Consider the following 57202-nt stretch of genomic DNA (forward strand, 5'->3'; position numbering starts at 1 on the left):
GGATCGAGATGAGGGGGAACACGACAAAAAAGCCGAGCACGACCAGCATGTTATCGACGAGCAGGAAATATTTACCCAGGCTCCTGGCCTGTGATACGCGGGACATTTTCCCTCCAGGGAAAATAAGAAGGTGAGCACGCTAACATTCTGCGGTGTCGCCGCGTTTTTTCCCACCCCCGGGCGCGACAATATTTTTTTATCAAAACGGTGCTTTGATAGAGAGTTCTCATCGAAAAATGTGAAAAGAGGTCAAAATGGTATGTCACTGTTTTCACAGACGGCACGGGCGCAGGTATAGTAAAGCTAATGGGTAAGCTGAAGTGACGGGAAGGAGTGGTATTGATGTTTGGCTATCGCAGTAATGTGCCAAAAGTGCGTCTGACAACGGACAGGCTGGTCGTTCGTCTTGTGCATGAGCGTGATGCCTGGCGTCTGGCGGATTATTACGCCGAGAATCGCCAGTTTTTAAAACCCTGGGAACCCGTTCGGGATGAGAGCCATTGTTACCCCTCCGGCTGGCAGGCACGCCTCAGCATGATCGCTGAATTTCATAAGCAGGGCAGCGCGTTTTATTTCGCGCTGCTGGATCCAGAAGAGAAAGAGATTATCGGGATCGCCAATTTTTCAAACGTGGTGCGGGGATCGTTTCACGCCTGCTACCTTGGCTATTCCATCGGCCAGAAATGGCAGGGGCAGGGGCTGATGTACGAGGCGTTAACGGTAGCCATCCGCTATATGCAACGCACGCAGCATATCCATCGCATTATGGCGAACTACATGCCGCATAATCAGCGCAGCGGGAATTTGCTGGCGCGTTTAGGGTTTGAGAAAGAGGGTTATGCCAAAGACTATCTGCTGATAGACGGAGAGTGGCGCGACCACGTTCTGACGGCATTAACCACCCGTGACTGGACCGCAGGTCGTTAAGGAGAAAAGATGAAGTATCAGCTAAACGGTACGGAAGCGCGCGTGATTGGGTGCTTACTCGAAAAACAGGTCACCACGCCGGAGCAGTATCCGCTCTCTGTTAACGCCGTGACCATGGCCTGCAACCAGAAGACCAACCGCGAGCCGGTGATGAATCTCAGCGAGCATGAGGTTCAGGACGTGTTGGATGCGCTGGTGAAGCGCCACTATCTGCGCACCGTCAGCGGCTTCGGCAACCGCGTGACCAAATACGAGCAGCGCTTCTGTAATTCCGAATTTGGCGATCTGAAGCTAAACAGCGCGGAAGTGGCGGTTATTACCACGCTGCTGCTGCGCGGGGCGCAAACGCCGGGGGAACTGCGAACGCGCGCATCCCGAATGCATGAGTTCAGCGACATGCAGGAAGTCGAGCAGACCCTGGAAGGGCTGGCCGCGCGTGAGGATGGCCCTTTCGTGGTGCGACTGGCGCGCGAGCCGGGTAAACGTGAGAGCCGCTACATGCATCTCTTCAGCGGCGACGTTGACGCCGCAAGCGCGGCGACGGAATCGAGCCCTGCAACCCGTGACGACCTTGCCGGGCGCGTAGAGGCGCTGGAAGACGAGGTGGCCGGGCTGAAACAGCGTCTGGATGCACTGCTGGCACATTTGGGAGACTAACGGTGAAAAAATTACGCATTGGCGTGGTGGGGCTGGGCGGTATTGCGCAGAAAGCCTGGCTGCCCGTATTGGGCGCTGCGTCTGACTGGACGCTGCAAGGGGCATGGTCACCCACCCGAGAAAAGGCAGAACGTATCTGTGAAACCTGGCGTATCCCGTATGCGGCATCGCTCCAGGATCTGGCCCACGAGTGCGATGCGGTCTTTGTGCATACCTCAACGGCAACCCACTATCAGGTGGTGAGCGAGTTGCTCAATGCGGGGGTTCACGTCTGCGTGGATAAACCGCTGGCGGAAAATGTTCAGGACGCCGAACGGCTGATTGAGCTGGCGGCACGTAAAAAACTGACGCTGATGGTCGGTTTCAACCGCCGCTTCGCGCCGCTTTACCAGCAGCTGAAGGCGCAGTCCGGCAATATGGCCTCGCTGCGCATGGATAAGCACCGCACCGACAGCGTGGGACCAAACGATCTGCGCTTTACCCTTCTCGATGACTACCTCCACGTGGTGGACACCGCGCTGTGGCTGGCTAACGGCGAAGCGCTGCTGAAAAGCGGCACTCTTGTCACCAACGAACAGGGGCAGATGGTCTATGCGGAACACCATTTTGCCGTTGAGCATCTTCAGGTCACCACCAGCATGCACCGCCGCGCGGGCAGCCAGCGGGAATCCGTGCAGGCGGTAACCGACGGCGCACTGTACGACGTTACCGACATGCGTGAATGGCGGGAAGAGAAGGGCGGCGGCGTGGTGATGCAGCCGGTCCCCGGCTGGCAAAGCACTCTGGAGCAACGAGGTTTCGCAGGATGTGCCCGCCACTTTATCACCTGCGTGCAAAATCAGACGGTTCCTGAAACGTCCGGCGAGCAGGCCATTCTGGCTCAGCGCATTGTGGAACGGCTCTGGCGCGAGGCCATGAGTGAATAACTCGCTGTAACATCTGCGGATAGTAATTCGTTGAAATCGGGTTAGACTAAGCGCCGCTTGTTGGCTTTGCCGGGTGGCGCTTGTGCTTTCCCGGTCTATAAATCCGTATGGTTCTGGAAATTCACGTTAATGAACTTATTAAAATCGCTGGCGGCCGTCAGCTCGATGACCATGTTCTCTCGCGTTCTCGGTTTTGCGCGCGATGCCATTGTGGCAAGGGTCTTTGGTGCAGGGATGGCAACGGACGCCTTTTTCGTGGCGTTCAAGCTGCCGAACCTGTTGCGTCGCATTTTTGCTGAAGGGGCGTTCTCCCAGGCGTTTGTGCCTATTCTGGCGGAATATAAAAGCAAGCAGGGTGAAGACGCGACGCGCGTGTTTGTCTCTTATGTCTCCGGGTTGCTGACGCTGGCGCTGGCCGTGGTGACGGTAGTCGGTATGCTGGCCGCGCCCTGGGTCATTATGGTGACCGCGCCCGGCTTTGCCGACACGGCGGATAAATTTGCCCTGACCTCGCAGCTTCTGCGCATTACCTTCCCCTATATTCTGCTGATCTCGCTGGCCTCGCTGGTGGGGGCGATCCTGAACACCTGGAACCGCTTCTCCGTTCCGGCGTTTGCGCCGACGTTTCTCAACGTCAGCATGATCGGTTTTGCGCTGTTCGCCGCGCCGCACTTCAATCCGCCGGTGCTGGCCCTGGCCTGGGCGGTCACCGTGGGCGGCGTGCTGCAGCTGGCGTATCAGCTGCCGCATCTGAAGAAAATCGGCATGCTGGTGCTGCCGCGCATCAACCTGAAAGATGCCGGGGCGATGCGCGTTATCAAGCAGATGGGGCCCGCCATTCTTGGCGTCTCCGTCAGCCAGATCTCGCTGATTATCAACACCATTTTTGCCTCTTTCCTGGTGTCGGGTTCCGTCTCGTGGATGTACTACGCTGACCGCCTGATGGAGTTCCCGTCCGGCGTGCTGGGCGTGGCGCTGGGGACCATCCTGCTGCCGTCGCTGTCGAAAAGCTTTGCCAGCGGCAACCATGACGAATACTGCCGCCTGATGGACTGGGGCCTGCGTCTCTGCTTCCTGCTGGCCCTGCCAAGCGCGGTAGCGCTGGGGATCCTCGCCAAGCCGCTGACGGTGTCGCTGTTCCAGTACGGGAAATTCACCGCGTTTGACGCCGCGATGACTCAGCGCGCGCTGGTCGCTTACTCGGTGGGATTGATGGGGCTGATTGTCGTCAAAGTGCTGGCGCCGGGGTTCTATTCGCGTCAAGACATTAAAACGCCGGTGAAAATTGCCATTGTGACGCTGATTATGACGCAGCTGATGAACCTGGCATTTATCGGCCCGCTGAAGCATGCCGGCTTGTCGCTTTCTATTGGTCTGGCGGCCTGTCTGAATGCCGGGCTGCTTTACTGGCAGCTGCGCAAGCAGGATATCTTTACGCCGCAGCCGGGGTGGGCAAGTTTCCTCGTGCGTTTGGTCGTGGCGGTGCTGGTGATGTCTGCGGCACTCTTCGGGATGATGTACGTCATGCCGGAGTGGTCTCTGGGTACGATGCCTTATCGTCTGATGCGGCTGATGGCCGTGGTGGGCGTTGGGGTGGTAGCGTATTTTGCCACGCTCGCCGTGCTGGGCTTCAAAGTGAAAGAGTTTACCCGCCGGACGGCATAAACGCCAAAAGGGGAGTTCACCTCAGGGTGCTCCCCATTGCATGATTTGTCGCTTACGCGTCAAATCGAAATCTTTTTTACACCCGCAATACGTGCCGTCGCCGTCTGACCATCCGCGCCGTACAGTCCGGTTTCTTTATGCGGCTTCAGCACCTCAAGCGCCTGCTGATTACGCTCTATCTGGCCTTCAAGCAGCCAGCCGTTATGCTGGTTGAGATCGCGCAGATGCTGGGTTTTTTCGGTAATGGTCTGCCAGCGCTCGGCAATATCGTCATTGGCGCTGCGCTTCGAGTCCTGCTCGGCGCGGCGCTGCTGCTCCAGATAATCCAGCGTGGCCAGCAGCGAACTCTTATCTTCAGTAATACGCTGCAGCGCGCTGCCGTTAATGTGACCGGAAGAGAGATGCTGTTGTTCAGCATCCATTACCGTTTTCAGGTCGTTCAGGACAACCGTCATTTGATCCAGTATTTCTGACAGTCGACTCATACGGTTAGTTACTCTGTAAGAAACTCTGTGCTTCCTGAATCAGGGCATCAGCGATTTTGCTGGTGTCCATTTTCAGCTCACCGTTGCGAATGGCCGTTTTCAGCGCTTCAACACGTTCCATATTGATATCGTTGCTGCCTGGCTGCATCAGTTTTGCCTGGGCATCGCTCAGGGTCACGCTGGTGCTGTTAGACGTTGACGGTTTTTCCAGACGCGTTTTCTGAGGGGTAGCGTCGTTCGTTTCGCGAGGCTGTACAGCGCTTACCGGCTTCAGGGCTGATGTACGATCAATGCTCATAGTGTTGTCCTCATCGAGGGTTCGCGGCGTTTGCGCCTGACATCATCATTAGTGGAATATTTATCGGCACGCGCCGCGAAATCTTTAAAAAGATTATAGGTTAATCAGAATATTCCCATCAGAATCGACGGTTCCGCTCACCACCTGGCCTGAGGACATTCTGACGCGGGCGTTTTGCGCTACCGCGGCATTGTTTAACGCTTTCCCTTCACTGTTGATGCTAAAGCCGTCTCCGTTGGCAACGACCATCACCTGCTGTCCCGCTTTGACACGCCACGCCTGGCGCAGCATGGAGAGCTGAATCGGCTGGCCCGGCGCGACATCGCGCAGGCTGACGGCGTCCTGTGCCTGGTTAATGTCCAGCATTGTCCGCGGCGGGAGCTGATCCAGACGCCCGCGCTTTAACGTCACGCTGTTTGCCTGCAGCGCGCTGCCACGCACAATGGGTACGGCGGCGACAACATAATTGCCCGTCGCCTGAACTGCAACCTGTAAATAGCGTTTTTCGTTGGCGCAGCGTGCCAGGACGTTCACATTGCCCCACAGCTTCGTGGTCCCCGTCACGCTGAATGACGGTTGCTCGCAGGTCGGATACAGATTCGGCGGCGTGCGGATGGTCACGTTAACGTCATCGCTAAAGCCCGCCAGCTTCTGGGCAAAAAAATTCGTCAGCGCATCCTGTAAATCCCCGGCATTCACCAGAGGGCTAAACAGCAAGAAAGTTGCCATCAGGCCACGTTTTAACGTTTGCATCGCAAGTTCCACCGTTTCCAGAGTTGGATGAATTCTACCTGCAGTGGTTTTGCATCAACGGAATAAATAGCGACGCATTTTGTGCTTATTCCGTCGATAGGGGAGACCGGGTGAGATTTAAGCTGTGAACTGAAATTTTGCCATCAGCGGAGGAGACATGCTCGATAAACTCGACGCCGCGTTACGTTTTCAGCAGGAAGCGCTCAATTTACGCGCCCAGCGGCAGGAGATTTTAGCCGCCAACATCGCTAACGCCGATACGCCCGGGTATCAGGCGCGCGATATTGATTTTTCCAGTGAGCTCAAAAAGGTGATGGAGCGTGGACGTGCCGAAGGAACCGGTGTTGCACTCGCCATGACATCCTCTCGCCATATTCCCGCTCAGGCGATGACCGCGCCAGCGACCGATTTACTTTATCGCATCCCTGACCAGCCTTCACTCGACGGTAACACCGTGGATATGGACCGGGAGCGTACGCAGTTTGCCGATAACAGCCTGAAATACCAGACGGGCCTGACCGTACTCGGCGGACAAATCAAAGGCATGATGAACGTCCTGCAGGGGGGCAACTGATAAATGGCCTTGCTGAATATTTTTGATATCGCCGGCTCGGCGTTAACCGCCCAGTCCAAACGTCTGAACGTGGCCGCCAGTAACCTGGCGAACGCCGACAGCGTGACCGGACCTGACGGACAGCCTTATCGTGCCAAACAGGTTGTGTTTCAGGTCGACGCTGCGCCAGGCGCGGCGACGGGCGGCGTGAAGGTGTCTGACGTGGTTGAGAGCCAGGCGCCGGACAAGCTGGTGTATGAGCCAGGTAACCCGCTCGCGGACGCTAACGGATACGTGAAGATGCCAAACGTGGATGTGGTGGGTGAGATGGTGAACTCCATGTCGGCGTCCCGTAGCTACCAGGCGAACGTCGAAGTGCTTAATACCGTGAAGAGCATGATGCTCAAAACACTCACTCTCGGCCAGTAAAGGAGACATGCATGTCCATCGCCGTAAATGTGAATGATCCGACGAACACGGGTGTTAACAACACCAAAAGTTCGACAAGCTCCAGCTCCCTGACGGGAAGCAATGCCTCCGATTTGCAGAGCAGTTTTCTGACGCTGCTGGTGGCGCAGCTTAAGAACCAGGATCCGACTAACCCAATGCAGAACAACGAACTGACCACGCAGCTTGCGCAGATCAGTACCGTGAGCGGCATTGAGAAACTGAACACCACCCTCGGTTCCGTCTCCGGTCAGATTAACAGCGCTCAGTCCCTGCAGGCGGCAAGCCTGATTGGTCACGGTGTGATGATCCCGGGGACCACGATCCTGGCGGGCACCAGCACCACCGACGGTACATCGACCACCACCACTACGCCGTTCGGCGTTGAATTGCAGCAGGCGGCTGACAAAGTGACGGCGACGATCACCGACTCAACCGGCGCCGTGGTTCGCACCATCGACATCGGCGAGCTGAAAGCGGGCGTTCACACCTTTACCTGGGACGGCAGCCTGACCGACGGCACGAAAGCACCAAATGGCTCCTACAAAGTCGCGATTAGCGCCAGCAACGGGACGACCCAGCTGGTGGCGCAGCCGCTGCAGTTCGCGCTGGTTCAGGGCGTGATTAAAGGGGGCGACGGCAACAAACTGGATTTGGGTACTTCCGGTACCACCACACTCGACGAAGTTCGGCAGATTATCTAAGCCTTAACACTTATCAGGAGTAAGTCATGGCCTTTTCTCAAGCGGTCAGCGGCCTGAATGCTGCGGCCACCAACCTGGACGTCATTGGCAACAACATCGCCAACTCCGCGACCTATGGTTTCAAATCCGGTTCTGCGTCTTTTGCAGATATGTTTGCCGGTTCCAAAGTGGGTCTGGGCGTAAAAGTTGCGGGCATCACTCAGGACTTTACCGACGGTACCACCACCAACACCGGTCGTGGCCTGGACGTTGCCATCAGCCAGAACGGTTTCTTCCGTATGGTCGATGCAAACGGCTCGGTGTTCTACAGCCGTAACGGCCAGTTCAAGCTGGACGAAAACCGTAACCTGGTGAACATGCAGGGGATGCAATTAACGGGATATCCGGTTGCCGGAACGCCATCAACGGTTCAGACCGGTGCGAATCCACAGGCGATTAATATCCCGACCACGCTGATGGCCGCGAAGTCCACCACCACGGCTTCCCAGCAGATTAACCTCAACTCCACCGATGCCGCACCAACCGCCGCCTTCGATCCGGCCAACCCGGACACCTACAACAAAAAAGGTACGGTAACCGTCTTTGATAGCCAGGGTAATGCGCACAACATGAACCTGTTTTACGTCAAAGATGCGACCCCGGCCAACTCCTGGAAAGTGTATGCCCAGGACGGCAGCGTGGCAGGCAGCCCGGCGGCAGTGGCCACGACCTTGACCTTCGATAATAACGGTACGTTGATCGGGGGTGGAAACATCAACATCACTACCGCGACTATCCCAGGTGCGGACCCGGCGACCTTCGCGATGAGTTTTGCTAACTCCATGCAGCAGAACACCGGTGCGAACAATATCGTGGCGACCAACCAGAACGGCTTCAAGCCGGGCGACCTGGTGAGCTATCAGATTAACGATGACGGCACCGTCGTCGGGAACTACTCCAACGAGCAGACTCAGGTGCTGGGCCAGATCGTGCTGGCAAACTTCGCCAACAACGAAGGTCTGAAATCTGAAGGCGATAACGTCTGGTCGGCTACCCAGTCCTCCGGCGTGGCGCTGCTGGGCACCGCGGGCTCCGGTAACTTCGGCACGCTGACCAACGGCGCGCTGGAAGCCTCTAACGTGGACCTGAGTAAAGAACTGGTGAACATGATTGTCGCGCAGCGTAACTATCAGTCGAACGCGCAGACCATCAAGACCCAGGATCAGATCCTCAACACGCTGGTTAACCTGCGTTAAGCGGCTAACAGGAAAGCGCAATGGATCACGCAATATATACCGCGATGGGCGCGGCAAGTCAGACGCTCACCCAGCAGGCCGTTACCGCCAGCAATCTGGCAAACGCCTCTACGCCGGGCTTTCGCGCGCAGCTGAATGCGCTGCGCGCGGTGCCGGTGGAAGGGCTCTCCCTGCCGACCCGTACGCTGGTGGCGGCATCCACCCCGGGCGCAGACATGACGCCAGGGCAGATGGATTACACCTCACGCCCGCTGGACGTTGCTCTGCAGCAGGACGGCTGGCTGGCGGTGCAAACGGCGGACGGTGGCGAAGGCTATACCCGTAACGGGAATATCCAGGTCAGCGCGACCGGCCAGCTGACGATTCAGGGGCATCCGGTGATGGGTGAAGCGGGCCCGCTGACCGTGCCGGAAGGCTCTGAGCTGACCATCGCCGCGGACGGCACCATCTCGGCGCTGAACCCGGGCGATCCGGCCAACACCGTTGCCCCCGTCGGGCGTCTGAAGCTGGTCAAAGCGGAAGGCAAAGAGGTGCAGCGCGGCGACGACGGCATGTTCCGTCTGACCCAGGCAGCTCAGGCTACCCGTGGTGCCACTTTACAGGCCGATCCGAGCATCCGCGTGATGTCCGGCGTTCTGGAAGGCAGCAACGTTAAGCCGGTAGCCGCTATGAGCGACATGATCGCCAGCGCCCGTCGTTTTGAAATGCAGATGAAAATTATCAGCAGCGTGGACGAAAACGCGGGCAAGGCTAACCAACTTCTGTCGATGAGTTAACAGGACTCTTTATGATCAGTTCTTTATGGATCGCGAAAACTGGCCTGGACGCGCAGCAAACCAACATGGATGTGATTGCCAACAACCTGGCAAACGTGAGCACCAATGGTTTCAAGCGTCAGCGCGCCGTTTTCGAAGATTTGCTTTATCAAACCATCCGCCAGCCGGGCGCGCAGTCTTCTGAACAGACGACGCTGCCGTCAGGCCTGCAGATCGGTACCGGCGTTCGCCCGGTGGCGACCGAGCGTCTGCACAGCCAGGGCAACCTGTCTCAGACCAACAACAGCAAAGACGTGGCGATCAAAGGCCAGGGCTTCTTCCAGGTGCAGTTGCCTGACGGGACCTCTGCCTACACCCGTGACGGTTCCTTCCAGGTCGATCAGAACGGTCAGCTGGTGACGGCGGGCGGTTTCCAGGTTCAGCCTGCGATCACCATTCCGGCGAACGCCCTGAGCATTACCATCGGCCGCGACGGCATCGTGAGCGTGACCCAGCAGGGGCAGGCCGCGCCGGTCCAGGTCGGCCAGCTCAACCTGACCACCTTCATGAACGATACCGGTCTGGAAAGCATTGGTGAGAACCTCTACACCGAAACGCAATCCTCCGGTACGCCAAATGAAAGTACGCCAGGCCTGAACGGTGCCGGTCTGCTGTATCAGGGGTATGTTGAAACCTCCAACGTGAACGTGGCGGAAGAGCTGGTGAATATGATCCAGGTCCAGCGCGCGTATGAAATTAACAGTAAAGCAGTCTCGACGACCGATCAGATGCTGCAGAAACTGACGCAACTCTAAGGTGTAGTCCGGTGCGGTAAACCCCGCACCGGCTCCCTGTTTTCGAAGATGAAGGCAATGCAAAAAAACGCGGCGTTTCGTTATCCGATACTGACTGTTCTGGCCGTCACCCTCAGCGGGTGCGCTTTGATCCCGTCTAAACCATTGGTCCAGGGTGCGACGACTGCCCAACCCGTTCCTGGCCCTGCGCCAGTTGTAAACGGCTCCATTTTCCAGACCGCGCAGCCGATTAACTACGGCTATCAGCCGCTGTTTGAAGATCGCCGCCCGCGTAATGTCGGCGATACATTGACCATTGTGCTGCAGGAAAACGTCAGCGCGAGCAAGAGCTCGTCGGCGAACGCCAGCCGCGATGGCAAAACCAATTTTGGCTTTGACACCGTTCCACGCTATCTGCAGGGCCTGTTCGGCAATGCCCGTGCGGATGTTGAGGCCTCCGGCGGCAACACCTTTAACGGTAAAGGTGGCGCGAACGCCAGCAACACCTTCAGCGGTACGCTGACGGTCACGGTTGACCAGGTGCTGGTTAACGGCAATTTACACGTCGTGGGTGAAAAACAGATCGCCATTAACCAGGGCACTGAATTCATTCGCTTCTCGGGCGTGGTGAATCCACGCACCATCAGCGGCACCAACACCGTTCCGTCCACCCAGGTGGCGGATGCGCGCATTGAGTACGTCGGTAACGGCTACATTAATGAAGCGCAGAATATGGGTTGGCTGCAGCGCTTCTTCCTTAATTTATCGCCGATGTAAGCGAGGTGACCCATGTTTAAATCGATCTTCGCCGCGGCGCTGGTTCTTGTCGCAACGTTTGCCCAGGCCGACCGCATTCGCGATCTCACCAGCGTTCAGGGCGTCCGCGGGAACTCGCTGATTGGCTATGGCCTGGTGGTGGGGCTGGACGGTACCGGTGACCAGACCACCCAGACGCCGTTTACCACCCAAAGCTTAAACAACATGCTTTCCCAGCTCGGCATTACCGTGCCGGCGGGAACCAACATGCAGCTGAAAAACGTGGCCGCGGTTATGGTCACTGCCTCCTACCCGGCGTTTGCGCGCCAGGGGCAGACCATTGACGTGGTGGTCTCCTCAATGGGTAACGCCAAAAGCCTGCGCGGCGGTACGCTGCTGATGACCCCGCTGAAAGGCGTCGACAGCCAGGTCTACGCGCTGGCGCAGGGGAACATCCTGGTCGGCGGGGCAGGCGCATCCGCTGGCGGAAGCAGCGTCCAGGTGAACCAGCTGAACGGCGGGCGCATCACCAACGGTGCGATCATCGAGCGTGAACTGCCGACCCAGTTTGGCGCGGGCAACACCATCAACCTGCAGCTGAATAATGAAGACTTCACGATGGCGCAGCAGATTGCCGACACCATCAACCGCAGCTATGGCAATGCCACGGCACTGGATGCGCGTACCGTGCAGATCCGCACCTCCACCGGCAGCAGCAACCAGGTGCGCATGCTGGCGGATATCCAGAATCTGGAAGTGAACGTGCCGGTGCAGGATGCCAAAGTGATCATCAACTCCCGTACGGGCTCCGTGGTGATGAACCGGGAAGTGTCGCTGGATAGCTGTGCCGTGGCGCAGGGTAACCTGTCGGTGACGGTTAACCGTTCCGCCAACGTCAGCCAGCCGGATACACCATTTGGTGGCGGCCAGACGGTAGTGACGCCGCAAACGCAGATTGATTTACGCCAGAGCGGCGGTTCCCTGCAGAGCGTGCGCTCCAGCGCCAACCTGAACAGCGTGGTACGTGCCCTGAACGCCCTGGGCGCGACGCCGATGGATCTGATGTCCATTCTGCAATCGATGCAAAGCGCGGGCTGCCTGCGCGCCAAACTGGAAATCATCTAATGTTGACCGATAGCAAACTGTTGACCAGTGCCGCCTGGGACGCCCAGTCGCTCAACGAACTGAAAGCCAAAGCAGGTAAAGACCCGGCGGCGAATATCCGCCCGGTTGCCCGCCAGGTGGAAGGGATGTTTGTACAGATGATGCTGAAGAGCATGCGCGAAACCCTGCCGAAAGACGGGATGTTCAGCAGCGATTCAACGCGTCTTTATACCAGCATGTATGACCAGCAGATTGCGCAGCAGATGACCGCCGGTAAAGGCCTCGGTCTGGCTGACATGATTGTCAAACAGACCGCCGCCGCACAGGGTGTTCAGCCAGAAGAGCAGCCGCCGCAGGTGCCGATGAAGTTCGACCTCGAAACGGTGACCAGTTATCAGAACCAGGCGCTGACGCAGATGGTGCGTAAAGCGATACCGAAGGCAACGGGCAGCGGCGACGAGGCGCTCTCCGGTGACAGCAAAGACTTCCTGGCGCAGCTTTCTCTTCCGGCACGGCTTGCCAGTGAACAGAGCGGCGTGCCTCACCACCTGATTCTGGCCCAGGCCGCGCTGGAGTCGGGCTGGGGCCAGCGCCAGATCCGCAAGGAAAACGGCGACCCGAGCTTCAACATCTTCGGCGTGAAGGCCACCTCCAGCTGGAAGGGGCCGACCACCGAGATCACGACTACGGAATACGAGAACGGCGCGGCGGTGAAGGTGAAAGCCAAATTCCGCGTTTACAGCTCGTATCTGGAAGCGTTGTCTGACTATGTAGGCCTGCTGAGCCGAAATCCGCGTTATACCGCCGTTACGCAGGCGGCAACGGCGGAGCAGGGCGCTCAGGCCCTGCAAAACGCGGGCTACGCAACCGACCCGAACTACGCGCGCAAGCTCACCAGCATGATCCAGCAGCTGAAATCGATGGGCGAGAAGGTCAGCAAAGCCTATAGCACAGATATCGAAAATCTGTTCTGAAAGTTCTCAAGTCCCGGTGGAGGTTGCCGATAACCTTCATCAGGACTCGTGTCTGAACGTATAAAAGGAACCCCCATGTCCAGTTTGATTAACAGCGCCATGAGTGGCCTCAGTGCCGCGCAGTCGGCACTCAATACCGTCAGTAATAATATTTCAAGCTATAACGTGGCAGGTTACACCCGCCAGACGACGGTGCTGGGTGCATCTAACAGCACGCTGACCGGCGGTGGCTGGGTGGGTAACGGGGTGTATGTCTCCGGTGTCCAGCGTGAATATGACGCTTTCATCACCAACCAGCTGCGCGCCGCGCAGACCCAGAGCAGCGGCCTGACCACGCGCTATCAGCAGATGTCAAAAATTGACGATGTGCTCTCCGATACCACCAACTCGCTTTCCACCACCCTGCAGGATTTCTTTAAGAGCCTGCAAACGCTGGTGAGCAACGCGGAAGATCCGGCCGCGCGCCAGACAGTGCTGGGAAAAGCGGATGGTCTGGTTAACCAGTTTAAAACTAACGATCAGTATCTTCGCGACCAGGATTCGCAGGTGAATACCGCGATTTCAACCAGCGTGTCGCAGATCAACAACTACGCCAAACAGATTGCCAACCTGAACGATCAGATCTCCCGTCTGACCGGCGTTGGCGCGGGCGCATCCCCGAATGATTTGCTCGACCAGCGCGATCAGCTCGTCACTGAGCTGAACAAAATCGTGGGCGTGGAAGTCTCTGTGCAGGATAGCGGCACGTATAACATCTCTTTCGGCAACGGTTACAGCCTTGTGCAGGGCAGCAAAGCTAACCAGCTGGCGGCCGTGAAGTCCAGCGCCGATCCGTCCCGTACCACTATCGCCTACGTTGATGACGTGGTGGGTAATGTCGAGATCCCGGAAAAGATGATCACGACCGGTTCGCTAGGCGGTTTGCTGACCTTCCGTGCTGAAGATCTGGATAAGGCCCGTAACACCCTGAACCAGATGGCGCTGGCCTTTGCTGATGCGATGAACAAACAGCATGAGGCCGGCTTTGATGCCAATGGCGATGCGGGCGGTAAGCTGTTCGACTTTGGTTCTCCGGCCGTGCTTTCCAACAGCAAGAATAGCGGCACGGCGGCGGTCACTGCCACCGTTGCGGACAGTACCAAAGTACAGGCAACGGACTATACGCTGCAGTTTAACGGCACCGACTGGACCATCACCCGTGCCTCGGACAAGACCAGCTTTACAATGAGCCCGGATGCCAGCGGTAATCTGTCGTTTGATGGCCTCAACGTGAACGTCAGCGGTTCGGCAAATACTAAAGACAGCTTTACCGTGAAGCCCGTGTCCGATGTCATCATGAATATGAAATTGTCCATCAGCGACGAGTCCAAACTGGCCATGGCTGCGGCACAGGACGGCGGCGAAAGTGACAACCGCAACGGGCAGAAAATGCTCGATCTGCAAAACAGCAAAGTGGTTGGCGGAAACAAAACTTTCAACGATGCGTACGCCTCGCTCGTCAGCACCGTCGGGAGCACCACTGCCTCACTGAAGGTGAGCAGTCAGACAAAAGCCAACGTGGAAACGCAGTTAACCAAGCAGCAGCAGAGCATCTCCGGGGTCAACCTCGACGAAGAGTATGGCAACCTGCAGCGGTATCAGCAGTACTACCTCGCCAACGCGCAGGTGCTTCAGACTGCCAGTACGCTCTTTGATGCAATTATCAACATTCGTTAAGGCTGAGGTGAAAAATGCGTATTAGCACCCAGATGATGTACGAGCAGAACATGCGTGGGATCACCGATTCCCAGAGCAAATGGCTGAGCTACGGTGAGCAAATGTCGACCGGTAAGCGCGTCAACCGTCCGTCGGACGATCCTATCGCGGCTTCGCAGTCCATTGTGCTGTCACAATCTCAGTCACAAAACAGCCAGTTTGCGTTAGCGCGTACCTTTGCAACGCAGAAGGTCTCGCTGGAAGATAACGTGCTGGCCCAGGTGAATACTGCGTTATCAAGCGTGCGTGAGAAGCTGGTCTATGCGTCTAACGGCACGTTAAGCGATGACGACCGTCTCTCTCTGGCGACCGATATCCAGGGGATCCGCGACCAGCTGATGAACCTGGCTAACACCACGGACGGCAACGGTCGTTTTATCTTTGCGGGATACAAAACCGAGACCGCGCCGTTTGATGCCGCAACCGGCACCTACAATGGTGGTACTGAGGCGATTACGCAGCAGGTTGATACGGCGCGAAACATGGCAATCAGCCATACCGGCCAGCAGATCTTAGAGAGCATTACCAGTAATGCGCAAGAGCTGCCGGGCGGGGGCTATGGCGACACCAACATGTTTAAAATCCTGGACTCTGCCATTGCGTCGCTGAAAACGCCGATTGAGAACGATCCGGCCGCCGCCGCCGCGCAAAGCCAGGTGATTTCCAACGCGCAAATCGGCATCAAAAACTCTCAGAACAATGTCCTGACGGTTGTTGCGGATGTGGGAACGAAGATGAACGAGCTGGAAAAACTCGATACGCTGGGCGATGACCGCGCGCTGGGTCAGACCAAGCAGATGAGCGACCTGGTTGATGTCGACTGGAACGAAGCGATCTCCTCTTACACCATGCAGCAGGCGGCCCTGCAGGCCTCTTATAAAGCGTTTAGCGATATGCAGGGCATGTCTCTGTTCCAGCTGAACAAATAACATCTTGACCTCTTGGAACATGTCTTGAAACTGGGCATGTTTTACTGCCCAATCCGTCTGGATTGGGCATTTTTTTTATGCCATTTCTGCTGGTGCCGAGGCGACCCGCGCGCTTTCAATCATACGGATTGCCAGCGCAATGATGCCGCAGACCGTTGCCAGCGCAACCACGCCCGTCCAGCCAGCCAGCGTGTAAATATTGCTGCCTAACGCGGAACCCAAAGCCATGCCGATAAAGATCACGGTAAAGAGCAGGGCGTTCAGACGACCCCGCGCCTGTGGCTCAAGGCTGTAAACCAGATTCTGGTGCGCGACCAGGCTGGACTGCAGGCCCAGATCGAACCCGATAGCAGAGACGGCAATCAGAATCAGCTGTCCGTGAACTCCCAGGGCGGGCATCAGGAACATCAGGGCAAACGAGACGGTCACAAGGACGGCACCAAGCTGCGTGACTTTCCCGGCACCCAGTTTATCCGCCAGGCCGCCCGCCAGCGGGGCTGCCAACGCACCGGCTGCACCTGCGATACCAAAACCACCGGCGACGGCACTCCCGAGGTGATAGCGTTCCAGCAGCATGACCGCAAGCGTAGACCAGAAGGCGCTAAAGGCTATCGACAGAAAACCCTGGGCCAGCGCGGCACGGCGCAGAGCGGGATAGCGACGCCACAGATGTTCCATCGAGCGCAGCAGAGCGGGATAGCTCAGCGTGGAGTGAACGGCGAAACGAGGGAGTACGGCCCACATTACCACGCCGATAAACGCAATACTTCCCGCAGCCAGCTGATACATCACGCGCCAGCCAAATGCTTCGCCCACCACGCCGCTGACGGTTCGGGAGAGCAAAATGCCCAGCAGCAGACCGGTCATCACCGTACCCACGGTTTTCCCCTGTTTGCCTTCCGGCGCAAGGATCGCCGCAGCCGGGACAATATCCTGCGCCATGGTGGCGGCCATGCCGATGAGCAGGCTTGCCAGCAGCAGGGAGTGGATCTGTCCGGTCAGGCTACAGCCCAGCAGGAACAGCGCCAGGGCCGCGCTCTTTATCAGGATTAACGTTCTGCGGTCGTGGCGATCGCCGAGTGGCAGCAGGAACAGGATCCCTAAGGCATATCCCGCCTGGGTGAGGGTCGGGACCAGGCCCATTCCTTCGATACTCAGGTGAAGGTCGGCGCCAATCAGAGGCAGCAGAGGCTGGGCATAATAGATGGATGCCACGCTGAAGCCTGCACCGAGCGCCAGCATTAAGATTACCCAGCGGCTTACGGCATGGGCGGCGGTTGTTGTATTCATAAGACGTTCCTCATTCATCGTGTGAGGCTATTTTTCATCAGTACGCCTTGCGGCGGTAGCGGGCGCGGTGGTAAAACGCTTATACGCTAAACGTATAGATGAAAAGTAAATGAAAAGAGCTGAGCGTATAGACAGGGTAGAGCTAATGCGGACGTTTGTCCGCATTGTGGAGGCGGGTTCCCTTTCTGCGGCGGCACGGCAGCTGGACACCACCCAGGCCACGGTGAGCAGGCGGCTGCAGTCGCTTGAGACAATGCTGGGCGTGCGTCTGATGTTGCGCACCACCCACACGACGCGGCTGACGGATGACGGGGAGCGCTGCTATCAGCATGCCCGTCGGGTAATTGACAGCTGGCTGGCGCTGGAAGATGAGGTGGGGCAGACGGAAGATGAACCTGTAGGCGTGCTGCGAGTGCGGGCGCCGCATGCGTTTGGTCAGGATCAGCTCCTGAAACCACTAACCGAATTTCTACAGCGTTATCCGCAGCTTTCTATTGAGTGGATGCTCAACGATCGGTCGGCAGATTTTCTGGGCGACAACCTTGACTGCGCTATTCGGGTGGGAATGGAAGTCGACCCGGCGACCGTGTCCGTGCTGCTGGCCGAAGTGCCGCGCTCGGTGGTGGCTTCTCCGGCATTGCTGGACCGCTTTCCGACGGTTAACGCCCCGGAGGATTTGCAGCAGCTTCCCTGGATTGCCATTAGCTCTTTCTACCAGCGCCATGTGGAGCTTTTTCACGAGGCATCATCCGCCACCGCACGCGTGATAATTACCCCACGCCTGAGCACTGACAGTCTGTATGTCGCACGCAATACGGCACTCACCGGTCTTGGCGTGGCGGTAGTATCCAGCTGGACGGTACAGGATGATATCCGGGAAGGTCGGCTGGTACATTTGCTGCCAGAGTGGCAGCCGGCGGCGTTACCGGTGCATCTGGTTTACCCCTGGTCCCGGTATTATCCTGCGCGCTTGCGGCGATTTCTGGAGCTAATGCGGCAGATCATGCCGGAGGTCACCGGGATGAGAAAGCCCGTGCAGCAGCCATAAAAAAAGCCGACCCGAAGGTCGGCTTTTTACTTTCTGCGTCGTTATTCGACAGACTGTGGACGCGTCGCTGGTGCCGTCGCCTGATGCGTTGCACTGTGGCCGCCTGCAGCGCCTTTACCGTCAAAGCTGAACGCCGGGCGAACCCAGTCGCTGTGACGCGGTGCTTCAGGCACATACTCTGGTGCCGGAGCGCGCGTCATCGGCGCTGTCGCAACGTGAGCAGGCGCAGGAGCGGTAACAACCTTAACCGGCTCTGGCTCCACTTCAGGCGCTTTCGCTTCTTCAACAACCGGTTCAACCTGAATCTCAACGTCCTGAACGATTTCTTCAGTGGTGGTTTCTACGACGGTTTCAGCGGCTTCTTCCACTGCGGCTACAGGTTCAGCCTCTTCAGCGACTTCCTCAGCCACCACGACATCTTCTTCGGCGATAATCTGCGGTGCGGCATCAACCGGCGCGGCAATCACTTCAGGATGGGTGGTTTCGACGTCCACTGCGTGTGGTTCTGCTGCTTCAACAACCTGAGGTTCAACCACGGTTGCTGCTTCGGTCACAGCATCTTCAACCGCGGCTACAGGAGCAATCACCTCTTCGGTCACAGCCTGCTCTTCAACAGCCTGCTCCAGGCGAGCGACCGGATAACGGATCCAGACTTTGCCGGATGCCATTTCTGGTGACGCGCACGCCACGGTCAACGGCATTGGAGACTGAGTCGGATAACGCTCGTCACGGTAGCGACGACGACGCTGGCCACTCACGCGCAGATGACGCGGAGAACGGCGGGAGCGACGCGGCATACCTGCGTTGTCACGGTTTTCACCGTTTTCATCCTGCTCAACGTTATTGTCCACGACGGCTGGCAGGTCAACTTTTGCAACCTGCGTGCCTGTTGCGGTTTCTGCCGCTTCAGCCGCAACTACGGTGGTTTCTTCTACCGGAGCCGCACCAACGCGCACTTTCTGTGACAGCTGGCGCTGCTTACGACGAGGCATCACCTGAGTACGTTCTTCCTGCTCGCCGTCCTGCTGCTCAACGGGCTCTTCGCGGTTCAGGTTTTTAACTTCCTGCTGCGCCTGACGCTTCTCGTCGTTACGACGACGGTTGCGTTCGCGGCGTGGCTGCTGCTCGTCGCGCTGTTTGCTCTTCTCGGACTCATCGCCCGCCTGCTGGCGAATTTCACGATCTTCAACATTCTGCTGCTGTTTCTCGCGACGGTTGCGACGGTTGTCTTCGCGCTGCTCACGGCCTTCGTTATTGTCTGAACGGCTGTCACGACGCTCGTTACGGTCGCTGCGGTCGTTACGATCGCGGCGGTTGTTCTGACGCTTGCGACGGTCCTGCTGACGTTCAGGTTTGGCTGCTTTAGGTTCTTCTTTCGGCTGCTCTGGCTGAACTTCTTCACCCGCAAACATCTTCTTCAGCGCGCCGAAGAAGCGGCTCAGCAGACCCGGTTGCGCCGGCTGGGCTTTCACTGACGTTGCTTCTGGTTTCTGCGCCGCCGGTTTGGCTGCAGGTTTTTCCAGCGCCGCTTCCGGTGGTGCTTCAGGCATAATGAAGGTCGCTAACGCAGGCTGCTCTGGGAGTTTGCGCTCGGCAGGTTCTTCATCGGAAGGCAGCGCCATCTCTTCTTCATGCAGCTTCGGCAGCAGGTAGCTGAGGGTGCTGGTCTCTTCGCCCTTACGGACACGCAGCACGTGATAGTGCGGGGTTTCCATCTGGTCGTTTGGAACGATGATGCAGCGAACGCCGCCCTGACGCGCTTCGATTGCGCTGACCGCTGCACGTTTTTCGTTCAGCAGGTAGGAGGCAATCGGCACAGGCACAATGGCGTGAACCTCTTTGGTGTTCTCTTTCAGCGCTTCTTCTTCAATCAGACGCAGGATAGAGAGAGACAGAGATTCATTATCACGCACGGTACCGGTGCCGGAGCAGCGCGGGCAGACGTGATGGCTGGACTCACCCAGCGACGGGCTCAGACGCTGGCGGGACATCTCCAGCAGGCCGAAGCGCGAGATGTGGCTAATCTGGATACGCGCACGATCCTGACGCACCGCTTCACGCAGGCGGTTTTCAACCGCGCGCTGGTGGCGAACAGGGGTCATGTCGATGAAGTCGATAACAATCAGACCGCCCAGGTCGCGCAGGCGGAGCTGGCGGGCGATTTCATCAGCGGCTTCAAGGTTGGTGTTGAAGGCCGTCTCTTCGATGTCCCCGCCGCGGGTTGCACGCGCGGAGTTGATGTCGATAGCGGTCAGCGCTTCGGTGGTATCGATAACGATAGAACCGCCAGACGGCAGGCGCACTTCACGCTGGAAGGCGGACTCGATCTGGGATTCGATCTGATAGTGGCTGAACAGCGGGATTTCACCGGTGTACAGTTTAATTTTGCTGGTGAAATCCGGACGACCCAGCGCGGCGATGTGCTGGCGAGCCAGCTCAAGCACTTTCGGGTTATCGATCAGAATCTCACCGATGTCCTGACGCAGGTAATCACGGAAGGCACGCACGATAACGTTGCTTTCCTGGTGGATCAGGAACGGAGCAGGGCGGCTTTCTGCGGCTTTCTGGATAGCTTCCCAGTGCTTCAGACGGAAGCTCAGGTCCCACTGCAGCGCTTCGGCAGATTTGCCCACGCCCGCGGTACGCACGATAAGCCCCATGCCATCCGGCAGCTCAAGGCTTGCCAGCGCTTCTTTCAGTTCGGTACGGTCATCACCTTCGATACGGCGAGAGATGCCCCCCGCGCGCGGGTTGTTTGGCATCAGCACCAGATAGCTCCCCGCCAGGCTGATAAAGGTGGTCAGTGCGGCACCCTTGTTGCCGCGCTCTTCTTTATCGATCTGAACGATAACTTCCTGACCTTCACGCAGAACATCTTTGATGTTTGGGCGGCCATGGGCGTTGTAGTTTGCAGGGAAATATTCGCGGGCGATTTCTTTCAGAGGGAGGAAACCATGACGCTCAGCACCGTAATCGACAAATGCAGCTTCAAGGCTTGGTTCAATGCGGGTGATTTTACCTTTGTAAATGTTCGCTTTTTTCTGTTCGTGTCCAGGACTTTCGATATCCAGATCGTACAGGCGCTGCCCATCCACAAGGGCGACACGCAACTCTTCTTGCTGAGTTGCGTTGATTAACATTCTTTTCATCGTAACTTACTCGTTATTCTTACATTGACGACAAAGCTGCGGGCAAGGTGACGCTTTCCGGGGTATGAACCGATGGCCTCGTGTCTGTTCACGTCGCCAACCTCACGGTTGTCGCTCGCTTAAGAGGCGCAGAGTGTCGGTTGCCTGTATTTCATACGGAAACACAGCGCAATTATCAGGGGAATTGCCTGGGTAGAACTCTCCAGAGAACAATCCTTATACCGGGAAGTACTGCAACCCGCAGCCCGCTAACTGCCTGAAAGATCAATACGTCTTACGCCATTGCTGCGTGGATGATCGGTCAGACAAAATTGGTCATTCCGTCGACATCCTTACAAAACCCGGATTTAACGCGGAAAACAGCCCCATTATTCCACTGCTCGCCGGGTTATAGCAAGATGACTTTTACCAATTATCACCCGGTTACTCACAGTTTCTTCACCTCAAGGTGGTGATTGGTTTAATAACCACCAAATCGATTGCGTGAAACGGGGCGCAGGCCGGATAAAAGTAAATATAAGCATAGAAAAATGAGTGGCGCTAATGGCTGACGATATTTAGAATCGCCAACCATGAAAACAGAGACTCCAGCCGTAAAAATGGTTGCTATCGCGGATGACTACGCGGGGCAACGCATCGATAACTTCTTGCGCACCCAACTGAAGGGCGTGCCAAAGAGTATGATTTACCGCATCCTGCGTAAGGGCGAGGTGCGGGTGAATAAAAAACGCGTGAAGCCTGAGTATAAGCTCGAAGCCGGTGATGAAGTGCGTATTCCACCGGTGCGCGTGGCTGAACGTGAAGAAGAGGTGGTTTCGCCGAAGCTGCAAAAAGTCGCGGCCCTGAGCGATGTCATCCTTTATGAGGACGATCATATTCTGGTGCTGAATAAGCCATCGGGTACCGCGGTCCACGGTGGTAGCGGTCTGAGCTTCGGCGTGATTGAAGGGTTACGTGCGCTGCGTCCGGAAGCCCGTTTCCTCGAACTGGTTCACCGCCTGGACCGTGATACCTCAGGCGTGCTGCTGGTAGCGAAAAAGCGTTCAGCGCTGCGTTCCCTGCACGAGCAGCTGCGTGAGAAGGGCATGCAGAAAGATTATCTGGCGCTGGTGCGCGGTCAGTGGCAGTCCCACGTGAAGGTGGTGCAGGCCCCGCTGCTGAAGAACATTCTGCAAAGCGGCGAGCGCATTGTGCGCGTGAGCCAGGAAGGGAAACCGTCGGAGACGCGCTTTAAGGTTGAAGAGCGCTATGAGTTTGCCACGCTGGTGCGTTGCAGCCCGGTGACGGGGCGTACCCACCAGATTCGCGTGCATACCCAGTTTGCGGGCCATCCGATTGCGTTTGATGACCGCTACGGCGACCGGGAATTTGATAAACAGCTGACGGGTACGGGCCTGTCGCGTCTGTTCCTGCATGCGGCAGCGCTGAAGTTTACCCATCCTAATACCGGGGAAATTATCCGTATTGAAGCGCCGCTGGACGAGCAGTTGAAACGCTGCCTGAAGGTTCTGCGCGGCTGATTATGTGCCGGGTGGCGCTGCGCTTACCCGGCCTACGAAACCCGTAGGCCCGTGCAAGCGAAGCGCCGCTGGGCATAACTTACACGATCAGCGGGTTACACTCTTCTCGCCGTAACATCTGGCACAAGGCAATCAGCGGCAATCCCACCAGTGTGTTCGGATCCCGACCGTCCAGCTTGTCGAACAGCGCAATTCCCAGCCCCTCACTTTTGAAGCTTCCTGCGCAGTTCAGCGGACGTTCCCGGCGCACGTAGTCCATAATCTCCTGCTCGCTAAGATGGCGGAAGTGCACGTCGAACGGCTCGCATTCGGTTTGCAGATGGCCGGAGGCGGAGTTATAGAGCGCCAGGCCCGTGTAAAAGGTCACGATAGTGCCCCGCGCACGCAGAAGCTGCTGGCAGGCATTCTCCTCCGTATGAGGCTTGCCGGTGATTTCGCCGTCCAGCACGCAAACCTGATCGGAGCCTATAATCAAATGTGCAGGATAACGTGCGGCCAGCGATTGCGCTTTCTCCTTAGCGAGACGCGTTACCAGATGACGAGGTGATTCGCCCGGTTGCGGCGTCTCATCTACTTCTGGCGCGGCGCATTCAAACGGGATCCCGAGCTTTTCCAGCAGCGTTCGACGGTAGGGAGAAGTGGAAGCAAGGACGAGATTTGGCATATTTTTATCACCAGATATAGCGTATCGATGCCAGCCATTTTAAACTACAGGCCGCAATGTGTGCGAATAATTGGCAAAAGGCAGCTCTGGTTGCCTTTTTCTTTGACTCTATGACGTTACAAAGTTAATATGCGCGCCCTATGCAAAAGGTAAAATTACCCCTGACTCTTGATCCGGTTCGTACGGCTCAAAAACGCCTTGATTACGAAGGTATCTATACTTCTGATCAGGCCGAGCGTATTGCCGAATCTGTAGTCAGTGTGGACAGTGATGTAGAATGCTCCATGTCGTTCGCTATCGACAACCAGCGTCTCGCCGTTTTAACCGGTGATGCAAAGGTAACGGTAACGCTCGAGTGTCAGCGTTGCGGGAAACCGTTTGTACAGCATGTTCACACAACGTATTGTTTCAGTCCGGTTCGTTCTGACGAACAGGCTGAAGCACTCCCGGAAGCGTATGAGCCGATTGAGGTTAACGAATTCGGTGAAATCGATCTTCTGGCTCTGGTTGAAGATGAAATCATCCTCTCCTTGCCAGTCGTTCCGGTGCATGATTCTGAACACTGTGAAGTGTCCGAGGCGGACATGGTCTTTGGGGAACTGCCTGATGAAGCGCAAAAACCAAACCCATTTGCCGTATTAGCCAGCTTAAAGCGTAAGTAATTGAGGAGTAAGGTCCATGGCCGTACAACAGAATAAACCAACCCGTTCCAAACGTGGCATGCGTCGTTCCCATGACGCGCTGACTGCAGTTACCAGCCTGTCTGTAGACAAGACTTCTGGTGAGAAACACCTGCGTCACCACATCACCGCTGACGGTTTCTACCGCGGCCGCAAGGTTATCACTAAGTAATCGCGCGAAAGCGTGATTAGGCTTAGTGAGGATTTCCCCGTGCAAACGGGGAAGTTACCGAACCAGGCTGCGACGATACCTTGACACGTCTAACCCTGGCGTTAGATGTCATGGGGGGAGATTTTGGCCCTTCCGTGACAGTGCCTGCAGCATTGCAGGCACTGAATTCTAATTCGCAACTCACACTTCTTTTAGTCGGCAATCCCGACACAATCACGCCATTACTTGCAAAAGCTGACTTTGAACAACGTTCGCGTCTGCAGATTATTCCTGCGCAGTCAGTTATTGCCAGTGATGCACGCCCCTCACAGGCGATTCGTAATAGCCGTGGCAGCTCTATGCGCATGGCGCTGGAGCTGGTAAAAGAAGGACGAGCGCAGGCTTGCGTCAGCGCCGGCAATACCGGTGCGCTGATGGGGCTGTCGAAATTATTGCTCAAGCCGATTGAGGGCATTGAGCGCCCGGCGCTGGTGACGGTGTTACCGCATCAGCAGAAGGGGAAAACGGTGGTGCTCGATTTGGGCGCTAACGTGGATTGTGATAGTACCATGCTGGCTCAGTTCGCCGTGATGGGGTCGGTGCTGGCAGAAGACGTGGTCGGGATCAACAATCCCCGCGTTGCGTTATTGAATATTGGTGAAGAAGAGACCAAAGGCCTGGACAGCATTCGCGACGCTGCTGAAATGCTCAAACAGGTTCCCTCCATCAACTATATTGGTTATCTCGAAGCCAATGAGTTGCTGACGGGAAAAACGGATGTTCTGGTGTGCGATGGCTTCACCGGAAACGTAACGTTGAAGACCATGGAAGGGGTCGTGCGCATGTTCCTTTCTCTGCTGAAATCTCAGGGAGAAGGCAAAAAAAGCGCCTGGTGGTTGATTTTATTGAAGCGTTGGTTACAAAAGAGCCTGACGCGGCGATTCAGTCACCTCAACCCCGACCAGTATAATGGCGCCTGTCTGTTAGGATTGCGCGGCATCGTGATTAAGAGTCATGGCGCCGCCAATCAGCGAGCATTTTCTGTCGCCATTGAACAGGCAGTGCAGGCGGTGCAGCGACAAGTCCCTCAGCGGATTGCCGCTCGCCTGGAATCTGTATTAGCTAAAAGTGACTGAGCGTACATGTATACGAAGATTTTAGGTACCGGCAGCTACCTGCCAAAACAAGTGCGTACCAACGCCGATCTGGAAAAAATGGTAGATACGTCTGACGAGTGGATTGTCACGCGCACAGGTATCCGTGAACGTCGTATCGCCGCGCCAGACGAAACCGTGTCCACCATGGGTTACGAAGCCGCACAGCGCGCTATCGAAATGGCGGGTATCGATAAAGAAGAGATTGGCTTGATCGTGGTTGCCACGACGTCTGCCACGCATGCTTTCCCAAGCGCGGCGTGTCAGGTGCAGAACATGCTCGGTATTAAAGGCTGCCCGGCGTTTGACGTTGCCGCCGCGTGCGCAGGTTTCACCTACGCGCTGAGCATTGCCGATCAGTATGTTAAATCTGGCTCCGTCAAATATGCGCTGGTTATCGGTGCTGACGTTTTGGCGCGTACCTGCGATCCAACCGATCGCGGAACGATCATTATTTTCGGTGATGGTGCCGGTGCGGTGCTGCTGGGGCAGTCCGAAGAGCCGGGTATCATCTCCACGCATCTGCATGCCGATGGCCGCTACGGCGAGCTGTTAACGCTGCCTAACGCCGATCGCGTTAATCCGGACAGCTCCATCTACCTGACCATGGCGGGTAACGAGGTGTTCAAGGTGGCGGTGACCGAGCTTGCGCACATTGTCGATGAGACGCTGGAAGCAAATAACCTTGAACGCACCGCACTCGACTGGCTGGTGCCGCATCAGGCGAACCTGCGTATCATCAGCGCCACCGCTAAAAAGCTGGGCATGTCGATGGATAACGTTGTGGTGACGCTGGATCGTCACGGCAACACCTCTGCGGCGTCGGTACCGTGCGCATTTGATGAAGCGGTACGCGACGGACGAATCAAACGGGGCCAGCTGGTCTTGCTTGAAGCCTTCGGTGGCGGGTTCACCTGGGGTTCCGCGCTGGTTCGTTTCTAGTATAAGGAATAAAAAATGACGCAATTTGCTTTTGTGTTCCCGGGCCAGGGTTCTCAAACCGTTGGGATGTTGTCTGAAATGGCAGCAAACTACCCGGTCATTGAAGAGACTTTTCGTGAAGCTTCTGATGCGCTGGGTTATGATCTGTGGGCGCTGACCCAACAGGGTCCGGCCGAAGAGCTGAACAAAACCTGGCAAACTCAGCCAGCGTTGCTGACTGCGTCCGTTGCGCTGTGGCGCGTATGGCAGCAGCAGGGCGGTAAAGCGCCAGCGCTGCTCGCGGGCCATAGCCTGGGTGAATACTCTGCGCTGGTGTGCGCCGGTGTGATTGCGTTTGCTGACGCGGTGCGCCTGGTAGAACTGCGCGGTAAATTCATGCAGGAAGCGGTGCCAGAAGGAACGGGTGGCATGTCTGCCATTATTGGTCTGGATGATGCCGCGATTGCAAAAGCGTGTGAAGAATCTGCTGAAGGGCAGGTGGTTTCTCCGGTTAACTTCAACTCGCCGGGCCAGGTTGTTATTGCTGGTCATAAAGAGGCCGTTGAACGTGCCGGTGCTGCCTGTAAAGCCGCGGGCGCCAAACGCGCACTGCCGCTGCCGGTCAGCGTACCGTCTCACTGCGCACTGATGAAGCCCGCAGCCGAGAAACTGGCGGCTGAGCTGGAAAAAATTACCTTTAACGCACCGACGATTTCCGTTGTGAACAACGTCGATGTGAAATGCGAAACCGCGCCTGAGGCTATCCGTGACGCACTGGTTCGCCAGCTCTATAGCCCGGTACAGTGGACCAAAACCGTTGAGTTTATGGCCTCTCAGGGCGTTGAGCACCTTTATGAAGTCGGTCCTGGTAAAGTCCTCACCGGTCTGACGAAACGTATTGTTGACACCCTGACTGCCTCGGCGATTAACGAGCCGGAAGCGATGTCAGCGGCACTCTCGCAATAAAAGAGGAATACCATGAGTTTTGAAGGAAAAATTGCCCTGGTTACTGGCGCAAGCCGCGGTATCGGGCGTGCAATTGCTGAAACACTGGTCGCGCGCGGCGCGAAGGTGATTGGTACAGCAACCAGCGAGAATGGCGCTCAGGCCATCAGCGAGTATCTGGGTGCGAACGGTAAAGGTCTGGTACTGAATGTGACCGAACCTGCATCTATCGAATCTGTTCTGGAAAATATTCGCGCAGAGTTTGGTGAAGTGGATATTCTGGTCAATAATGCCGGGATAACTCGCGACAACCTGCTGATGCGAATGAAAGATGATGAGTGGAACGATATTATCGAAACCAACCTGTCATCTGTATTCCGTCTGTCAAAAGCGGTAATGCGCGCTATGATGAAAAAGCGTCATGGTCGTATTATCACTGTTGGTTCTGTGGTTGGTACCATGGGAAATGCTGGTCAGGCTAACTACGCTGCGGCGAAAGCAGGTCTGATCGGTTTCAGTAAGTCGCTGGCGCGTGAAGTCGCGTCCCGCGGGATTACTGTAAACGTTGTTGCTCCGGGCTTTATTGAAACGGACATGACGCGTGCGCTGACTGATGATCAGCGTGCGGGTACGCTGGCGGCAGTTCCGGCGGGTCGTCTTGGCGACCCTAAAGAAATCGCCAGTGCGGTTGCATTTTTAGCCTCTGACGAAGCGGGTTACATCACTGGTGAGACCCTCCACGTCAACGGCGGGATGTACATGGTTTAATCACGATCGAAAATATTTGCGTTATTAGGGCAAATGGCCTCAAAATAACGTAAAATCGTGGTAAGACCTGCCGGGATTTAGTTGCAAATTTTTCAACATTTTATACACTACGAAAACCATCGCGAAAGCGAGTTTTGATAGGAAATTTAAGAGTATGAGCACTATCGAAGAACGCGTTAAGAAAATTATCGGCGAACAGCTGGGCGTTAAGCAGGAAGAAGTTGTGAACTCCGCTTCCTTCGTTGAAGACCTGGGCGCAGATTCTCTTGACACCGTTGAGCTGGTAATGGCTCTGGAAGAAGAGTTTGATACTGAGATTCCGGACGAAGAAGCTGAGAAAATCACCACCGTTCAGGCTGCCATTGATTACATCAACGGCCACCAGGCGTAAGTGAACATCTCCAGGCGGTCATTCGACCGCCTGAGTTTTATCTTTTTTAGTCCCACGTATCTCTTTTTTTATCCCTCCCTGGAGGACAAACGTGTCTAAGCGTCGTGTAGTTGTGACCGGACTTGGCATGTTGTCTCCTGTCGGCAATACCGTAGAGTCCACCTGGAAAGCTCTCCTTGCCGGTCAGAGCGGCATCAGCCTAATCGACCATTTCGATACTAGCGCCTATGCAACGAAATTTGCTGGCTTAGTAAAGGATTTTAACTGTGAAGAGATCATCTCGCGCAAAGAACAGCGCAAGATGGATGCCTTCATTCAATATGGAATTGTCGCTGGCGTTCAGGCCATGCAGGATTCTGGCCTTGAGATTACGGAAGAGAACGCAACCCGTATCGGCGCCGCTATCGGCTCCGGGATTGGTGGTCTTGGCCTGATCGAGGAAAACCATACATCGCTGATGAATGGCGGACCGCGTAAGATCAGCCCGTTCTTCGTTCCGTCCACGATTGTTAACATGGTGGCAGGTCACCTGACCATTATGTTCGGCCTGCGTGGGCCAAGCATCTCTATCGCTACCGCGTGTACGTCTGGCGTACATAACATTGGCCAGGCCGCGCGTATCATTGCGTACGGTGATGCAGATGCTATGGTTGCGGGCGGTGCTGAAAAAGCCAGTACCCCACTGGGTGTTGGTGGTTTCGGCGCAGCGCGTGCGCTCTCTACCCGTAACGATAACCCTCAGGCGGCGAGCCGTCCGTGGGATAAAGACCGCGATGGTTTCGTGCTGGGTGACGGCGCAGGTATGCTCGTACTGGAAGAGTACGAACATGCGAAAAAACGTGGCGCGAAAATTTATGCTGAAGTCGTTGGCTTCGGGATGAGCAGCGATGCGTATCACATGACGTCTCCTCCGGAGAACGGCGCGGGTGCTGCGCTGGCGATGGAAAATGCGATCCGTGATGCGGGTATTACCCCTGCACAGATTGGCTACGTTAACGCGCACGGCACTTCTACGCCTGCAGGCGATAAAGCAGAAGCGCAGGCGGTTAAGTCTATCTTCGGCGAGGCTGCCAGCCGCGTAATGGTCAGCTCCACGAAATCCATGACCGGTCACCTGCTGGGTGCGGCGGGTGCAGTAGAGTCAATCTACTCTATCCTTGCGCTGCGCGATCAGGCTGTGCCGCCAACCATCAACCTGGATAACCCGGATGAAGGTTGCGATCTGGACTTCGTTCCGCACGAAGCGCGTCAGGTTAGCGGTATGGAGTACACCCTGTGTAACTCCTTCGGCTTTGGCGGCACGAATGGTTCTCTGATCTTCAAAAAGGTCTGAGCCTGACCGCCTGAAAGCTATAAAAAAAGGTCCGCTTGGCGGGCCTTTTTTATTAGGGAAAATCCCCTTGTCCGGCTTTTAACATCCTGCCAGACTGAGCCTCCACGCATAAGGAGCCACCATGTTTTTAATTAATGGCCTTGAGCAAGAAACGCTGCCGGCAAGCGACAGGGCAATCCAGTTTGGCGATGGCTGTTTCACCACTGCGCGTATTCTTGACGGTGAGGTGAGCCTGCTTGACGCCCATATCCGTCGTTTACAAAAAGCCTGCGAGAAATTGCTGATTCCCTTCATGCAGTGGGACACTCTCGAGCGCGAGATGCGCCGGCTGGCGTCAGGTAATACAAACGGCGTTTTAAAAGTTATTCTTAGCCGCGGCAGCGGCGGGCGAGGGTACAGCGGTTCCGCCTGTCAGCATCCCACGCGTATTCTTTCCGTATCAGCGTATCCTGCTCACTATGCGCGCTGGCGTGAGGAGGGGGTAACGCTGACGCTGAGCCCGGTACGGCTGGGGCGAAACCCTATGCTCGCCGGAATAAAACATCTTAACCGCCTTGAACAGGTGCTTATTCGTACTCATCTTGAACAGACGGCCGCCGATGAGGCGCTAGTCCTTGACAGCGAAGGGTTCATTACGGAATGCTGTGCGGCTAATTTACTCTGGCGGAAGGGCCGTGAGGTCTTCACCCCTTCGCTGGAGCAGGCTGGGGTTAACGGCATCATGCGCCAGTTTTGTTTGCAACAGCTGGCACATGCAGGCTTTCGCGTTGTCGAAGTAAACGCGAAGGAAGAGGCGCTGCTGTCCGCCGATGAAGTTGTGATCTGCAATGCGCTGATGCCTGTTATACCCGTTCGGGCGTATGGTCAACAGCGCTGGTCTTCGCGAGAGCTCTTTACGTTTTTAGCCCCGATATGTGAGCAAATCAAAAAGTCATGAAGAAAATGTTGCGCTTTGTCCTTCTCCTGCTCGTTGCGCTGGGTATTGCCGGCGGAGCGGGAGTATGGAAGGTTCGCCAGCTGGCGGACAGTAAAATCCTGATTAAAGACGAGACGATTTTTACCCTGAAAGCCGGTACCGGGCGGATGGCGCTGGGCGAGCAGCTTTACGGGGATAAAATCATCAACCGTCCACGCGTGTTCCAGTGGTTATTGCGTATCGAGCCTGAACTGTCTCACTTCAAGGCTGGTACCTATCGCTTTACGCCCGGCATGACCGTCAGAGAGATGCTGCAGCTGCTGGAAAGCGGTAAAGAGGCACAGTTCCCGCTGCGCTTTGTTGAAGGGATGCGCTTAAGCGATTACCTCAAGCAGCTGCGTGATGCGCCTTACATCAAGCACACGCTCAAAGATGACCGCTATGAGACGGTCGCTGAGGTGCTGAAATTTGAACATCCTGAGTGGGTGGAAGGTTGGTTCTGGCCAGACACCTGGATGTATACGGCGGGCACGACCGATGTGGCGATTCTTAAACGGGCACACAAAAAGATGGTCGAGGCAGTTGATTCCGCCTGGGAAGGGCGCATGGACGGGCTGCCTTATCAAGATCAAAACCAGTTTGTGACAATGGCCTCGATCATTGAGAAAGAGACGGCCGTGGCGGCTGAGCGCGACCGGGTCGCGTCGGTATTTATCAACCGCCTGCGCATCGGCATGCGTCTGCAAACCGACCCGACCGTTATCTACGGCATGGGCGAGAGCTATGCCGGTAAGATCTCCAGAAAAGATCTGGAGACGCCAACGGCGTATAATACCTACGTGATTAACGGCTTACCGCCGGGCCCGATAGCCACGCCGAGCGAGGCTTCGCTCAAAGCCGCCGCGCACCCGGCTAAAACACCATACCTCTATTTTGTGGCTGATGGAAAAGGGGGGCATACCTTTAACACCAACCTTGCCAGCCATAATCGCTCTGTTCAGGACTATCTGAAGGCACTTAAGGAAAAAAATGCGCAGTAAATACATTGTCATTGAGGGACTCGAAGGGGCGGGTAAAACCACCGCCCGTAACGTGGTAGTGGATACGCTGAAATCGCTTGGCGTCGCTGACATGGTCTTTACCCGTGAGCCGGGCGGTACTCAGCTGGCGGAGAAACTGCGCAGCCTGGTGCTGGATATTAAATCCGTTGGCGACGAGGTTATTACTGACAAAGCCGAAGTGCTGATGTTCTATGCGGCGCGCGTCCAGCTGGTTGAGACCGTGATTAAACCTGCGCTGGCCGACGGCAAGTGGGTGATCGGTGACCGTCACGATCTGTCGACTCAGGCCTATCAGGGCGGCGGACGCGGTATTGACCAGGCGATGCTGGCAACCCTTCGCGATGCCGTACTGGGGGATTTTCGCCCGGACCTGACCCTCTACCTGGATGTGACCCCGGAAGTGGGCCTCAGGCGCGCCCGCGCGCGCGGCGAACTGGACCGCATTGAGCAAGAGTCTTTCGATTTCTTTAACCGCACGCGCGCACGCTATCTTGAGCTGGCCGCACGGGACAGCGCAATTCGTACCATTGACGCCACGCAATCTCTGGACGACGTCACGCGCGATATTCAACAGACCGTTACGCAGTGGCTACAGGAGCAGCAGGCATGAAATGGTATCCATGGTTGCGCCCGCACTTTGAACAGCTGATCGCCAGCTATCAGGCCGGTCGGGGGCATCATGCGTTACTGATTCAGGCGTTGCCGGGAATGGGGGATGATGCGTTGATCTACGCCATCACTCGTTTTCTGATGTGCCAGCAGCCGGAAGGGCATAAAAGCTGCGGTAAATGCCGCGGCTGCCAGCTGATGCAGGCCGGCACGCATCCTGACTATTACACGCTTGAGCCAGAGAAGGGCAAAAGCGCGCTTGGCATTGATGCCGTGCGTGAAGTCAGCGAGAAACTGTACGAACATGCGCGTCTGGGCGGGGCAAAAGTGGTCTGGCTCAACGACGCTGCGTTGCTTACCGAGGCGGCGGCGAACGCGCTGCTTAAAACCCTGGAAGAGCCGCCGGAAAAGACGTGGTTTTTCCTTTCCTGCCGGGACCCGGGACGTTTACTGGCGACGCTGCGCAGCCGTTGTCGTCTCCATCATCTGGCGGTGCCTCAGGAATCGTGGGCGTTAAGCTGGCTTGAGCGAGAGGTGACAACGTCACAGGAGAGTGCGTTGTCTGCGCTGCGCCTCAGCAGCGGCGCCCCCGCGGCGGCGCTGGCATTACTACAGCCTGACGTCTGGTCGCAGCGAGAAGCGCTCTGCCGGGCCGTTGAGGCTTCACTTAACAACCAGGACTGGCTAAGTTTACTGCCTGCGCTGAATAGCGATCGGGCCGTCGAGCGTCTGCACTGGCTGGCTTCCTTATTGCTCGATGCGCTAAAAATCCAGCAAGGGGCTACGCTGTTGACTAACCCGGACGCGTGGCCCCTGGTGAACATGCTGGCGAGCCGCCTTACAGGCGCGTCTCTGCACGCTATCCTTCATGATGTTTGCGAGAGTCGCGAACAGCTTTTAACCGTGACGGGTCTTAATCGCGAGCTTTTGCTGACCGACCAGTTACTGCGTATTGAACACTACCTGCAACCGGGCGTTACGCCGCCTGTTTCCCACCTCTGAGAGAGACATTATGTTTTTAGTCGACTCACACTGCCATCTTGATGGCCTGGATTATCAATCCCTGCACAACGACGTGGATGACGTGCTGGCGAAAGCCGCTGCCCGCGATGTGAAATTTTGTCTTGCGGTGGCGACGACGCTGCCAGGGTATCGCTCAATGCGTGAGCTGGTGGGCGATCGCGATAACGTGGTGTTCTCCTGCGGCGTTCATCCGCTGAACCAGGATGAAGAGTATGACGTAGAAGAGCTGCGCCGACTGGCAGCAGAAGCGGGCGTCGTGGCGATGGGTGAAACCGGGCTGGACTATTTTTACACGCCGGAAACGAAAGCGCGCCAGCAGGCGTCTTTCCGCAACCATATTCGCATCGGCCGCGAACTGAATAAACCGGTCATCGTACATACACGCGATGCGCGCGCCGATACGCTGGCGATCCTCCGGGAAGAAAACGTGACGGATTGCGGTGGCGTACTACACTGTTTCACAGAAGACAGAGAAACGGCGGGTAAACTGCTTGATTTGGGGTTTTATATTTCGTTTTCCGGGATCGTGACGTTCCGTAACGCTGAGCAGCTCCGTGATGCTGCGCGCTATGTCCCGCTCGATCGCATTCTGGTGGAAACAGACTCTCCGTATCTGGCGCCGGTACCGCATCGCGGTAAAGAGAACCAGCCGGCCATGACGCGAGACGTCGCAGAGTACATGGCCGTGCTTAAAGGCGTCAGTATCGAAGAGCTGGCCCGCGTCACGACGCAAAACTTCTCTGCGCTGTTCCATATCGACCCCGCCCGCCTGCAATCCGTCTGATAAGCCTGTTTTTTTTAGGCTCGTAATTAATAAATAAAACGAGTAAAGTTCACCGCCTCATTTGGGGCGGTGACGGTGTTCTTAGAAACATCCAGACATGCTTTTTGTAAATTACTGAAAGTTTTTCGACCGTCTTAAGCTGAAACGTGATAGCCGTCAAACAAACTCAGAGGGAATTATTTTACTCTGTGTAATAAATAAAGGGCGCTTAGATGTCCTGTCCACGGCACGGTACTCCCCCCGGGCCAATGCGTGAAAGCGTAAAAAAAGCACAAATACTCAGGAGCACTCTCAATTATGTTTAAGAATGCATTTGCTAACCTGCAAAAGGTCGGTAAATCGCTGATGCTGCCAGTATCCGTACTGCCTATCGCAGGTATCCTGCTGGGTGTCGGTTCTGCTAACTTCAGCTGGCTGCCAGCCGTAGTTTCCCATGTGATGGCTGAAGCAGGCGGTTCCGTCTTTGCTAACATGCCTCTGATCTTCGCTATCGGTGTGGCGCTGGGCTTCACCAATAACGACGGCGTTTCTGCGCTGGCTGCAGTGGTTGCTTACGGCATCATGGTGAAAACCATGGCTGTGGTTGCGCCGCTGGTTCTGCATTTACCTGCAGAAGAGATTGCCGCGAAACACCTGGCAGATACCGGTGTTCTGGGCGGTATCATCTCCGGTGCGATTGCAGCGTATATGTTCAACCGCTTCTATCGCATCAAGCTGCCTGAGTATCTGGGCTTCTTCGCGGGCAAGCGTTTTGTTCCGATCATCTCTGGTCTGGCAGCGATTTTCACTGGCGTGATCCTGTCCTTCATCTGGCCACCAATCGGTTCCGCTATCCAGACCTTCTCTCAGTGGGCTGCTTACCAGAACCCGGTTGTCGCGTTCGGTATCTATGGCTTCATCGAGCGTTGCCTGGTGCCATTCGGTCTGCACCACATCTGGAACGTTCCATTCCAGATGCAGATTGGTGAATTCACCAACGCAGCAGGTCAGGTGTTCCACGGCGATATCCCACGTTACATGGCGGGTGACCCAACTGCAGGTAAACTGTCTGGTGGCTTCCTGTTCAAAATGTACGGCCTGCCGGCTGCTGCGATTGCAATCTGGCACTCTGCTAAGCCAGAAAACCGTGCAAAAGTGGGCGGTATCATGATCTCCGCAGCGCTGACCTCGTTCCTGACCGGTATCACCGAGCCGATCGAGTTCTCCTTCATGTTCGTTGCGCCAATCCTGTACATCATCCACGCTGTACTGGCTGGCCTGGCGTTCCCAATCTGTATCCTGCTGGGTATGCGTGACGGTACGTCCTTCTCTCACGGCCTGATCGACTTTATCGTTCTGTCCGGTAACAGCAGCAAGCTGTGGCTGTTCCCAATCGTGGGTGCGTGCTATGCCGTTGTTTACTACACCATCTTCCGCGTGCTGATCAAAGCACTGGACCTGAAAACTCCGGGTCGTGAAGATGCAACTGAAGACAGCAAAGCAGGCGCGACCAGCGAAATGGCTCCGGCACTGGTTGCTGCGTTCGGCGGTAAAGAGAACATCACTAACCTGGACGCGTGCATCACTCGTCTGCGTGTGAGCGTTGCCGACGTTGCGAAAGTGGACCAGCCGGGTCTGAAAAAACTGGGTGCAGCGGGCGTGGTTGTTGCAGGTTCGGGCGTTCAGGCTATCTTCGGTACTAAATCCGATAACCTGAAAACCGAAATGGATGAGTACATCCGCAACAGCTAAGCTGTGACCTGGGGAGACTAAGGCAGCCGAATGGCTGCCTTTTTTATTACTGTGGTTTGTTGTGCCAACACTCAGAAGTCGTAGCTTGCGCTCACTGAGACGTTCAGCGGTGCGCCATAAACCACGTAAGAGCCGACGTAATCGTAATACTCTTTGTCGAACAGGTTGTTGACGTTCGCCTGAATAGCAAAATCTTTGGTGACCTGATAGCGGCTGAACAGGTTAACCAGTCCGTAGCTGCCTTGCTCTGCGCGGGATTGTCCCGCCGGGCCACCGTCCACATCCGTCCAAACTTTGTTCTGCCAGTTTACGCCACCGCCCACCGTCAGCGCCGGCAGCATTGGCAGTTGATAACGGGTAAACAGCTTCATTGTCGTGCGCGGCTGATCGGAACTGACAGCGCTGCCGTTCTTATCTTCCGCAATGTAGCGGGTCGCGCCGAACGTCAGCTGCCAGTTATCGGTCAGGGCGCCGTTCAGCTCGAACTCAATCCCTTTGCTGACCACGCCGTCCAGCGATTCATAAATCGACTCACCGCTCGGCATGTAGGTATAGGTGTTGCTCGCCACGTTATCCTGCTCGATGCGGAAAATCGCCAGCGAGGTGGTCAGACGGGTATTAAACCAGTCTGCTTTAACACCGGCTTCGTAGCTTTTGCCCGTGGTTGGATCGAGATAACGTCCGCTGGCGTCGCGCTTGTCCTGCGGCTGGAAGATGGAGGTATAGCTGACGTAGGTCGACCAGTCTTCGTTGATATCGTAGACCAAGCCCGCGTAAGGCGTTACGTCATCTTCAGTGCTTTCCAGACGGGTGTCAGGAGAGCCCGCCGGGTTATAGCGAATGTTGTAGTTGGTGTAGCGCGCCCCGAGGATCAGGTGCAGCGGGTCAGCCAGCGAGAAGCGGGCGGAGGTGTACGCTGAGGACTGGCGAATGTCGTCCTTGCTATAGAGCTTCCACGGCGTCCACTGCGGATCGGCGATATTTCCGTTCCAGTTTTTGAAATTCCCCACGTCCACCATGCCGTACAGCGCATCCGGCATTCTGTTGTCATAGTGGTTGCGCTGTCGGCTGAAGCTGCCGCCAAACATCATCTCATGCTGGCGGCCGAAAAGATCGAAGCCGCCGCGCAGGAAGGCATCAACCGCATCCTGTTTGCGTTCACCTCTGTTCCAGCCGCCGTAGCCAACCATGCCCGCCCCGGTCTCTTTTTCCGGATAGCCGGACATATACATCAGCTTGCTGTCGAAGTTGGTCTCCGCGTGCATGCCGTTGACGTGCGCTTCCCAGCCGTTGTCGAAACGCTGGGTCAGGTTAGCGAAAATGCGGGTGCTATCCTTGTCCGAGTAGGCCCAGTCAGGCGCGACGGTCTGGCTGCGATTGTAGTCGGTTTTACTCCCGTCGCTGTACCAGGTCGGCAATCCGCCCCAGGTCGGATCGGCGGTGTGGCTTTCCTGATATTCATACCCTACAGAGAGGGTGGTGCTGTCGGTGACGTCCGCATCCACCACGCCGTAGAGGAACTTCTTCCGGTAGTGGTAGTTATCCACGAAGCTGTCGTTGTCCTGATAGCCCGTAATCAGGCGTCCCCGTACCTTCCCGGACTCTACCAGCGGTGCCTGGAGATCCAGCACGTAGCGCTGTTTGTCCCAGCTGCCGTAGCTGGCGGAGACATTGCCTTTGAACTCATTGCTGTCCGCATGCTTACGCACCATATTGACGTACGCCGCCGGGTTACCGGTGCCGGACATCAGCCCGGTCGCGCCGCGAACCACTTCGATACGGTCGTAAATCGCGGTATCGGCGGCGGTGTCGCCGAAGTTCCACACTTCGCTGATGGAGGTGGGCAGGTCGTCATACGCGTAGTTACTGACGAAAAATCCGCGCGAGTAAAAGACGGTACGATCGCTGTCCTGCACCTGCGCCGTTACGCCCGTGGTGTTGGTTAACACCTGGCCGATAGACTGCAGGTTCTGATCCGCCATGCGCTGTTGGCTAATGACGCTAACGGACTGTGGGATATCACGGGGAACCAGCAACAGCTTTGTACCGGTGGTGGTGGTTTTTACGCTGTAATCCCGGTCCTGACTTGCGGAAGGATCCTGCGTATTGTCAAAACTTCCATCCACGACGACGGTGTCTTCGGTTGCTGATGCAGCGAAAGCGGCGGCTGGCGTCAATGCCATAGCAATACAGGCTGCCAGCAACGAAGGCGTTGCGACAGGCTGACGTTGCCCATCCCTGGTGTGATCAATGAAAGACATTATCAAACCCTTATGAACGGTGAAGAGTGTTTGCGTCAGTCCCACAAATACGGTCTGACGTCGTTTTCTATGTTAAAAATGCGCATGAAAATGCAAATGCGAAATATACGCATTGCCATTAATGCTGTAAACAGATGTGTCGTGCGAAACTGAAATAATGTTTCAGCCCGTTAAGGCACGCGAGCGGTCACTCTTCAGTCAGCTGATGAATATTCAGCAAAGAATTCGGGGGAGAAGGTTGAAAGGACAGGAGAAACTCGCTCATACTCTTGAATTGTGTCACACAGTCCTCCAGAGAGTGTGTTAACAGCGGACGCACCTAACAAAAAAGGAAAAGGTCATGGCTGAAGAAACGATTTTCAGTAAAATTATTCGCCGCGAAATCCCGTCGGATATCGTCTATCAGGATGAACTGGTAACGGCTTTCCGGGACATTTCCCCTCAGGCACCGACACACATCCTTATCATTCCTAATATTCTGATTCCGACCGTAAACGACGTAAAAACCGAGCACGAAGTGGCGTTAGGTCGTATGCTGACGGTGGCGGCGAAAATTGCCGAGCAGGAAGGCATAGCGGAAGACGGTTATCGTCTGATCATGAACTGTAATCGTCATGGCGGCCAGGAAGTTTATCATATTCACATGCATCTGCTGGGTGGACGTCCGCTGGGACCGATGCTGGCTCACAAAGGTCTGTAACATGTTTAAAGGGCGTATTGCAGCGCTGGTAATGACGATGATGGTTGTGGGGTGCAGCACGCGTCCGGCGATCCCCGTCAGCGATGAACAGACGCTGGTGATGGAATCCTCCGTGCTGGCTGCGGGCATCACGGCGCAACAGCCCGCACTGACCATCAGTGAAATTAAATCTTCTGCCTCCTCTACGCTCTATAACGAAAGAAATGAACCGGTGACGGTCCACTACCGTTTTTTCTGGTATGACGTAAGAGGTCTTGAGATGCACCCGCTGGAGGCGCCGCGCAGCGTCACTCTTCCGGCAAGGTCGTCGGTAACGCTCTATGACAGCGCCAGCTATCTGGGTGCGCATAAGGTGAGACTTTATCTTTATCTCTAAGGGGTGAACCTTGATTAAAAATATGAGCCGTTATGCGCTCGTGACCGCATTCGCGCTGTTCCTCGCAGGGTGTGTGACCCGTACAGAACAGCCAGCACCTGTGGAAGAGGCAAAGCCGGGTACCGAGCAGCCGACACCGCCAACGCAGACCCAGCCAACCGTGCCGTCTGTACCGTCTATTCCGTCACAGCCTGGCCCGATTGAACATCAGGACCAGACCTCACAACCTGCGCCGCGCGTGCGCCATTACGACTGGAACGGTGCGATGCAGCCGATGGTCGGTAAAATGCTGCAGGCTCAGGGCGTGACGGCAGGCAGCGTGCTGCTGGTCGATAGCGTGAACAACCGTACCAACGGTTCGCTGAACGCGGGCGAAGCGACAGAAACGCTGCGCAATGCACTGGCAAACAACGGTAAGTTTACGCTGGTCTCTGCTCAGCAGCTCGCGTTAGCCAAACAGCAGCTGGGCCTGTCGCCGCAGGATAGCCTCGGCACCCGCAGCAAGGCGATTGGCATTGCCCGCAACGTTGGCGCCCAGTATGTGCTGTACTCTAATGCGACCGGTAACGTGAATACCCCAGCCCTGCAGATGCAGCTGATGCTGGTTCAGACAGGCGAAATTATCTGGTCAGGTAAAGGTGCGGTTACGCAACAATAACACCACGCGTGAAGAGATTCTGACGCGTTATTTTCCACAGTACCGCCTTATCGCGCCGCAGGCCCACTCCGGGCTTAGCGGCGCGAGTTGCATTATAGCGTGGGGCGCGCACCGTCTGGTCTTGCGGCAGAACCACGATCCCTTCGCCCCGGCTTTCCAGTTTCGCCGTCAGTTTCGCGCCCTCAAACGCCTTCCGTCGGATCTCGTGCCTGAACCCCGATTTTTCAGCAAGGGCTGGATGGCCGTCGACTATCTGGAGGGGGAGGTGAAAAGCGCGCTCCCGGACACCCCAGCGCTTGCGGCGATGCTGTATCATCTGCACCAGCAACAGCGTCTGGGGTGGCGAATCGACTTACTTCCACTGCTGGAAAACTACTGGCAACAAGCCTCTCCAGCAAGACGTACCCCAGTGTGGCTTGCGCATCTCAAACGGCTGCGTAAAGCGGGCGAGCCGCAACCGATTCGGCTCTCGCCGTTACATATGGATGTGCACGCCGGGAACATCGTGCATACGCCACAGGGCGCCAGGCTTATCGACTGGGAATATGCCGGAGACGGCGATGTGGCGCTGGAGCTGGCCGCGGTCTGGACGGAAAGTGAAGCCGCGCGGCAGAAACTCATCAGAGAGTATGCCAGCGTTGCGCACTTTAACGCCGATGCGCTGGCATGGCAGGTGAGACGCTGGCGGCCCTGGGTCATCATGCTGATGGCGGGCTGGTTTGAGATGCGTTTGCAGCAGTCCAGAGATAAACAATTTATTGCGCTGGCAGACGATGCCTGGCGCCAGTTACAAACGAAAGGATAAGAGAGGTGAGTGTGGGTCCAGTCATGTTGGATGTAGAAGGGTTTGAGCTGGATGCGGAGGAGCGTGAAATTCTGGCGCATCCGCTGGTGGGCGGCCTGATCCTGTTTACCCGCAACTATCACGATCCGGCGCAACTGCGTGAACTGGTGCGCCAGATCCGCGCCGCGTCGCGCAATCATCTGGTGGTGGCCGTCGATCAGGAAGGCGGCCGCGTGCAGCGTTTTCGCGACGGTTTTACCCGCCTGCCGGCAGCCCAGTCTTTCGCCGCGCTGCTCGGCACGGAAGAAGGTGGGAAACTGGCGCAGGAAGCCGGCTGGCTGATGGCCAGCGAAATGATTGCCATGGATATCGACATCAGCTTTGCCCCGGTGCTGGATGTGGGCCATATCAGCGCCGCGATTGGCGAGCGCTCCTACCATGAAGATCCGCGTATTGCGCTGGCAATGGCGACCCGGTTTATCGACGGGATGCACGAGGCGGGAATGAAAACTACCGGGAAACACTTCCCGGGCCACGGGGCGGTGACGGCGGATTCCCACAAAGAGACCCCGCGCGACCCGCGTCCGGAAGCGGAAATTCGCGCCAAAGATATGTCGGTGTTCCGCTCGCTTATCACCGATAACAAGCTGGACGCCATTATGCCTGCGCACGTGATTTACAGCGACGTTGATCCGCGTCCTGCCAGCGGCTCCCCGCACTGGCTGAAAACCGTTCTGCGCCAGGAGCTGGGTTTCAACGGCGTCATTTTCTCCGACGACCTGTCGATGGAAGGGGCGGCAATCCTGGGCAGCTATGCTGAGCGCGGTCAGGCCTCGCTGGATGCAGGTTGCGATATGATCCTGGTCTGCAATAATCGTAAAGGTGCCGTTAGCGTGTTGGATAACCTGTCACCGATCAATGCAGAGCGTGTTACGCATTTGTATCATAAAGGTTCATTTAGCCGTCAGGAGCTGATGGATTCGGCGCGCTGGAAGTCGGTCAACGCCCGGCTTGAAGACCTGAATGAGCGCTGGCAGGCACATAAAGCCAGCCTGTAAACCCTCCCGGAAGGCGTAGCGTGGTGAGAAGACAATGATCATCTATTTACACGGTTTTGACTCAAACAGTCCTGGTAATCATGAGAAGGTGCTACAGCTGCAGTTTATCGATCCCGATGTACGGCTGATTAGCTACAGTACGCGCCATCCGAAGCATGATATGCAGCATCTGCTCAAAGAGGTGGACAAGATGCTGCAGCTTAACGTCGACGATCGCCCGTTGATTTGCGGCGTAGGGCTGGGCGGCTACTGGGCGGAGCGGATTGGCTTCCTGTGCGACATCCGCCAGGTGGTCTTCAATCCTAACCTTTTCCCGAATGAGAACATGGAAGGCAAAATTGACCGCCCGGAAGAGTATGTCGATATTGCGACCAAGTGCGTGAGCAACTTCCGTGAGAAAAACCGCGATCGCTGTCTGGTGATCCTCTCGCGTAATGATGAAGCACTGAACAGCCATCGAGCCGCAGAGCTGCTGCATCACTATTACGAGATCGTCTGGGACGAAGAGCAGACCCACAAGTTCAAGAACATCTCCCCGCACCTCCAGCGCATCAAAGCCTTTAAAACGCTGGGCTAAACCACAGCCTGCCACTTCAGAAACCCGGTCGCGAACGCGCACCGGGTTTCTTTTTATCCAGAATTGTCTACTTTTAAGCCATCAAAACTTGATGCATATCAATTTTGGTATGACCAATGCGCCTGACGTGTTATTCTCAATGCACCTGAATGGTTTCAGTGCTGTAACCTGTTGTTAATTAAGGGTTATTTTCATAACTTTTAATTAACAATTGGTTAATAATTTGAGGGGGTCACGTTGACTACGCCATTGAAAAAGATAGTTATTGTAGGCGGTGGTGCTGGCGGGCTGGAGCTGGCCACACAGTTAGGCAAGAAGCTGGGGCGCGGTAAAAAAGCCAAAATCACGCTGGTGGATCGTAACCACAGCCACCTGTGGAAACCGCTGCTGCACGAAGTGGCGACCGGCTCACTGGATGAGGGCGTGGACGCGCTGAGCTATCTGGCGCACGCGCGCAACCATCATTTCCAGTTCCAACTGGGCTCGGTGGTTGACATCAACCGTGAGAGCAAAACCATTACCCTGGCCGAGCTGCGTGATGAAAAAGGCGAGCTGCTGGTCCCCGAGCGCAAGCTGGCGTATGACACGCTGGTGATGGCGCTCGGAAGTACCTCCAACGACTTCAACACGCCGGGCGTTAAAGAGCACTGTATCTTCCTCGATAACCCGCACCAGGCGCGTCGTTTCCATCAGGAAATGCTGAACCTGTTCCTGAAGTACACCAGCAATCTGGGTGCGAATGGCAAGGTTAACATTGCCATTGTCGGCGGCGGCGCGACAGGCGTTGAGCTGTCCGCAGAGCTGCACAATGCGGTTAAACAGCTGCACAGCTACGGTTACAAAGGGTTAACTAACGAAGCGCTGAACGTGACGCTGGTTGAAGCGGGTGAGCGTATTCTGCCTGCGCTGCCTCCGCGCATTTCCGGCGCAGCGCACAATGAACTGACGAAACTGGGCGTGCGCGTCCTGACGCAGACCATGGTGACCAGCGCTGACGAAGGTGGACTGCACACCAAAGACGGCGAGTACATCAAAGCGGATCTGATGGTCTGGGCGGCAGGTATCAAAGCGCCTGACTTTATGAAAGATATCGGTGGTCTGGAGACGAACCGCATTAACCAGCTGGTCACCGAGCCGACGCTGCAAACCACGCGCGACCCTGAAATCTTCGCTATTGGTGACTGTGCCTCCTGCGCGCGTCCTGAAGGGGGCTTCGTGCCGCCGCGCGCTCAGGCCGCGCACCAGATGGCAAGCCTGGTGCTGCACAACATCCTGGCGCAGTACAAAGGCAAGCCAATGAAGGCGTATGTCTATAAAGACCACGGTTCTCTGGTATCGCTGTCAAACTTCTCTACCGTCGGTAGCCTGATGGGTAACCTGATGCGTGGCTCGATGATGGTGGAAGGGCGCATTGCACGCTTCGTGTATATCTCCCTGTACCGTATGCACCAGATCGCGCTGCACGGCTACTTTAAAACGGGCCTGATGATGCTGGTGGGCAGAATCAACCGCGTCATTCGTCCACGTCTGAAGCTGCACTAATCTTTCACTCCCTCCGGGCCCTCCGGAGGGATTTTTTAGCATATCATGCTGCTCGTCGTGGATTAGGTGCCTAAGAGTTCTCCTAAACGCGATATATCTCTCCCCGATGTCCACTTTTTGATCCTTTGTCTTATTGGCGAAGCCGCGCCTCCATAGCAGAATTGTTACCAATAGCAACAAAGGAGGAAGTCCCGTGAATAAATCAATGTTGGCGGGTATAGGGATCGGCGTCGCAGCTGCGTTAGGTGTGGCTGCTGTTGCCAGTCTCAACGTTTTAGATCGCGGCCCGCAGTATGCGCAGGTGGTTTCTGCAACGCCTATTAAAGAAACCGTAAAAACCCCACGTCAGGAGTGCCGTAACGTCTCCGTAACCCACCGTCGTCCGGTACAGGATGAAAACCGTATTGCCGGCTCTGTACTGGGTGCGGTAGCTGGTGGGGTGATTGGTCACCAGTTTGGCGGTGGCCGGGGTAAAGATGTCGCGACCGTGGTCGGCGCGCTGGGTGGCGGCTATGCCGGTAACCAGGTGCAGGGCGCAATGCAGGATAACGATACTTACACCACGACCCAGCAGCGCTGTAAAACCGTCTATGACAAGTCGGAAAAAATGCTGGGCTATGACGTGACCTACAAAATTGGCGATCAGCAGGGCAAAATCCGCATGGATAAAGACCCGGGCACCCAAATTCCACTGGATGGAAACGGCCAGCTGGTACTGAATAACAAAGCGTAAAAAAGATGTTCTCTGAACTTAGCTCCTCAAGCGCTCAGGCTGAGGAGCTTTTTTTTGCGTCAGATTTTGAGCAGTTCAGGCCACAGGCGCAGCGTGGTGTCAGAAATGTTCTGCAGTTTTTCCAGCGTCGCCCCTTCACGGGCGCTGATCGACATTCCCTGTAAAATACAGCTCAGGTATTGCGCCAGCATCTGAGGCTGGCAGTGTGCGGGAATTTCACCGCGCTGCTGGCGCTGAGCCAGAAATGCGCTGAGCGTCTCCTCCTGCATCGCATGACGCGATTTCACCGTATTGGCGATCTCTTTTGATGCTGCCGCCAGGGTGGCAGAGGTGTTAATCATAAAGCAGCCCGCGGGCGTCTCTTTACTGGTGAAGCAGGTGGCAACGGCGGTAAAGTAATCCCGTAGCGCCTGTTCAACGCTTTTCTCTTCACAAAATAGCTGGGCTTCGTGTTTCGCCGCAAAGCGCGAAATGTACCTGTCCAGCACCGCCCTGAACAGCCCCTCTTTATTGGTAAATTCAGCATAAAGCGTCGGCGCTTTAGCTCCGGTGGCTTCTACCAGATCGGAAAGCGAGGTCGCTTCATACCCATGTTGCCAGAAGAGAGTCATGGCCTTATCAAGCGCTGCATCCCTGTCAAACACTTTTGGTCGGCCACGGCTTTTCTTCACACAACTCGTGACGTCGGTTGTCATTTGCCGTTGGTCCTCTGTTGGTTTGTTGAATGACCATTATAAAAATAAACGCAACCCACCACCAGTGCAGAATGCTTAAAAATAAATTAATCATATATGTATGAAAAATAACAATTTTAAAATTTAATTAATGTTCGTTATAAAAATCTGTTGACGCGTGAGCTGGATCACATTTATTATTTACCTATCGATCGTTAACTAAATAGCTAACGACCAAAAAATTCATCTGCCAAAGGTAAACATTATGAAAAACGTCAAAACCCTCATCGCTGCTGCTGTACTGAGTTCACTCTCTTTCGCAAGCTTTGCTGCTGTACAGGTACAATCCACTCCAGCCGATCAGCATAAAGTCGGGACGATCTCTGCGTCTGCCGGGACTAACCTGGGCTCTCTGGAAGATCAGCTGGCACAAAAAGCGGAAGCAATGGGTGCAAAATCTTACCGCATCACCTCTGTGACCGGTCCTAACACCTTGCACGGCACCGCTGTCATCTACAAATAAGCCGGGCATAAACCCTCATTTATGCCACTGCAATAAAAAACGCCCTGCACATGTGCAGTAATGCCGATCGTTTAAGAACACTTGAACGATCCTGCCAGTAAGAAACAATCCGGGTTCAGCCCCTCTGGCCCGGATTTTTTACGTCTGAACTCGATATGGACTTCGTTGCGGATGCTTTCCCGTCCGACTGGATACTTTTTCCCGCTCTCTGGATGCGTCCTGCGAGAGCCGTCTGGTCATAATCTGATGCATCCAACAACGTGGTGTCCACCAAATAAGTGGTGGGTATCAACGTGTCAGATATACGGAAAAATGTGACTCCCGGTAGGCGAAAAGGCTGCCCTGAGTATTCTCCTGAGTTTAAACAGCACCTCGTTGCCGCCTCCTGCGAACCCGGGATACCGGGACGGACTTTATCCTCACAGACTGATGGCAGATAAAATCCCGCTTACGGAAACTGCCGTATATTCTTATCCTGCGGCGAAGCGGTTTAATATTTATTGCTGTTCGCCAGGGAAGAGTGATTTATATCAGGAAAAAGGTCTGAATTATCCTTTGGCAGCGGTTCCTGAATATCTGATGATGCGTTCACAAGAAAAATGCGTCGCCCATATTGTTGTTACCGGCTGAATTATTATATATGGCCAAGGCGTTATTTTTGGTCTTTTTTTATTTGTGGCGTGAATGTTTTTGTCTTATTTATGTTTAAACTGAATGACATGTATTTTGTAACATTCTGTGATGTGTTACGGAATGGCGTTTTATTAAATGGACTGTGGGCGTATTGTATTTTTAATAAATAGTCATTTTTAACAGGGATATTTGGCGATGGAAGGACCATCTGGCATTGTTCAGCAACAGGATACGTTAAACCGTTATTTACTGTATTTTACACGAGGCAAATCTGTTTTACCGGATGTTCACTCTTTTACCGGGGAAGAAGAACTCAGTAAGCCCTACCGCTACACCATCCGCTTTACCAGCCCAACATCAAACATTGCAGTCAACGAAGTCCTCAATCAGAGCGCGGAATTTATTCTGCGTGCCCCGAATCCGAAAGCAGGCTGGTACGATCAGGAGCCCTGGCTGCCGGTGCGCCAGATTAACGGGGTGATCACGTCGTTTTCCCGTCTGAAGTCATCTGCCGATGAAGCCCTGTACGAGTGTGTGCTGGAGCATGAGCTGGCGCTGCTGGACCGAAATTACCGCTCGGCCGTGTACATGGATGTAACCGTACCCGAACTCGTCACTCAGCTGATGAAGGAAAGCAGTCTGTTTGAAGGCTACAACATTGATTTTGACCAGCTGAGTCGCAGCTATCCCCGAAGGGAAATGGTCATTCAGTGGAAGGAAACCAATCTCCAGTTTATCCGCCGTCTGCTGGCCGAGGTAGGGATCTGGTTCCGCTTTGAAAACCACGACAAGGTGCAGGGCGAAACGGTGGTTATCTTTGGTGACGGTGGCCGCCGCTATGTCTTCAGCGATAAGCCGCTGCCGTACGTCCGCCATTCCGGCATGACCAGTCATGAAGAATACATTACCGAGCTCGAAGAACAATACGAACTCATTCCCGAAAGCGTGCTGGTGCGTACGTATAACTACCGTAATCCATTTTCGCCACAGGCGGATAAAACCATTTTCGATAATGATATTCCCGACGGGATAACTAGCGGCAAACAGTATCACTATGCCGATCATTATCTGGAGAACGGCGATTTTTACGGTGAAGAGGCGGAAACAGCCACGTTCTACGCGCGCCTGCGCTATGAGCGCCTGCTGAACAAACAGAGTGTGCTGGGTGGAACAACCAGTGACCCGGCACTGTTGCCGGGTGTGATGTTCCACCCGACAGGGGATATTCCTGACGGGTTTAAGCACGGTTTTCTTGTCACCACAATGACGCTTTCCGGCAGTCGAGCACAGCACTACCGCGCCATCCTGAAGGGGATCCCTTATCTGAACGGCTACAGCTATCGTCCGGAATATCTGCCGCGACCGATGATTGCCGGTACGGTACCCGGTCGCGTGGCGGCCATCAATCGGGATCGCACTTATGCCGGAGTCGATGCCCGGGGCCGATACCGCGTGAAGTTTGATTTTGACCTCGACGAGAAACGTGACGGTTTTGAAAGTGCGCTGATGCGTCTGGGCAGACCGTACGGCGGGGATGTGTTTGGTTTTCATTTCCCGCTGCTGGACGGCACAGAAGTGGCTGTAGCCTTTGAAGGCGGCGATCCGGACCGGCCCTTTATTGCGCATGTCATGCATGACGGCGCGCACCCTGATCTGGTTACAAACCGCAACGACACCCGCAACGTGATCCGCACTGCTGCTTCAAACAAAATCCGCCTGGAGGACCGCCGCGGTCAGGAACACATCAAGATTTCCACGGAGTACGGCAAGAGTCAGGTCAGCGCTGGCCACCTCGTTGACGCGGAGGGAAAACAGCGCGGTGAAGGTGTGGAAGCGCGTACTGACAATCACATGGCGCTCCGTGCGGCCAAAGGGGTGATGATCACCACGGAGGCGCAACCGCGTGCTGTGGGTAAGCAACTGGATATGACGGCCGCCATTGCGCTTCTGGAGAAAGCGTTGTCGCTGGCAATGACGCTGCAACAAAGCGCACTGACGGCCGGGGCCAGTAATGTGGAAACCGATCAGCAAAACCAGCTGAACCAAGTGCTGAGTAATCTGGCAGGGCCGGGTCTGCTTACCTATGCCGACAAAGGGCAGGCACACGTCACGCCGGACAGTCTGCAACTGTCTGCCGGGAAAGATGTGATTGTGACTGCGGGCCAGGATACCAGCGTAAACGTGGTGAAAAAATTCTCTCTGGCCGTGGGGGAAAAACTCTCGCTGTTTGCCCGCAAGCTCGGCATTCAGATGATTGCCGGTGCCGGGGATATCACGACGCAGGCCCAGCGCGGTGCCATGCATATGCTCTCGCAGAATGATTTCACGATGGCGAGCACCGACGGGCAGCTGAACGGCATCGCCAAACAGGGCATACAGCTGGTCTGTGGGGGAGGCGGGATACGCGTCAGTCCGAACGGACTGGTCACCATCTTCTCGCCGACGGGAATCGAACTGAAAGGACCCAGTCTGAAGTACGACGGCCCGGAAAGCGCGCAGGTCACGGTCCCGCCGTTCAATCAGGGCGCATTTAAGCTCCGCTACCAGCTGCACGCCGGAGATGACCCGGAGCAAATTCTCGCGAACAAAAAATTCAGGCTGACCAGCTCGGCCGGAAAAGTGGTGGAAGGCATAACGGACAGCAACGGCCATTCAGCATTACTCGATGCCGATGACCTGGACACCTACAAAATGGAGTTAATGGAATGACGGAAGCCAGACAAAGCCCGTATGCCCCACGGATCATATCAGAAGGGGATATCCCGATACACAAAGATTTGGGGGAGGTGGCCCAGACCCGTCGCGTTGGCGTGCCGCGCCCGATGCCGGGGATTGTGATCCTGGTTCATGGCGTGAACGACGTGGGTGAAGCGTACCAGAATCAGGAGAAGGGCATTATTGCGGGCCTGAGTAAGCGTCTTAATCGTCAGGATTTTTACGCGCATGAATGGGGGGAATATAGAATTGCGCACCCCGGCCGTTCACCGGTTATCCCGTTTTACTGGGGATACAAGCCGGTAACGCATGAGGATTACGTTGAAGACCAGCAACGCTACAGGGAAGAGGTTTACAGGCAGGGAAACAATGCGCACCTGTCGTTTGATGCTTATCAGGAGGATAACGAGGAGAATAAAGCGGCGCTGGGTAACGACGGCAAAGGTGCGTATAAGTACCAGAACGATAATTTCAAAAACGCCCTCGATACGAATTTTGCCAAAGGTGGAGGGACGTTTGCCAATGCGACAACCAACATCCCCGATATGTTAGGACCGGGAGCTGGAGGCGCGGCGCTGGCCGCCGCAGGGTTTGCCACATTGCACATGAACGGCGGCGATTACACGCACCCCATCTTTCCGAACCCGCACCGCATCTATCAATTCTTTGCCGCGCAGCGGCTGGCGGATTTGATCCTTCAGATACGTGAACCGCTGGTGACGCGAAATGATGTGATTAACGTGGTGGCACATAGCCAGGGAACCATCATCACCATGCTGGCAAATATGCTGGTTAAACAGGCAGGATATGAGCCGGTTAACTGCGTCATTCTGAATCACTCACCGTATTCGCTGGAAGGACGTCTTAGTGAAGACGTCCAGCCCGGCCATCACCAGACGGCGTTTGCCCGCCAGGAGACGTTTAAACACTTCTGCGCACTGATGGCAACCCAGTACAAAGGCGGAGAGCTGTCAGAGGCAGATATGCTGGCGATGGAAGCCAGCTGCGCATCACGCAAGCCTTCCGATAACCCATTGAGGAAGGATGCTAAGTATCGTCGTGACAATAACGGCAAGGTTTATAACTACTGGTGTCCGCAGGACGGTACCGTCTCCCTGCAAAACATCCAGGGATTTGGCTGGCGGGGTATTCCCGATAAGTTAGCTGCTGGCATTCCTAACCTGCGTCAGCGGGTATTCTGCCAGCATCGCTGGGTTGGCCGCATGGAGACGGAGCCGTTTAAGATGGCACCGGAGAGGAAAGGTGATTTCAGCACCACCCCGGTGATGAATGCGGGATATTCGTACAGCGACGTGGTGATAAACGGCGAAGAGCTGCCGGAGCCATTTATTTTTAAACTCATGGGGCAGGATAACCATCCGGATAACGATCCGAAAACCAGTGATAAACCGTACACCGCGTATATCGACCCGGACAGCCCGGATGCCTACATTTCCTATTCAGCTAAAGCCAGTGCCATTTCGCGCACGGCATCGGCTACCTATGCGCTTGATAACTATCAGCGTATCAGCTGGCAACCGGGTCATGTATTAACGCCGAATGAGCTGCAGGTGGAAAGTTTTGACCGGGGGCATGAAGTTATTCGCGGTGAAGTGACGGGAACGAGAGATTTTTCTCAGCTGACGCTGACCTGGCTTAAATCCCGTGACGAACTTGAAAAGGAGTGGCAGAACACCGATCCGGTAGGCTACAGCCAGCACTCTTCTATCGTCGCCAGTGAATTTGCACCGTCGCACGCGATGGCGTTCGACCTGGCTATCGGTCAGTGCAAGTCCTTTGACTATCAGGCGGGTAAGTTCTGGGAAGGCTTGTTACACCGCGCAGACTGGCGAGACCCGCAGAATGGGTTCAAGTCAGCTGTAGATTATTACAGAACCGGAAAGTTGAATGATGAAACAACAAAATGGTTTATGAATAAACCTGAAGATGTTCTGCCTAAAGGTGAGTTCGGCGTGGAAAACCAGTTTAACAATGCCACGTCGGTTAAGCCATCCCGTGATCTGGCAACAGGGAATCAGGAAGTGGCAAATCTACAATGGGATATGCCTAAGCCAAAATCTGACAGCGACCTGGGAATAGCGAAACAAAAATCGTGGTGGGAATCGTGACAGGGAGACAAGCATGAAGATAGAACGTACAGCAGGTATTGCCCTGGTGTCAGTGCTGGTGGCCGCAGGTTGCAAGGCTTCAGAGCCGCCAACGCAGGTAGTGTACCGGTTCGATGACCATCGTTATCTGGAGCTGAAGGGCTGGGACTGCGAGGGTGAACTCTGGTACACGGATACACTGCGGGGTATCCACACGGAGCCTGTCAGCCAGTTTTACCGGATATTTACCAAAAAATATGTCCATCCATCTGAGAAATATATTGCAATAACTGGTTGGGGTGTTGGTGGATTTAGGGTTTCGAAAGATTATGGGCAGACCTGGCAAATTGCACAGTTTTCCCTTGGTGAAAATGATCTTAATGGAATGAATGCCCCACAGCAGGAAGATGTTCTTTCCTTCACGGTCGTCAACGATCAGGGTTTTTTGCAGACCAAACATCGACTGTATATGTCGTCCAAACCGTTTGACGACCCGCGCCTTGCCGCTGGTGGTCCTGGGATTGAATATACCGTTGACGACGGAACTGGGCAAAAGGTAAGCGGGAAAGTGGAACCTCGTTCACCTGGCTGGCCTTGGGGAATGGTGTATATGACCAAACAAGGTTTAGAAGGCTCTACTGAGCAACTTAAAACCAATTGGCAGAATCAACCCGATAAGGTTCCGGAAGTGAAGGGATACACCGGCTGGGACCATATGCGCTGTGATATGGATGCGGGGCGTTAAAAGATGAAAGGACTTTATTCATTGCTGACCGCGCTGCTGCTGGTGGCCGCAGGTTGCAAGGCTTCAGAGCCGCCAACACAGGTAGTGTACCGTTTTGATGATCATCGTTATCTGGAGCTGAAGGGGTGGGACTGCGAAGGAGAGCTCTGGTTTACGGATACGCAAAAAGGCATTCATTCGCAAATAGCCAGTCAGTTTTATCGAATTTTCACTAAAAAGTTCGTCCACCCTTCAGAACGTTATATTGCCATTCCGTGGTGGGGAAATATAACTGGTGGTTTTTCAGTATCAAAAGACTATGGAAAAACATGGGAAAAAGGTGGTGCATCAATGTCGCCGGGAGGCAATGAGCCTGATGGAAGTAATGCCCCTTATTATGACGATGTTATTTCCTTTACTGTTGTGAACGATCAGGGTTTTTTGCAGACCAAACATCGACTGTATATGTCGTCCAAACCGTTTGACGACCCGCGCCTTGCCGCTGGTGGTCCTGGGATTGAATATACCGTTGACGACGGAACTGGGCAAAAGGTAAGCGGGAAACTGGAACCCCGTTTTCCTGGGTGGGCCTGGGGAATGGTGTATATGACCAAACAAGGTTTAGAAGGCTCTACTGAGCAACTTAAAACCAATTGGCACAATCAACCCGATAAGGTTCCGGAAGTGAAGGGATACACCGGCTGGGACCATATGCGCTGCGATATGGACGCAGGAAGGAAAGGAAACTGATGAACGGCGTAATTCGACTGAATGACCCGCTGGTGAGCGGCGGGAAGGTAATTAAGGCGTCAGGCGCGCAGTTTATGGGCATGCCTGTCGCGCTGAAAGGGGATGAGGTGATGTGTCCCGAACACAAGGGGACGTTCCCCATTAAAGAGAGCCATCCGACATGGACGATGAACGGCCGGGGCGTGGTCGTGGATGGCTTTAAAGCGGCGTGCGGCTGTGTTATTCGCACCACACTCCCCACTGCGGGGGCTGTGTGATGAACTGGTGGCTTTACCCTAAGCAGAACGAATTTAAACATGACTTTCCCACTATTGGTGTGTGTGTCGTCTATGTGCTCGTGGTGATTGTTTGTACTGGTATTCGGGCTGTCACCTGGCCGGGTAATAAACATGTAGATTCAGGTTTTCTTGTTGATGCCGTGGTAATACCTGTCGCTGTAGTAACCTTTTTAGTACAGGCGTTCTGTATTGCGTATAACGCGCACAGACACTACATAGAAACGCGGTTATTGATTGCGGCACGGCAGGAATACAAGGTTGTCAGCTATGCCAGGCGTAACATCATCCTGGCTGGCTGGTCGATACTGACCCCGCCAAAGGCAACAAAGGAGCTGGCGCTGAACATGTTGAAACTGGAGGGGGAGTTTCCGCTGGCCGCCAAAATGCCGTTGAAGATTGACCTGGATAAATCATTCGATTTCACGCGAGCCGGGCAGGCAATTATCTACCTCCTGGCGCCGATGATGGAAAAACTCTCCCGGTACAGGCAGATTGAAGCGCTTGTATGGGTGCGAGGTGGGGATGAATCCTGTAGCGATGAACTCCGGCGTGTGCTTGAACGTTCCGGGATTTCAACCAAAAAAATCACATTTTTGCCTGAATGCCCGGACTATACGTTAGTCACAGAGTGGATAAAACAGGCGAACGGCTACGTTGTTGAACGCCTGCTTATCTGTGTAGATTTGCATTCTGAAGAAGGGGAATGCAAGTGGATGGAGAATGCTACCGCGCTTCTCCTGACGAATTACTACGTTAAAACGGAAGGAGAAAAACCTGTTTATCTTTATCAACCGATGACGGGGGTTATTGACGTAGAAAGTGCAGTACCTGTTTATCTGCGTGCGGAGGCTGTCAGTAAACCCAAACAGATCTGGTATACCGGTTTATCGCGCACAGAGAAGTATCCGCTGCTGGAAGTGCTGGACGAAAAAAAAGTCGTACCGGATCGGCTGGAGCTTGAAATGTCGCTCGGTGAGCATTCTGCAGGGTATCCGTGGCTGGCGCTGGCGCTGGCTTCAGATGCAGTATCGTATGCACAGGGCGACCAGTTTGTGGCGGCATCCGAACAGAAAAAGTTTTGTATTACGGCGGTATCCTCCAGATTAACCCATCAGCCCGATTATCCGGCGGAAAAAATGTACACTCCACCGTGGTCTTCCGCCGGACTATCCGGAATGATGTTATTTTTCGCTGTTATATTAACTATGTTTGGTTTCAGCGTTAACGAGGGTGAAGATATTTCTGGCGGGTTCCTGGTTATTCTGTTTGTAATATTTACTGGATTGTTTACGGCTGCAGGGGTATTTATTACCTGGCTACAGGGTGATAAGGCTTACCAGCACATGGGGATGTAATGATGAATAAACTAATCGATCTTATTTTACCTCATAAATCTGTATTTTATTATGATGATTTGGCCCTCGGTGTAATGCTTGCGTTAATGGTGGTGGATATTGATTTGTCTTTTGATTACAGGAACAAAAAGCACTGGTGTGCATATAATAAATTAAAATCATTGAAGGATTCTCCAGGAAACTACCACTTATATGCCGATACGTATCCCTTCCCGACGGGAATGCTATATTTGTGTGCCGCTGAAAATTTTCACAGACTATAAGGTGTTTTTAATGATGTTGATTATGTATCCGGGATTTCCTGCCAGAAAAAAGAAAGCACCGACGATACGATCGTTCAGTGCTTTATGTGCCATCTAAATATCCGTTCAGGTTTAAGTCACGTGAGCCTTAAGTAAAGCAGACGTGCAGGGCGTTTTTCTTTCCAGTTTACATCGATTGCTGGATAACATCGTGATGCCGGGTGACGTCGGTCGGCATGCCTGACCGCGCTTCCATCGCGCGCTCCATCACCAGGCTATCGGTATTCGCATTCGTTTTGAAGCTCACCATCGCGGCATTCAGGTTAATGGGTAACGTCTGGGGATCATCGCCGATATTTTTTGATAGCGGCTGGTGAATCTCAACCAGCCGCACGCCGCCTGGCTCTTCAGAGACCTTAATCGGCGTATTGATAATATTCACCTTCGTTCCCGGCGTAACGACGTTAAACAGCGTTTTGATATCGTCATCGCGCAGACGAATGCAGCCGGAGCTGACGCGCATGCCGATGCCAAAATCCGCGTTTGTACCGTGCAGCAGGTACACGCCGCCGTATGCGGCAAGGCGGATCGCGTGATGACCCATCGGGTTATCCGGGCCTGCCGGAACCACGGCAGGAAGATCGATACCCTGGGCCTTATAGCGGGCGCGAATGTTGGCCGTCGGCGTCCAGGTTGGGTTGGCGCGTTTATCCGAGACGGTGGTGACCATCGTCGGCGTCAGCGTATCGCCGCCCAGTTGACCAATACCGATAGGGTAGACGGTAACCTCATTTTTACCCGGCGGGTAATAGTACAAACGCAACTCCGCCAGGTTGATCACGATCCCCTCGCGCGGGGCATCCGGCAGGATAGTCTGTAACGGAATCGTCAGTACGCTGCCCGCGCGCGGGACGTACGGATCGACGCCGGGGTTCGCCTGCAGCAGGGCCAGAAAACCGACGTTATATTTTTTGGCTATCGCTTCCAGTGAGCCACCATTGTTTTCAACCACATGAAAACGGTTTTCGCCCACCACCTTGCTGCCGGGCGGGGGAAGGGGCCAGGTGTTTGCCCGCGCAGGAAGCGCAACCGCGACGGTGGCTGCCAGCGCAAACAGGGTTATCCAGCGGGTAAAACGCGAAGAGGTCATCATCACCATAATCCATATAAATGATAAGGTTATTGTTTTATAAGGGGTTAAAGATAATTATGGCGAATGGGTGTGTCGGGAAGATCGGGTGAAGTGCAAAGAGTTTGTAAATTGTCCCCCCGCCAGCACTGCGCTAACGGGGGGAAGGGAGGTCAGGCGATCGCGTTCTCTTCCAGTTGACGCATAAAGTTACGCACCCAGTCCATGCGCGTTTTGCGCTCCGTCAGCTCCTGGGTAAATTTCAGTCGCGTCGGGCCATCAAGACGGAAGTGCTGCGGCTGTTTTTGCAGCAGGCCGATCAGCCACATCGGGTTGACGTGGTTCTTCTCGGCAAATTCAATGACGCCGCCTTTTTCGTTGCCCTCAAGCTTGCGAATGCCCAGCTTCTGCGCCTGCTGGCGCAGGCGCGCGATATCCAGCAGATTACGCGCAGCATCTGGCAGCAGGCCGAAGCGGTCGATCAGCTCAACCTTAATTTCTTCCAGCTCGTTTTCCGTCTTCGCGCTGGCGATGCGCTTGTAGAACGACAGTCGGGTATTCACGTCCGGAATGAAATCATCCGGCAGCAGGGAAGGCATTCGCAGCTCGACCTCGGTCTGCTGGCTGGTCAAATCTTCCAGCGACGGCTCGCGCCCGGCCTTCAGGGCATCAACCGCGTTTTCCAGCAGCTCCATATAGAGCGAGAAGCCGATGGTCTCCATGGAGCCGCTCTGGTCCTCACCCAGCAGTTCACCCGCGCCTCGGATCTCCAGGTCGTGCGTGGCCAGCGCGAAGCCTGCGCCGAGGTCTTCCAGCGAGGCGATGGCTTCCAGGCGCTTTTGCGCGTCGGTGGTCATCGCTTTCGGATGCGGCGTCAGTAGCCAGGCGTAGGCCTGATGGTGCGAACGCCCGACTCGGCCGCGCAGCTGGTGAAGCTGGGCCAGGCCGAAGTGATCCGCGCGTTCGATGATAATCGTGTTCGCCGTTGGAATGTCGATCCCGGTTTCGATGATGGTGGTACACACCAGCACGTTAAAACGCTGGTGGTGGAAGTCGTTCATCACCCGCTCCAGCTCGCGTTCGCGCATCTGTCCGTGACCGATGGCAATACGCGCTTCCGGTACCAGTTCCGCCAGCCTGTCGGCGGCTTTCTGGATATTTTCGACATCGTTATACAGGTAATAGACCTGACCCCCGCGCAGCACTTCACGCAGAATGGCCTCACGCACCACCAGATTGTCGTACTCGCGGACAAAGGTTTTTACCGCCAGACGACGCGCCGGCGGCGTGGCGATAATCGACAGATCGCGCATGCCGCTCATCGCCATGTTCAGGGTTCGCGGGATCGGCGTCGCGGTCAGGGTCAGGATATCGACGTCGGCGCGCATCGCTTTGATGCGCTCTTTATGACGCACCCCGAAGCGGTGCTCTTCGTCGACGATCAGCAGCCCCAGATCTTTCCACTTCACATCGCTTTGCAGCAGCTTGTGGGTACCGATCAGAATGTCAATTTTGCCTTCGCTGGCC

At 55.3% G+C, this 57202-nt stretch carries 59 protein-coding genes (2 of these 59 running past the window's edge); 48 read left to right on the forward strand and 11 right to left on the reverse strand.

Annotated features, from left to right (window positions below; translation table 11 throughout):
* Positions 1-106, reverse strand: partial view of a multidrug efflux MFS transporter MdtH gene (gene mdtH, locus IM303_RS01345; RefSeq protein ID WP_049000010.1) — the 5' portion only. It extends 1103 nt beyond the left edge of the window; 106 of the gene's 1209 nt are visible here — the first part of the coding sequence; its start codon is at positions 104-106; the stop codon falls past the left edge of the window.
* 236 nt (positions 107-342) lie between these two features.
* Here mdtH and rimJ point away from each other — a divergent pair, with 236 nt between their 5' ends.
* From rimJ to murJ, 4 genes are all read left to right on the forward strand, one after another.
* A complete protein-coding gene (gene rimJ, locus IM303_RS01350; RefSeq protein ID WP_013097146.1) occupies positions 343-927 on the forward strand; it encodes a ribosomal protein S5-alanine N-acetyltransferase in 585 nt (194 codons plus the stop codon).
* 9 nt (positions 928-936) lie between these two features.
* On the forward strand, positions 937-1584 hold the full coding sequence (locus tag IM303_RS01355) for a YceH family protein (protein ID WP_049000008.1): 648 nt from the start codon (positions 937-939) through the stop codon (positions 1582-1584).
* Between the two features lie 2 nt (positions 1585-1586).
* A complete protein-coding gene (locus tag IM303_RS01360) occupies positions 1587-2510 on the forward strand; it encodes a Gfo/Idh/MocA family protein (protein ID WP_049000006.1) in 924 nt (307 codons plus the stop codon).
* Positions 2511-2639: 129 nt separating this feature from the next.
* Entirely contained in the window at positions 2640-4175 is a 1536-nt protein-coding gene (gene murJ / locus IM303_RS01365; protein WP_049000004.1) for a murein biosynthesis integral membrane protein MurJ, read from the forward strand.
* A gap of 59 nt (positions 4176-4234) precedes the next feature.
* On the opposite strand, the gene flgN is transcribed toward murJ, so the two are convergent.
* The 3 genes from flgN to flgA form a co-directional block, all read right to left on the reverse strand.
* Positions 4235-4660: a flagella biosynthesis chaperone FlgN gene (gene flgN, locus IM303_RS01370; RefSeq protein ID WP_028012701.1), complete on the reverse strand. Its 426-nt coding sequence runs from the start codon at positions 4658-4660 to the stop codon at positions 4235-4237.
* Positions 4661-4664: 4 nt separating this feature from the next.
* Entirely contained in the window at positions 4665-4958 is a 294-nt protein-coding gene (gene flgM / locus IM303_RS01375) for a flagellar biosynthesis anti-sigma factor FlgM (RefSeq protein WP_014883360.1), read from the reverse strand.
* Positions 4959-5051: 93 nt separating this feature from the next.
* Positions 5052-5711: a flagellar basal body P-ring formation chaperone FlgA gene (gene flgA / locus IM303_RS01380; protein ID WP_028012702.1), complete on the reverse strand. Its 660-nt coding sequence runs from the start codon at positions 5709-5711 to the stop codon at positions 5052-5054.
* Positions 5712-5868: 157 nt separating this feature from the next.
* On the opposite strand from flgA, the gene flgB reads away from it, so the two are divergent.
* From flgB to flgL, 11 genes are all read left to right on the forward strand, one after another.
* The gene (flgB, locus tag IM303_RS01385; RefSeq protein WP_008500815.1) at positions 5869-6285 is read left to right on the forward strand and encodes a flagellar basal body rod protein FlgB; all 417 of its coding nucleotides are present in this window, start codon (positions 5869-5871) and stop codon (positions 6283-6285) included.
* A gap of 3 nt (positions 6286-6288) precedes the next feature.
* Complete coding sequence (flgC, locus tag IM303_RS01390; RefSeq protein ID WP_013097138.1) at positions 6289-6693, forward strand: flagellar basal body rod protein FlgC; 405 nt, start codon at positions 6289-6291, stop codon at positions 6691-6693.
* 11 nt (positions 6694-6704) lie between these two features.
* Complete coding sequence (gene flgD, locus IM303_RS01395) at positions 6705-7415, forward strand: flagellar hook assembly protein FlgD (RefSeq protein WP_041910524.1); 711 nt, start codon at positions 6705-6707, stop codon at positions 7413-7415.
* Positions 7416-7441: 26 nt separating this feature from the next.
* Positions 7442-8650: a flagellar hook protein FlgE gene (gene flgE, locus IM303_RS01400; protein WP_049000002.1), complete on the forward strand. Its 1209-nt coding sequence runs from the start codon at positions 7442-7444 to the stop codon at positions 8648-8650.
* Between the two features lie 20 nt (positions 8651-8670).
* Entirely contained in the window at positions 8671-9426 is a 756-nt protein-coding gene (locus tag IM303_RS01405) for a flagellar basal body rod protein FlgF (protein ID WP_049000001.1), read from the forward strand.
* A gap of 11 nt (positions 9427-9437) precedes the next feature.
* The gene (flgG, locus tag IM303_RS01410; RefSeq protein WP_000625853.1) at positions 9438-10220 is read left to right on the forward strand and encodes a flagellar basal-body rod protein FlgG; all 783 of its coding nucleotides are present in this window, start codon (positions 9438-9440) and stop codon (positions 10218-10220) included.
* A 57-nt stretch (positions 10221-10277) separates the two neighbouring features.
* Positions 10278-10976 (forward strand): flagellar basal body L-ring protein FlgH, encoded by a 699-nt coding sequence (gene flgH / locus IM303_RS01415; protein WP_023311139.1) that lies wholly within the window; start codon positions 10278-10280, stop codon positions 10974-10976.
* A 12-nt stretch (positions 10977-10988) separates the two neighbouring features.
* A complete protein-coding gene (locus IM303_RS01420; RefSeq protein WP_028012706.1) occupies positions 10989-12080 on the forward strand; it encodes a flagellar basal body P-ring protein FlgI in 1092 nt (363 codons plus the stop codon).
* On the forward strand, positions 12080-13033 hold the full coding sequence (gene flgJ, locus IM303_RS01425) for a flagellar assembly peptidoglycan hydrolase FlgJ (RefSeq protein ID WP_041910522.1): 954 nt from the start codon (positions 12080-12082) through the stop codon (positions 13031-13033). The genes IM303_RS01420 and flgJ overlap by 1 nt, the downstream gene beginning before the upstream one ends.
* 75 nt (positions 13034-13108) lie before the next feature.
* Positions 13109-14749, forward strand: coding sequence for a flagellar hook-associated protein FlgK (gene flgK, locus IM303_RS01430; RefSeq protein ID WP_048999998.1), 1641 nt, complete (start codon positions 13109-13111; stop codon positions 14747-14749).
* 14 nt (positions 14750-14763) lie between these two features.
* Positions 14764-15717: a flagellar hook-associated protein FlgL gene (flgL, locus tag IM303_RS01435; protein WP_193359511.1), complete on the forward strand. Its 954-nt coding sequence runs from the start codon at positions 14764-14766 to the stop codon at positions 15715-15717.
* 75 nt (positions 15718-15792) lie between these two features.
* Here flgL and IM303_RS01440 read toward each other — a convergent pair whose 3' ends face one another.
* The gene (locus IM303_RS01440; protein ID WP_193359512.1) at positions 15793-17007 is read right to left on the reverse strand and encodes an MFS transporter; all 1215 of its coding nucleotides are present in this window, start codon (positions 17005-17007) and stop codon (positions 15793-15795) included.
* A 109-nt stretch (positions 17008-17116) separates the two neighbouring features.
* On the opposite strand from IM303_RS01440, the gene IM303_RS01445 reads away from it, so the two are divergent.
* Positions 17117-18055: a LysR family transcriptional regulator gene (locus IM303_RS01445; protein ID WP_048960926.1), complete on the forward strand. Its 939-nt coding sequence runs from the start codon at positions 17117-17119 to the stop codon at positions 18053-18055.
* 41 nt (positions 18056-18096) lie between these two features.
* Here IM303_RS01445 and rne read toward each other — a convergent pair whose 3' ends face one another.
* Positions 18097-21204 carry a ribonuclease E gene (gene rne / locus IM303_RS01450; protein ID WP_193359513.1) on the reverse strand — a complete coding sequence of 1036 codons (3108 nt, stop codon included), beginning with the start codon at positions 21202-21204 and terminating at the stop codon, positions 18097-18099.
* 572 nt (positions 21205-21776) lie between these two features.
* Here rne and rluC point away from each other — a divergent pair.
* Entirely contained in the window at positions 21777-22724 is a 948-nt protein-coding gene (gene rluC / locus IM303_RS01455) for a 23S rRNA pseudouridine(955/2504/2580) synthase RluC (protein ID WP_193359514.1), read from the forward strand.
* Positions 22725-22803: 79 nt separating this feature from the next.
* Here rluC and IM303_RS01460 read toward each other — a convergent pair whose 3' ends face one another.
* Positions 22804-23388 (reverse strand): nucleoside triphosphate pyrophosphatase, encoded by a 585-nt coding sequence (locus tag IM303_RS01460; protein WP_059354893.1) that lies wholly within the window; start codon positions 23386-23388, stop codon positions 22804-22806.
* A gap of 140 nt (positions 23389-23528) precedes the next feature.
* On the opposite strand from IM303_RS01460, the gene yceD reads away from it, so the two are divergent.
* The 14 genes from yceD to ptsG all read left to right on the forward strand — a co-directional run bounded on the left by yceD (position 23529) and on the right by ptsG (position 35855).
* A complete protein-coding gene (gene yceD / locus IM303_RS01465) occupies positions 23529-24050 on the forward strand; it encodes a 23S rRNA accumulation protein YceD (protein WP_021240759.1) in 522 nt (173 codons plus the stop codon).
* A gap of 16 nt (positions 24051-24066) precedes the next feature.
* Complete coding sequence (gene rpmF, locus IM303_RS01470; RefSeq protein WP_003857964.1) at positions 24067-24240, forward strand: 50S ribosomal protein L32; 174 nt, start codon at positions 24067-24069, stop codon at positions 24238-24240.
* An 80-nt stretch (positions 24241-24320) separates the two neighbouring features.
* On the forward strand, positions 24321-25355 hold the full coding sequence (plsX, locus tag IM303_RS01475) for a phosphate acyltransferase PlsX (RefSeq protein WP_028012715.1): 1035 nt from the start codon (positions 24321-24323) through the stop codon (positions 25353-25355).
* 6 nt (positions 25356-25361) lie between these two features.
* On the forward strand, positions 25362-26315 hold the full coding sequence (locus IM303_RS01480) for a beta-ketoacyl-ACP synthase III (protein WP_041910515.1): 954 nt from the start codon (positions 25362-25364) through the stop codon (positions 26313-26315).
* Positions 26316-26330: 15 nt separating this feature from the next.
* A complete protein-coding gene (gene fabD / locus IM303_RS01485; protein ID WP_028012717.1) occupies positions 26331-27260 on the forward strand; it encodes an ACP S-malonyltransferase in 930 nt (309 codons plus the stop codon).
* A 12-nt stretch (positions 27261-27272) separates the two neighbouring features.
* Positions 27273-28007, forward strand: a complete 735-nt coding sequence (fabG, locus tag IM303_RS01490) for a 3-oxoacyl-ACP reductase FabG (protein WP_010429699.1) — start codon at positions 27273-27275, stop codon at positions 28005-28007.
* A gap of 154 nt (positions 28008-28161) precedes the next feature.
* Positions 28162-28398, forward strand: a complete 237-nt coding sequence (gene acpP / locus IM303_RS01495; protein WP_003857954.1) for an acyl carrier protein — start codon at positions 28162-28164, stop codon at positions 28396-28398.
* Between the two features lie 91 nt (positions 28399-28489).
* The gene (gene fabF, locus IM303_RS01500) at positions 28490-29731 is read left to right on the forward strand and encodes a beta-ketoacyl-ACP synthase II (RefSeq protein ID WP_045630098.1); all 1242 of its coding nucleotides are present in this window, start codon (positions 28490-28492) and stop codon (positions 29729-29731) included.
* Between the two features lie 121 nt (positions 29732-29852).
* Positions 29853-30668 (forward strand): aminodeoxychorismate lyase, encoded by an 816-nt coding sequence (gene pabC, locus IM303_RS01505; protein WP_193359515.1) that lies wholly within the window; start codon positions 29853-29855, stop codon positions 30666-30668.
* Positions 30665-31687 (forward strand): cell division protein YceG, encoded by a 1023-nt coding sequence (yceG, locus tag IM303_RS01510; protein WP_049136778.1) that lies wholly within the window; start codon positions 30665-30667, stop codon positions 31685-31687. Before pabC ends, yceG begins: the two co-directional genes overlap by 4 nt.
* Positions 31677-32318: a dTMP kinase gene (gene tmk, locus IM303_RS01515; protein WP_041910511.1), complete on the forward strand. Its 642-nt coding sequence runs from the start codon at positions 31677-31679 to the stop codon at positions 32316-32318. The genes yceG and tmk overlap by 11 nt, the downstream gene beginning before the upstream one ends.
* Positions 32315-33319 (forward strand): DNA polymerase III subunit delta', encoded by a 1005-nt coding sequence (gene holB, locus IM303_RS01520; protein ID WP_045261638.1) that lies wholly within the window; start codon positions 32315-32317, stop codon positions 33317-33319. Before tmk ends, holB begins: the two co-directional genes overlap by 4 nt.
* Positions 33320-33329: 10 nt before the next feature.
* Positions 33330-34124 carry a metal-dependent hydrolase gene (locus tag IM303_RS01525; protein WP_028012723.1) on the forward strand — a complete coding sequence of 265 codons (795 nt, stop codon included), beginning with the start codon at positions 33330-33332 and terminating at the stop codon, positions 34122-34124.
* A gap of 297 nt (positions 34125-34421) precedes the next feature.
* Positions 34422-35855, forward strand: coding sequence for a PTS glucose transporter subunit IIBC (ptsG, locus tag IM303_RS01530; protein ID WP_028012724.1), 1434 nt, complete (start codon positions 34422-34424; stop codon positions 35853-35855).
* A gap of 71 nt (positions 35856-35926) precedes the next feature.
* Here the strand turns inward: ptsG and fhuE are convergent, their stop codons facing one another.
* The gene (fhuE, locus tag IM303_RS01535) at positions 35927-38116 is read right to left on the reverse strand and encodes a ferric-rhodotorulic acid/ferric-coprogen receptor FhuE (RefSeq protein WP_193359516.1); all 2190 of its coding nucleotides are present in this window, start codon (positions 38114-38116) and stop codon (positions 35927-35929) included.
* A gap of 340 nt (positions 38117-38456) precedes the next feature.
* Between fhuE and hinT the strand changes: the two genes are divergently transcribed.
* The 8 genes from hinT (at position 38457) to IM303_RS01575 (ending at position 44544) form a co-directional block, all read left to right on the forward strand.
* Positions 38457-38816 (forward strand): purine nucleoside phosphoramidase, encoded by a 360-nt coding sequence (gene hinT, locus IM303_RS01540; RefSeq protein ID WP_006809243.1) that lies wholly within the window; start codon positions 38457-38459, stop codon positions 38814-38816.
* 1 nt (position 38817) lies between these two features.
* A complete protein-coding gene (locus IM303_RS01545; RefSeq protein WP_041910507.1) occupies positions 38818-39192 on the forward strand; it encodes a YcfL family protein in 375 nt (124 codons plus the stop codon).
* Between the two features lie 13 nt (positions 39193-39205).
* Positions 39206-39850: a penicillin-binding protein activator LpoB gene (lpoB, locus tag IM303_RS01550; protein ID WP_088205017.1), complete on the forward strand. Its 645-nt coding sequence runs from the start codon at positions 39206-39208 to the stop codon at positions 39848-39850.
* On the forward strand, positions 39831-40655 hold the full coding sequence (thiK, locus tag IM303_RS01555; RefSeq protein WP_193359517.1) for a thiamine kinase: 825 nt from the start codon (positions 39831-39833) through the stop codon (positions 40653-40655). Before lpoB ends, thiK begins: the two co-directional genes overlap by 20 nt.
* Before the next feature lie 11 nt (positions 40656-40666).
* A complete protein-coding gene (gene nagZ / locus IM303_RS01560; protein ID WP_193359595.1) occupies positions 40667-41692 on the forward strand; it encodes a beta-N-acetylhexosaminidase in 1026 nt (341 codons plus the stop codon).
* A 34-nt stretch (positions 41693-41726) separates the two neighbouring features.
* On the forward strand, positions 41727-42269 hold the full coding sequence (gene ycfP, locus IM303_RS01565) for an alpha/beta hydrolase YcfP (protein ID WP_008500781.1): 543 nt from the start codon (positions 41727-41729) through the stop codon (positions 42267-42269).
* 237 nt (positions 42270-42506) lie between these two features.
* Positions 42507-43811, forward strand: coding sequence for an NAD(P)/FAD-dependent oxidoreductase (locus IM303_RS01570; protein ID WP_028012730.1), 1305 nt, complete (start codon positions 42507-42509; stop codon positions 43809-43811).
* 193 nt (positions 43812-44004) lie between these two features.
* Positions 44005-44544 (forward strand): glycine zipper 2TM domain-containing protein, encoded by a 540-nt coding sequence (locus tag IM303_RS01575; RefSeq protein WP_028012731.1) that lies wholly within the window; start codon positions 44005-44007, stop codon positions 44542-44544.
* A 59-nt stretch (positions 44545-44603) separates the two neighbouring features.
* On the opposite strand, the gene comR is transcribed toward IM303_RS01575, so the two are convergent.
* Positions 44604-45239, reverse strand: a complete 636-nt coding sequence (gene comR / locus IM303_RS01580) for a TetR family copper-responsive transcriptional repressor ComR (protein WP_028012732.1) — start codon at positions 45237-45239, stop codon at positions 44604-44606.
* Positions 45240-45483: 244 nt separating this feature from the next.
* Between comR and bhsA the strand changes: the two genes are divergently transcribed.
* From bhsA to IM303_RS01625, 9 genes are all read left to right on the forward strand, one after another.
* Positions 45484-45741: a multiple stress resistance protein BhsA gene (bhsA, locus tag IM303_RS01585; protein ID WP_023332711.1), complete on the forward strand. Its 258-nt coding sequence runs from the start codon at positions 45484-45486 to the stop codon at positions 45739-45741.
* A gap of 429 nt (positions 45742-46170) precedes the next feature.
* The gene (locus IM303_RS01590) at positions 46171-46371 is read left to right on the forward strand and encodes a hypothetical protein (RefSeq protein ID WP_193359518.1); all 201 of its coding nucleotides are present in this window, start codon (positions 46171-46173) and stop codon (positions 46369-46371) included.
* 198 nt (positions 46372-46569) lie between these two features.
* Complete coding sequence (locus tag IM303_RS01595) at positions 46570-49083, forward strand: type VI secretion system Vgr family protein (RefSeq protein ID WP_192985952.1); 2514 nt, start codon at positions 46570-46572, stop codon at positions 49081-49083.
* The gene (locus IM303_RS01600) at positions 49080-51218 is read left to right on the forward strand and encodes a DUF3274 domain-containing protein (RefSeq protein ID WP_193359519.1); all 2139 of its coding nucleotides are present in this window, start codon (positions 49080-49082) and stop codon (positions 51216-51218) included. The genes IM303_RS01595 and IM303_RS01600 overlap by 4 nt, the downstream gene beginning before the upstream one ends.
* Positions 51219-51231: 13 nt before the next feature.
* Positions 51232-51942, forward strand: coding sequence for a hypothetical protein (locus IM303_RS01605; RefSeq protein ID WP_192985953.1), 711 nt, complete (start codon positions 51232-51234; stop codon positions 51940-51942).
* A 3-nt stretch (positions 51943-51945) separates the two neighbouring features.
* Positions 51946-52671: a hypothetical protein gene (locus tag IM303_RS01610; RefSeq protein WP_193359520.1), complete on the forward strand. Its 726-nt coding sequence runs from the start codon at positions 51946-51948 to the stop codon at positions 52669-52671.
* Positions 52671-52928, forward strand: a complete 258-nt coding sequence (locus IM303_RS01615) for a PAAR domain-containing protein (RefSeq protein ID WP_193359521.1) — start codon at positions 52671-52673, stop codon at positions 52926-52928. The genes IM303_RS01610 and IM303_RS01615 overlap by 1 nt, the downstream gene beginning before the upstream one ends.
* Positions 52928-54304, forward strand: a complete 1377-nt coding sequence (locus IM303_RS01620; protein ID WP_192985955.1) for a hypothetical protein — start codon at positions 52928-52930, stop codon at positions 54302-54304. Before IM303_RS01615 ends, IM303_RS01620 begins: the two co-directional genes overlap by 1 nt.
* Positions 54304-54567, forward strand: coding sequence for a hypothetical protein (locus IM303_RS01625; RefSeq protein WP_028012735.1), 264 nt, complete (start codon positions 54304-54306; stop codon positions 54565-54567). The genes IM303_RS01620 and IM303_RS01625 overlap by 1 nt, the downstream gene beginning before the upstream one ends.
* A 166-nt stretch (positions 54568-54733) precedes the next feature.
* Here the strand turns inward: IM303_RS01625 and IM303_RS01630 are convergent, their stop codons facing one another.
* Complete coding sequence (locus IM303_RS01630) at positions 54734-55699, reverse strand: L,D-transpeptidase family protein (RefSeq protein WP_192970918.1); 966 nt, start codon at positions 55697-55699, stop codon at positions 54734-54736.
* 149 nt (positions 55700-55848) lie between these two features.
* Positions 55849-57202, reverse strand: partial view of a transcription-repair coupling factor gene (gene mfd, locus IM303_RS01635; RefSeq protein ID WP_193359522.1) — the end only. It continues 2093 nt past the right edge of the window; 1354 of the gene's 3447 nt are visible here — the last part of the coding sequence; its start codon lies beyond the right edge, outside the window; the stop codon is at positions 55849-55851.

Source organism: Enterobacter cloacae complex sp. P38RS (assembly GCF_014930775.1).
In the GTDB taxonomy this organism is placed as follows: Bacteria; Pseudomonadota; Gammaproteobacteria; order Enterobacterales; family Enterobacteriaceae; genus Enterobacter; species Enterobacter bugandensis.

Bases quoted from the DNA above. Each gene is read 5' to 3' on its own strand.
- flgH (WP_023311139.1), top strand. From the start codon at position 10,278: ATGCAAAAAAACGCGGCGTTTCGTTATCCGATACTGACTGTTCTGGCC.
- fabG (WP_010429699.1), top strand. From the start codon at position 27,273: ATGAGTTTTGAAGGAAAAATTGCCCTGGTTACTGGCGCAAGCCGCGGT.
- yceD (WP_021240759.1), top strand. From the start codon at position 23,529: ATGCAAAAGGTAAAATTACCCCTGACTCTTGATCCGGTTCGTACGGCT.
- IM303_RS01595 (WP_192985952.1), top strand. From the start codon at position 46,570: ATGGAAGGACCATCTGGCATTGTTCAGCAACAGGATACGTTAAACCGT.
- IM303_RS01590 (WP_193359518.1), top strand. From the start codon at position 46,171: ATGGCAGATAAAATCCCGCTTACGGAAACTGCCGTATATTCTTATCCT.
- ptsG (WP_028012724.1), top strand. From the start codon at position 34,422: ATGTTTAAGAATGCATTTGCTAACCTGCAAAAGGTCGGTAAATCGCTG.
- IM303_RS01420 (WP_028012706.1), top strand. From the start codon at position 10,989: ATGTTTAAATCGATCTTCGCCGCGGCGCTGGTTCTTGTCGCAACGTTT.
- flgL (WP_193359511.1), top strand. From the start codon at position 14,764: ATGCGTATTAGCACCCAGATGATGTACGAGCAGAACATGCGTGGGATC.
- flgE (WP_049000002.1), top strand. From the start codon at position 7,442: ATGGCCTTTTCTCAAGCGGTCAGCGGCCTGAATGCTGCGGCCACCAAC.
- IM303_RS01525 (WP_028012723.1), top strand. From the start codon at position 33,330: ATGTTTTTAGTCGACTCACACTGCCATCTTGATGGCCTGGATTATCAA.
- rne (WP_193359513.1), bottom strand. From the start codon at position 21,204: ATGAAAAGAATGTTAATCAACGCAACTCAGCAAGAAGAGTTGCGTGTC.
- rluC (WP_193359514.1), top strand. From the start codon at position 21,777: ATGAAAACAGAGACTCCAGCCGTAAAAATGGTTGCTATCGCGGATGAC.
- IM303_RS01605 (WP_192985953.1), top strand. From the start codon at position 51,232: ATGAAGATAGAACGTACAGCAGGTATTGCCCTGGTGTCAGTGCTGGTG.
- flgB (WP_008500815.1), top strand. From the start codon at position 5,869: ATGCTCGATAAACTCGACGCCGCGTTACGTTTTCAGCAGGAAGCGCTC.
- IM303_RS01440 (WP_193359512.1), bottom strand. From the start codon at position 17,007: ATGAATACAACAACCGCCGCCCATGCCGTAAGCCGCTGGGTAATCTTA.
- flgD (WP_041910524.1), top strand. From the start codon at position 6,705: ATGTCCATCGCCGTAAATGTGAATGATCCGACGAACACGGGTGTTAAC.
- flgM (WP_014883360.1), bottom strand. From the start codon at position 4,958: ATGAGCATTGATCGTACATCAGCCCTGAAGCCGGTAAGCGCTGTACAG.
- bhsA (WP_023332711.1), top strand. From the start codon at position 45,484: ATGAAAAACGTCAAAACCCTCATCGCTGCTGCTGTACTGAGTTCACTC.
- acpP (WP_003857954.1), top strand. From the start codon at position 28,162: ATGAGCACTATCGAAGAACGCGTTAAGAAAATTATCGGCGAACAGCTG.
- holB (WP_045261638.1), top strand. From the start codon at position 32,315: ATGAAATGGTATCCATGGTTGCGCCCGCACTTTGAACAGCTGATCGCC.
- IM303_RS01600 (WP_193359519.1), top strand. From the start codon at position 49,080: ATGACGGAAGCCAGACAAAGCCCGTATGCCCCACGGATCATATCAGAA.
- flgA (WP_028012702.1), bottom strand. From the start codon at position 5,711: ATGCAAACGTTAAAACGTGGCCTGATGGCAACTTTCTTGCTGTTTAGC.
- tmk (WP_041910511.1), top strand. From the start codon at position 31,677: ATGCGCAGTAAATACATTGTCATTGAGGGACTCGAAGGGGCGGGTAAA.
- flgG (WP_000625853.1), top strand. From the start codon at position 9,438: ATGATCAGTTCTTTATGGATCGCGAAAACTGGCCTGGACGCGCAGCAA.
- IM303_RS01620 (WP_192985955.1), top strand. From the start codon at position 52,928: ATGAACTGGTGGCTTTACCCTAAGCAGAACGAATTTAAACATGACTTT.
- flgJ (WP_041910522.1), top strand. From the start codon at position 12,080: ATGTTGACCGATAGCAAACTGTTGACCAGTGCCGCCTGGGACGCCCAG.
- ycfP (WP_008500781.1), top strand. From the start codon at position 41,727: ATGATCATCTATTTACACGGTTTTGACTCAAACAGTCCTGGTAATCAT.
- fhuE (WP_193359516.1), bottom strand. From the start codon at position 38,116: ATGTCTTTCATTGATCACACCAGGGATGGGCAACGTCAGCCTGTCGCA.
- flgK (WP_048999998.1), top strand. From the start codon at position 13,109: ATGTCCAGTTTGATTAACAGCGCCATGAGTGGCCTCAGTGCCGCGCAG.
- IM303_RS01545 (WP_041910507.1), top strand. From the start codon at position 38,818: ATGTTTAAAGGGCGTATTGCAGCGCTGGTAATGACGATGATGGTTGTG.
- murJ (WP_049000004.1), top strand. From the start codon at position 2,640: ATGAACTTATTAAAATCGCTGGCGGCCGTCAGCTCGATGACCATGTTC.
- IM303_RS01355 (WP_049000008.1), top strand. From the start codon at position 937: ATGAAGTATCAGCTAAACGGTACGGAAGCGCGCGTGATTGGGTGCTTA.
- pabC (WP_193359515.1), top strand. From the start codon at position 29,853: ATGTTTTTAATTAATGGCCTTGAGCAAGAAACGCTGCCGGCAAGCGAC.
- fabD (WP_028012717.1), top strand. From the start codon at position 26,331: ATGACGCAATTTGCTTTTGTGTTCCCGGGCCAGGGTTCTCAAACCGTT.
- IM303_RS01480 (WP_041910515.1), top strand. From the start codon at position 25,362: ATGTATACGAAGATTTTAGGTACCGGCAGCTACCTGCCAAAACAAGTG.
- IM303_RS01445 (WP_048960926.1), top strand. From the start codon at position 17,117: ATGAAAAGAGCTGAGCGTATAGACAGGGTAGAGCTAATGCGGACGTTT.
- flgC (WP_013097138.1), top strand. From the start codon at position 6,289: ATGGCCTTGCTGAATATTTTTGATATCGCCGGCTCGGCGTTAACCGCC.
- flgN (WP_028012701.1), bottom strand. From the start codon at position 4,660: ATGAGTCGACTGTCAGAAATACTGGATCAAATGACGGTTGTCCTGAAC.
- rimJ (WP_013097146.1), top strand. From the start codon at position 343: ATGTTTGGCTATCGCAGTAATGTGCCAAAAGTGCGTCTGACAACGGAC.
- IM303_RS01460 (WP_059354893.1), bottom strand. From the start codon at position 23,388: ATGCCAAATCTCGTCCTTGCTTCCACTTCTCCCTACCGTCGAACGCTG.
- yceG (WP_049136778.1), top strand. From the start codon at position 30,665: ATGAAGAAAATGTTGCGCTTTGTCCTTCTCCTGCTCGTTGCGCTGGGT.
- rpmF (WP_003857964.1), top strand. From the start codon at position 24,067: ATGGCCGTACAACAGAATAAACCAACCCGTTCCAAACGTGGCATGCGT.
- IM303_RS01405 (WP_049000001.1), top strand. From the start codon at position 8,671: ATGGATCACGCAATATATACCGCGATGGGCGCGGCAAGTCAGACGCTC.
- comR (WP_028012732.1), bottom strand. From the start codon at position 45,239: ATGACAACCGACGTCACGAGTTGTGTGAAGAAAAGCCGTGGCCGACCA.
- IM303_RS01630 (WP_192970918.1), bottom strand. From the start codon at position 55,699: ATGATGACCTCTTCGCGTTTTACCCGCTGGATAACCCTGTTTGCGCTG.
- IM303_RS01625 (WP_028012735.1), top strand. From the start codon at position 54,304: ATGATGAATAAACTAATCGATCTTATTTTACCTCATAAATCTGTATTT.
- IM303_RS01615 (WP_193359521.1), top strand. From the start codon at position 52,671: ATGAACGGCGTAATTCGACTGAATGACCCGCTGGTGAGCGGCGGGAAG.
- IM303_RS01610 (WP_193359520.1), top strand. From the start codon at position 51,946: ATGAAAGGACTTTATTCATTGCTGACCGCGCTGCTGCTGGTGGCCGCA.
- hinT (WP_006809243.1), top strand. From the start codon at position 38,457: ATGGCTGAAGAAACGATTTTCAGTAAAATTATTCGCCGCGAAATCCCG.